The 52,727-nt window shown below is 67.1% G+C and carries 64 protein-coding genes (2 of these 64 running past the window's edge); 35 read left to right on the top strand and 29 right to left on the bottom strand.

The window, feature by feature from the left end; genetic code table 11:
* From NGK62_RS26325 to NGK62_RS26350, 6 genes are all read right to left on the bottom strand, one after another.
* Window positions 1–216: the 5' portion of a phosphate acetyltransferase gene (locus NGK62_RS26325; RefSeq protein WP_059379490.1), read on the bottom strand. The gene continues 729 nt to the left of window position 1, outside the view; only the first 216 of its 945 coding nucleotides appear in the window; it begins with the start codon at window positions 214–216; its stop codon lies off the left edge, out of view.
* Window positions 213–2,600, bottom strand: a complete 2,388-nt coding sequence (locus NGK62_RS26330; protein WP_251881104.1) for a DUF3141 domain-containing protein — start codon at window positions 2,598–2,600, stop codon at window positions 213–215. The genes NGK62_RS26325 and NGK62_RS26330 overlap by 4 nt, the downstream gene beginning before the upstream one ends.
* A gap of 182 nt (window positions 2,601–2,782) precedes the next feature.
* A complete protein-coding gene (locus tag NGK62_RS26335) occupies window positions 2,783–3,178 on the bottom strand; it encodes a VOC family protein (protein WP_059379488.1) in 396 nt (131 codons plus the stop codon).
* A 17-nt stretch (window positions 3,179–3,195) separates the two neighbouring features.
* Window positions 3,196–3,831 carry a glutathione transferase gene (gene yfcF / locus NGK62_RS26340; protein WP_059379487.1) on the bottom strand — a complete coding sequence of 212 codons (636 nt, stop codon included), beginning with the start codon at window positions 3,829–3,831 and terminating at the stop codon, window positions 3,196–3,198.
* A 101-nt stretch (window positions 3,832–3,932) separates the two neighbouring features.
* Window positions 3,933–4,262, bottom strand: a complete 330-nt coding sequence (locus NGK62_RS26345) for a DHCW motif cupin fold protein (protein ID WP_054451523.1) — start codon at window positions 4,260–4,262, stop codon at window positions 3,933–3,935.
* 53 nt (window positions 4,263–4,315) lie between these two features.
* Window positions 4,316–4,807 (bottom strand): GNAT family N-acetyltransferase, encoded by a 492-nt coding sequence (locus NGK62_RS26350; protein ID WP_059379486.1) that lies wholly within the window; start codon window positions 4,805–4,807, stop codon window positions 4,316–4,318.
* A gap of 192 nt (window positions 4,808–4,999) precedes the next feature.
* Between NGK62_RS26350 and NGK62_RS26355 the strand changes: the two genes are divergently transcribed.
* From NGK62_RS26355 to NGK62_RS26375, 5 genes are read left to right on the top strand one after another with little or no spacing between them, the layout of a single operon-like run.
* Window positions 5,000–5,944 carry a DnaJ C-terminal domain-containing protein gene (locus tag NGK62_RS26355; RefSeq protein WP_251881107.1) on the top strand — a complete coding sequence of 315 codons (945 nt, stop codon included), beginning with the start codon at window positions 5,000–5,002 and terminating at the stop codon, window positions 5,942–5,944.
* A 2-nt stretch (window positions 5,945–5,946) separates the two neighbouring features.
* Window positions 5,947–6,264: a chaperone modulator CbpM gene (locus tag NGK62_RS26360; protein WP_059379504.1), complete on the top strand. Its 318-nt coding sequence runs from the start codon at window positions 5,947–5,949 to the stop codon at window positions 6,262–6,264.
* A gap of 55 nt (window positions 6,265–6,319) precedes the next feature.
* Complete coding sequence (locus tag NGK62_RS26365) at window positions 6,320–7,033, top strand: AzlC family ABC transporter permease (protein WP_059379484.1); 714 nt, start codon at window positions 6,320–6,322, stop codon at window positions 7,031–7,033.
* Window positions 7,030–7,377: an AzlD domain-containing protein gene (locus NGK62_RS26370; RefSeq protein WP_059379483.1), complete on the top strand. Its 348-nt coding sequence runs from the start codon at window positions 7,030–7,032 to the stop codon at window positions 7,375–7,377. The genes NGK62_RS26365 and NGK62_RS26370 overlap by 4 nt, the downstream gene beginning before the upstream one ends.
* Before the next feature lie 42 nt (window positions 7,378–7,419).
* Complete coding sequence (locus NGK62_RS26375) at window positions 7,420–8,034, top strand: glutathione S-transferase family protein (RefSeq protein ID WP_251881108.1); 615 nt, start codon at window positions 7,420–7,422, stop codon at window positions 8,032–8,034.
* 16 nt (window positions 8,035–8,050) lie between these two features.
* Here the strand turns inward: NGK62_RS26375 and NGK62_RS26380 are convergent, their stop codons facing one another.
* The 4 genes from NGK62_RS26380 to NGK62_RS26390 all read right to left on the bottom strand — a co-directional run bounded on the left by NGK62_RS26380 (window position 8,051) and on the right by NGK62_RS26390 (window position 11,648).
* Complete coding sequence (locus NGK62_RS26380; RefSeq protein WP_251881110.1) at window positions 8,051–8,704, bottom strand: DsbA family protein; 654 nt, start codon at window positions 8,702–8,704, stop codon at window positions 8,051–8,053.
* A 97-nt stretch (window positions 8,705–8,801) separates the two neighbouring features.
* Window positions 8,802–10,277, bottom strand: a complete 1,476-nt coding sequence (locus NGK62_RS26385; protein WP_059379480.1) for an inorganic phosphate transporter — start codon at window positions 10,275–10,277, stop codon at window positions 8,802–8,804.
* Window positions 10,278–10,381: 104 nt separating this feature from the next.
* The gene (locus NGK62_RS32365) at window positions 10,382–10,507 is read right to left on the bottom strand and encodes a hypothetical protein (protein WP_262422096.1); all 126 of its coding nucleotides are present in this window, start codon (window positions 10,505–10,507) and stop codon (window positions 10,382–10,384) included.
* 13 nt (window positions 10,508–10,520) lie between these two features.
* A complete protein-coding gene (locus NGK62_RS26390; protein ID WP_251881112.1) occupies window positions 10,521–11,648 on the bottom strand; it encodes a D-alanyl-lipoteichoic acid biosynthesis protein DltD in 1,128 nt (375 codons plus the stop codon).
* Window positions 11,649–11,928: 280 nt separating this feature from the next.
* Here NGK62_RS26390 and mog point away from each other — a divergent pair, with 280 nt between their 5' ends.
* Genes mog through NGK62_RS26405 form a run of 3 tightly spaced genes read left to right on the top strand, consistent with a single transcriptional unit; the run spans window position 11,929 to window position 13,835 of the window.
* Window positions 11,929–12,561: a molybdopterin adenylyltransferase gene (gene mog, locus NGK62_RS26395; RefSeq protein WP_118932809.1), complete on the top strand. Its 633-nt coding sequence runs from the start codon at window positions 11,929–11,931 to the stop codon at window positions 12,559–12,561.
* 60 nt (window positions 12,562–12,621) lie between these two features.
* The gene (locus NGK62_RS26400; RefSeq protein WP_059379478.1) at window positions 12,622–12,960 is read left to right on the top strand and encodes a hypothetical protein; all 339 of its coding nucleotides are present in this window, start codon (window positions 12,622–12,624) and stop codon (window positions 12,958–12,960) included.
* Between the two features lie 5 nt (window positions 12,961–12,965).
* On the top strand, window positions 12,966–13,835 hold the full coding sequence (locus NGK62_RS26405) for a peptidoglycan DD-metalloendopeptidase family protein (RefSeq protein ID WP_118932808.1): 870 nt from the start codon (window positions 12,966–12,968) through the stop codon (window positions 13,833–13,835).
* A gap of 36 nt (window positions 13,836–13,871) precedes the next feature.
* Here the strand turns inward: NGK62_RS26405 and NGK62_RS26410 are convergent, their stop codons facing one another.
* From NGK62_RS26410 to NGK62_RS26430, 5 genes are all read right to left on the bottom strand, one after another.
* Window positions 13,872–14,159, bottom strand: a complete 288-nt coding sequence (locus tag NGK62_RS26410) for a hypothetical protein (RefSeq protein WP_059379477.1) — start codon at window positions 14,157–14,159, stop codon at window positions 13,872–13,874.
* Between the two features lie 152 nt (window positions 14,160–14,311).
* Window positions 14,312–14,575 (bottom strand): translation initiation factor IF-1, encoded by a 264-nt coding sequence (infA, locus tag NGK62_RS26415; protein WP_013395703.1) that lies wholly within the window; start codon window positions 14,573–14,575, stop codon window positions 14,312–14,314.
* A 499-nt stretch (window positions 14,576–15,074) separates the two neighbouring features.
* On the bottom strand, window positions 15,075–15,614 hold the full coding sequence (locus NGK62_RS26420; RefSeq protein WP_251881114.1) for an SRPBCC family protein: 540 nt from the start codon (window positions 15,612–15,614) through the stop codon (window positions 15,075–15,077).
* Window positions 15,607–15,972, bottom strand: a complete 366-nt coding sequence (locus NGK62_RS26425) for an ArsR/SmtB family transcription factor (RefSeq protein ID WP_059379475.1) — start codon at window positions 15,970–15,972, stop codon at window positions 15,607–15,609. Before NGK62_RS26425 ends, NGK62_RS26420 begins: the two co-directional genes overlap by 8 nt.
* 53 nt (window positions 15,973–16,025) lie before the next feature.
* Entirely contained in the window at window positions 16,026–16,457 is a 432-nt protein-coding gene (locus NGK62_RS26430; protein ID WP_059379501.1) for a GFA family protein, read from the bottom strand.
* On the opposite strand from NGK62_RS26430, the gene NGK62_RS26435 reads away from it, so the two are divergent.
* The 4 genes from NGK62_RS26435 to phnE all read left to right on the top strand — a co-directional run bounded on the left by NGK62_RS26435 (window position 16,456) and on the right by phnE (window position 19,377).
* Window positions 16,456–16,656, top strand: coding sequence for a hypothetical protein (locus NGK62_RS26435; protein WP_251881116.1), 201 nt, complete (start codon window positions 16,456–16,458; stop codon window positions 16,654–16,656). The two genes, NGK62_RS26430 and NGK62_RS26435, sit on opposite strands and share 2 nt — an antisense overlap.
* The gene (phnC, locus tag NGK62_RS26440) at window positions 16,653–17,489 is read left to right on the top strand and encodes a phosphonate ABC transporter ATP-binding protein (RefSeq protein ID WP_059379474.1); all 837 of its coding nucleotides are present in this window, start codon (window positions 16,653–16,655) and stop codon (window positions 17,487–17,489) included. Before NGK62_RS26435 ends, phnC begins: the two co-directional genes overlap by 4 nt.
* Window positions 17,490–17,520: 31 nt before the next feature.
* Window positions 17,521–18,501, top strand: coding sequence for a phosphonate ABC transporter substrate-binding protein (phnD, locus tag NGK62_RS26445; RefSeq protein WP_059379473.1), 981 nt, complete (start codon window positions 17,521–17,523; stop codon window positions 18,499–18,501).
* An 81-nt stretch (window positions 18,502–18,582) separates the two neighbouring features.
* Window positions 18,583–19,377: a phosphonate ABC transporter, permease protein PhnE gene (phnE, locus tag NGK62_RS26450; protein WP_088142243.1), complete on the top strand. Its 795-nt coding sequence runs from the start codon at window positions 18,583–18,585 to the stop codon at window positions 19,375–19,377.
* Between the two features lie 33 nt (window positions 19,378–19,410).
* On the opposite strand, the gene NGK62_RS26455 is transcribed toward phnE, so the two are convergent.
* The 3 genes from NGK62_RS26455 to NGK62_RS26465 are packed head-to-tail and all read right to left on the bottom strand — an operon-like array spanning window position 19,411 to window position 22,785.
* Window positions 19,411–19,923 (bottom strand): GAF domain-containing protein, encoded by a 513-nt coding sequence (locus tag NGK62_RS26455; protein ID WP_059379471.1) that lies wholly within the window; start codon window positions 19,921–19,923, stop codon window positions 19,411–19,413.
* Window positions 19,920–20,894 carry a Bug family tripartite tricarboxylate transporter substrate binding protein gene (locus NGK62_RS26460; protein WP_118932794.1) on the bottom strand — a complete coding sequence of 325 codons (975 nt, stop codon included), beginning with the start codon at window positions 20,892–20,894 and terminating at the stop codon, window positions 19,920–19,922. Before NGK62_RS26460 ends, NGK62_RS26455 begins: the two co-directional genes overlap by 4 nt.
* A gap of 55 nt (window positions 20,895–20,949) precedes the next feature.
* The gene (locus NGK62_RS26465) at window positions 20,950–22,785 is read right to left on the bottom strand and encodes a gamma-glutamyltransferase family protein (protein WP_251881118.1); all 1,836 of its coding nucleotides are present in this window, start codon (window positions 22,783–22,785) and stop codon (window positions 20,950–20,952) included.
* Between the two features lie 105 nt (window positions 22,786–22,890).
* Between NGK62_RS26465 and NGK62_RS26470 the strand changes: the two genes are divergently transcribed.
* Window positions 22,891–23,856, top strand: coding sequence for a LysR family transcriptional regulator (locus tag NGK62_RS26470; protein WP_118932792.1), 966 nt, complete (start codon window positions 22,891–22,893; stop codon window positions 23,854–23,856).
* Window positions 23,857–23,865: 9 nt separating this feature from the next.
* Here the strand turns inward: NGK62_RS26470 and phnN are convergent, their stop codons facing one another.
* The 4 genes from phnN to phnF form a co-directional block, all read right to left on the bottom strand.
* On the bottom strand, window positions 23,866–24,444 hold the full coding sequence (phnN, locus tag NGK62_RS26475) for a phosphonate metabolism protein/1,5-bisphosphokinase (PRPP-forming) PhnN (protein WP_251881119.1): 579 nt from the start codon (window positions 24,442–24,444) through the stop codon (window positions 23,866–23,868).
* Window positions 24,441–25,184, bottom strand: a complete 744-nt coding sequence (locus NGK62_RS26480; RefSeq protein WP_118932791.1) for a DUF1045 domain-containing protein — start codon at window positions 25,182–25,184, stop codon at window positions 24,441–24,443. The genes phnN and NGK62_RS26480 overlap by 4 nt, the downstream gene beginning before the upstream one ends.
* Before the next feature lie 2 nt (window positions 25,185–25,186).
* A complete protein-coding gene (locus tag NGK62_RS26485) occupies window positions 25,187–26,386 on the bottom strand; it encodes an alpha-D-ribose 1-methylphosphonate 5-triphosphate diphosphatase (protein WP_251881121.1) in 1,200 nt (399 codons plus the stop codon).
* A 103-nt stretch (window positions 26,387–26,489) separates the two neighbouring features.
* Window positions 26,490–27,212, bottom strand: coding sequence for a phosphonate metabolism transcriptional regulator PhnF (phnF, locus tag NGK62_RS26490; protein WP_059379464.1), 723 nt, complete (start codon window positions 27,210–27,212; stop codon window positions 26,490–26,492).
* Between the two features lie 185 nt (window positions 27,213–27,397).
* Here phnF and phnG point away from each other — a divergent pair, with 185 nt between their 5' ends.
* From phnG to NGK62_RS26535, 9 genes are all read left to right on the top strand, one after another.
* Window positions 27,398–27,868: a phosphonate C-P lyase system protein PhnG gene (phnG, locus tag NGK62_RS26495; protein WP_088142251.1), complete on the top strand. Its 471-nt coding sequence runs from the start codon at window positions 27,398–27,400 to the stop codon at window positions 27,866–27,868.
* Between the two features lies 1 nt (window position 27,869).
* Window positions 27,870–28,487, top strand: coding sequence for a phosphonate C-P lyase system protein PhnH (gene phnH, locus NGK62_RS26500; RefSeq protein ID WP_059379462.1), 618 nt, complete (start codon window positions 27,870–27,872; stop codon window positions 28,485–28,487).
* A 1-nt stretch (window position 28,488) separates the two neighbouring features.
* A complete protein-coding gene (locus tag NGK62_RS26505; protein ID WP_059379461.1) occupies window positions 28,489–29,604 on the top strand; it encodes a carbon-phosphorus lyase complex subunit in 1,116 nt (371 codons plus the stop codon).
* Entirely contained in the window at window positions 29,601–30,494 is an 894-nt protein-coding gene (locus NGK62_RS26510; RefSeq protein WP_059379460.1) for an alpha-D-ribose 1-methylphosphonate 5-phosphate C-P-lyase PhnJ, read from the top strand. Before NGK62_RS26505 ends, NGK62_RS26510 begins: the two co-directional genes overlap by 4 nt.
* Window positions 30,491–31,267 carry a phosphonate C-P lyase system protein PhnK gene (gene phnK, locus NGK62_RS26515; RefSeq protein ID WP_059379459.1) on the top strand — a complete coding sequence of 259 codons (777 nt, stop codon included), beginning with the start codon at window positions 30,491–30,493 and terminating at the stop codon, window positions 31,265–31,267. Before NGK62_RS26510 ends, phnK begins: the two co-directional genes overlap by 4 nt.
* Window positions 31,268–31,269: 2 nt before the next feature.
* Window positions 31,270–31,992, top strand: a complete 723-nt coding sequence (gene phnL, locus NGK62_RS26520) for a phosphonate C-P lyase system protein PhnL (RefSeq protein WP_251881123.1) — start codon at window positions 31,270–31,272, stop codon at window positions 31,990–31,992.
* Window positions 31,992–33,191, top strand: coding sequence for an alpha-D-ribose 1-methylphosphonate 5-triphosphate diphosphatase (locus NGK62_RS26525; RefSeq protein WP_059379457.1), 1,200 nt, complete (start codon window positions 31,992–31,994; stop codon window positions 33,189–33,191). Before phnL ends, NGK62_RS26525 begins: the two co-directional genes overlap by 1 nt.
* A gap of 23 nt (window positions 33,192–33,214) precedes the next feature.
* The gene (locus NGK62_RS26530) at window positions 33,215–33,757 is read left to right on the top strand and encodes an MOSC domain-containing protein (protein ID WP_059379500.1); all 543 of its coding nucleotides are present in this window, start codon (window positions 33,215–33,217) and stop codon (window positions 33,755–33,757) included.
* 137 nt (window positions 33,758–33,894) lie between these two features.
* Entirely contained in the window at window positions 33,895–34,329 is a 435-nt protein-coding gene (locus tag NGK62_RS26535) for a hypothetical protein (RefSeq protein WP_054451475.1), read from the top strand.
* Between the two features lie 24 nt (window positions 34,330–34,353).
* On the opposite strand, the gene NGK62_RS26540 is transcribed toward NGK62_RS26535, so the two are convergent.
* Window positions 34,354–34,731, bottom strand: a complete 378-nt coding sequence (locus tag NGK62_RS26540) for a hypothetical protein (protein WP_059379499.1) — start codon at window positions 34,729–34,731, stop codon at window positions 34,354–34,356.
* Between the two features lie 150 nt (window positions 34,732–34,881).
* A complete protein-coding gene (locus tag NGK62_RS26545) occupies window positions 34,882–36,180 on the bottom strand; it encodes a dicarboxylate/amino acid:cation symporter (RefSeq protein WP_059379498.1) in 1,299 nt (432 codons plus the stop codon).
* Between the two features lie 354 nt (window positions 36,181–36,534).
* Between NGK62_RS26545 and NGK62_RS26550 the strand changes: the two genes are divergently transcribed.
* Window positions 36,535–37,434, top strand: a complete 900-nt coding sequence (locus NGK62_RS26550) for an SMP-30/gluconolactonase/LRE family protein (RefSeq protein WP_059379456.1) — start codon at window positions 36,535–36,537, stop codon at window positions 37,432–37,434.
* A 202-nt stretch (window positions 37,435–37,636) separates the two neighbouring features.
* On the top strand, window positions 37,637–38,701 hold the full coding sequence (fba, locus tag NGK62_RS26555) for a class II fructose-bisphosphate aldolase (RefSeq protein WP_059379455.1): 1,065 nt from the start codon (window positions 37,637–37,639) through the stop codon (window positions 38,699–38,701).
* A 97-nt stretch (window positions 38,702–38,798) separates the two neighbouring features.
* Here the strand turns inward: fba and NGK62_RS26560 are convergent, their stop codons facing one another.
* Complete coding sequence (locus NGK62_RS26560) at window positions 38,799–39,254, bottom strand: GFA family protein (RefSeq protein WP_059379454.1); 456 nt, start codon at window positions 39,252–39,254, stop codon at window positions 38,799–38,801.
* A 263-nt stretch (window positions 39,255–39,517) separates the two neighbouring features.
* Here NGK62_RS26560 and NGK62_RS26565 point away from each other — a divergent pair, with 263 nt between their 5' ends.
* The 6 genes from NGK62_RS26565 (at window position 39,518) to NGK62_RS26590 (ending at window position 44,548) form a co-directional block, all read left to right on the top strand.
* Window positions 39,518–40,399 carry a phosphoribosylaminoimidazolesuccinocarboxamide synthase gene (locus NGK62_RS26565; RefSeq protein ID WP_059379453.1) on the top strand — a complete coding sequence of 294 codons (882 nt, stop codon included), beginning with the start codon at window positions 39,518–39,520 and terminating at the stop codon, window positions 40,397–40,399.
* Window positions 40,400–40,920: 521 nt separating this feature from the next.
* Entirely contained in the window at window positions 40,921–41,079 is a 159-nt protein-coding gene (locus NGK62_RS26570) for a DUF5993 family protein (protein ID WP_013395673.1), read from the top strand.
* A gap of 10 nt (window positions 41,080–41,089) precedes the next feature.
* On the top strand, window positions 41,090–41,662 hold the full coding sequence (locus NGK62_RS26575) for a disulfide bond formation protein B (RefSeq protein ID WP_059380208.1): 573 nt from the start codon (window positions 41,090–41,092) through the stop codon (window positions 41,660–41,662).
* Window positions 41,663–41,765: 103 nt separating this feature from the next.
* Complete coding sequence (gene purE / locus NGK62_RS26580; protein WP_054451468.1) at window positions 41,766–42,287, top strand: 5-(carboxyamino)imidazole ribonucleotide mutase; 522 nt, start codon at window positions 41,766–41,768, stop codon at window positions 42,285–42,287.
* A gap of 5 nt (window positions 42,288–42,292) precedes the next feature.
* Window positions 42,293–43,483: a 5-(carboxyamino)imidazole ribonucleotide synthase gene (locus NGK62_RS26585; protein ID WP_118932781.1), complete on the top strand. Its 1,191-nt coding sequence runs from the start codon at window positions 42,293–42,295 to the stop codon at window positions 43,481–43,483.
* Between the two features lie 12 nt (window positions 43,484–43,495).
* Window positions 43,496–44,548, top strand: a complete 1,053-nt coding sequence (locus NGK62_RS26590) for an L-threonylcarbamoyladenylate synthase (protein ID WP_251881125.1) — start codon at window positions 43,496–43,498, stop codon at window positions 44,546–44,548.
* A gap of 52 nt (window positions 44,549–44,600) precedes the next feature.
* Here NGK62_RS26590 and NGK62_RS26595 read toward each other — a convergent pair whose 3' ends face one another.
* From NGK62_RS26595 to NGK62_RS26610, 4 genes are read right to left on the bottom strand one after another with little or no spacing between them, the layout of a single operon-like run.
* Window positions 44,601–45,428: an IclR family transcriptional regulator domain-containing protein gene (locus tag NGK62_RS26595; RefSeq protein WP_118932780.1), complete on the bottom strand. Its 828-nt coding sequence runs from the start codon at window positions 45,426–45,428 to the stop codon at window positions 44,601–44,603.
* Window positions 45,428–46,069 carry a 3-oxoacid CoA-transferase subunit B gene (locus NGK62_RS26600; RefSeq protein WP_118932779.1) on the bottom strand — a complete coding sequence of 214 codons (642 nt, stop codon included), beginning with the start codon at window positions 46,067–46,069 and terminating at the stop codon, window positions 45,428–45,430. Before NGK62_RS26600 ends, NGK62_RS26595 begins: the two co-directional genes overlap by 1 nt.
* 26 nt (window positions 46,070–46,095) lie before the next feature.
* Window positions 46,096–46,776 (bottom strand): 3-oxoacid CoA-transferase subunit A, encoded by a 681-nt coding sequence (locus NGK62_RS26605; RefSeq protein WP_059380203.1) that lies wholly within the window; start codon window positions 46,774–46,776, stop codon window positions 46,096–46,098.
* An 18-nt stretch (window positions 46,777–46,794) separates the two neighbouring features.
* Complete coding sequence (locus NGK62_RS26610) at window positions 46,795–47,796, bottom strand: Bug family tripartite tricarboxylate transporter substrate binding protein (RefSeq protein ID WP_059380202.1); 1,002 nt, start codon at window positions 47,794–47,796, stop codon at window positions 46,795–46,797.
* A gap of 335 nt (window positions 47,797–48,131) precedes the next feature.
* Between NGK62_RS26610 and NGK62_RS26615 the strand changes: the two genes are divergently transcribed.
* The 5 genes from NGK62_RS26615 to NGK62_RS26635 form a co-directional block, all read left to right on the top strand.
* Window positions 48,132–49,154, top strand: a complete 1,023-nt coding sequence (locus NGK62_RS26615) for an amino acid ABC transporter substrate-binding protein (protein WP_118932778.1) — start codon at window positions 48,132–48,134, stop codon at window positions 49,152–49,154.
* A 120-nt stretch (window positions 49,155–49,274) separates the two neighbouring features.
* The gene (locus NGK62_RS26620) at window positions 49,275–50,141 is read left to right on the top strand and encodes an IclR family transcriptional regulator (RefSeq protein ID WP_059380200.1); all 867 of its coding nucleotides are present in this window, start codon (window positions 49,275–49,277) and stop codon (window positions 50,139–50,141) included.
* A gap of 270 nt (window positions 50,142–50,411) precedes the next feature.
* Window positions 50,412–51,320, top strand: coding sequence for an arginase family protein (locus tag NGK62_RS26625; RefSeq protein WP_059380213.1), 909 nt, complete (start codon window positions 50,412–50,414; stop codon window positions 51,318–51,320).
* Window positions 51,321–51,362: 42 nt separating this feature from the next.
* Complete coding sequence (locus NGK62_RS26630; RefSeq protein ID WP_059380199.1) at window positions 51,363–52,151, top strand: ABC transporter substrate-binding protein; 789 nt, start codon at window positions 51,363–51,365, stop codon at window positions 52,149–52,151.
* 30 nt (window positions 52,152–52,181) lie between these two features.
* A protein-coding gene (locus NGK62_RS26635) for an amino acid ABC transporter permease (protein WP_059380198.1) crosses the window boundary here: on the top strand, window positions 52,182–52,727 show its 5' portion. 147 nt of this gene lie beyond the right edge of the window; only the first 546 of its 693 coding nucleotides appear in the window; it begins with the start codon at window positions 52,182–52,184; its stop codon lies beyond the right edge, outside the window.

The following is a 52,727-nucleotide window of genomic DNA, read 5'->3' on the forward strand; positions in this document are numbered from 1 at the left end:
CGCATCGCCCAGGTCGAGCTTGTGCTCGGCGGCGACGGCGCGGATCTTCTGCTCCGGGCCCACCAGGATGGGCTTGAGCAGGCCCAGGTCGCGCGCCTCGAGCGCGGCCGACAGCGAGGGTTCGTCGCAGGGATGTGCAATGGCGCAATGCGCGGGCGTCAGCGTCTGCGCGCGCGCGATGAGCCTGTCGTAATGGGTGGTGGGGGGCAGCGTCATGCGGATTTCGCCTTGGCGGATTTGCGCGCGGGACGCGCGGCGGGTTTGGCGGAGGCGCTACGCTTCTTGGCGCGCACCGGGACGGCCGGCTCGGCCGCGGCCGCGGCCGAGGGTGCTTCGTGCCTGGCCGCCGCCGCACGCACCGATTTGCGCGCAACGGGCGGCGTTTTCCTGGGCGCGGGCTGCTGAGCCTCGTCACGCTTCTGCGCACGGCGCTCGGCGTACTCGAAGATGCGTTCCATTTCGTCCAGGCTGATGCGGGCGGCCTCGCTCAGGGGCTCGGCAGCCTCCAGCACGTACTTCATGGTGTCCAGCGTTTCGCGGATCGCGGAGGCTGGCGCGCCTTCCAGCAGATGCGGTATGGCCTGGATGGCGCCGGCCGCGTCCAGCGTCATCATCAAGGCCTGATCGCGGATGATGTCCTTGAACTCCTGCAACGACAGCGCGGTGTCGGATTCGGCGCGCATCTTGCGGATCAGCGCATAGCTGCGTTCGTCCAGGCCGCCTTCGGCGCCCGACACATACAGCAGCATGCGGATCGCGGCCACGCGCAGGCCGCCTTCCAGCATCAGCGAACGCAGCTCGGCGGCGCGCTCTTCCATGAAGCGGCGGTGCTCGGGCGATACGCCCGGATGCTTGCGCGGCGGGCCGGAACGCGCGCCCAGGCCGGCCAGGTCCTGCACCAGCGGCGAACCGTAAACGCCCATGAAGGTGCGTTCGTCGGCGGAATCGCGCAGCTCCTGCCAGATGTTCAGGCTGGTCTCGATCAGGTTCGAGAACATTTCCTGGGCCATCAGGAAGGGGTTGTCGGCCGATACCGGCTGGCGGTGTTCGCGCACCTGTTCGGCGACTTGCGCAATCGGCGCGATGGCAGGATTGCGGTCGGAGATCAGCTCATAGGGCAGGCGCAGCGGATGCAGGCGCTGCGACCATTCCGCCGACTGCGGCGTTACCAGGGCGCGCAGCCAGGGCTGCACGAAGCTGCGGTACATGCCCAGGTTGATGTCGGAAATGCGGGCGACGGCGGCGAAGCGGCGGTCGTCCTCTTCGTTGCGATCGACGATGGCGCGCACGTCGTCCAGGCTGCGCTGCTCGAACGACAGCACGTAGTTGCCATAGGCCAGATCGGCGTTGGGCGTGTCGGGCGTCTTGTCGGCGATCTCCGCCTGGTAGATGCCCGGCGGCAGCACGTCGATCATGTCGATGTTGGAGGTGAACTCCTGGTGCTCCTTGCGCGCCACGCTGCCGGACACGAAGATGCCCAGGTGGCCGATGCTTTCATGCACGGCATAGACGATGGTCTGGCCATGCGCCAGCACTTCGGATTCGTTCTGGTACAGGTCGGGGATCCAGCCCAGCGCCTGCGGCGGGGGCGTGATGTTGTCGCCCTTGGAGCAGAACACCACGATGGGCGAACGGATGTTGCGCAGGTCGATGCGGATGCCGTCCGAGGTCACCAGGCCGGCGGTGGCCAGGCGGTTGCCGACGAACAGGTTGTCGACGATGTACTGGATTTCCGGGCCATTCAGGAAGACGTGGCCGCCCCACCATTTTTCGAAGCTGAGGTAGCGCTTGGCCTCGGTGTCGACGTTGGAGTACAGGTTGTACTGCTTGGACCACAGAGTGTTGGCCGGATTCAGGTTCTCGAAGTTCTGAACCAGCCAGGCGCCGTCGAATTTGCCGTCGCCCAGGTCGCTGGTCAGGGCGGTGAGCCAGCTGCCGCCCAGTAGGCCGCCGGCGTAGCGCATGGGGTTCATGCCGCGCCAGCCCGCCCAGTAGGACAGCGGCGCGCCCGCCACGATGATGGGGCCGAACAGTTCGGGGCGGACCGCGGCGGTCATCATGATCTGCCAGCCGGCCTGGCAATTGGCTACCACCACCGGCTTGCCTTCGGCGTTGGGGTGCAGCGCGATGATCTCTTCCAGGAAGCGCGCCTCGGCCATCATCACGTCCTCGACGGTCTGGGTCGGCATGGGCTGCGGCAGGAAGGTGGCGAAGTAGCAGGGGTGGCCGGCGCGTAGCGCCACGCCGATCTCGCTTTCGGGCTTGAAGCCGCCGATGCCGGGGCCGTGTCCGGCGCGCGGATCGACCACCAGGAAGGGGCGCTTGATCGGGTCGGTTTCCACGCCTTCCGGCGGCTTGATGCGCAGCAGGCCGTAGTTGACGGGGCGCGGCAGACAGCGGCCGTCCATCACCAGTTCGGACTCCATGCTCAGCACGTTGGGCGCGCGCTTGGCCATGTGTTCGTGGTACTGGTTGCCGCGCTGGCGCATCACATCGGCGTAAAGCACGCCGCGCTGCCAGGCGTCCACCGCATATTCGTAGGCGGCCGTCCAGGGGTTGAAGGGTGGGGCGGGTACGCGATCGTTGCCGGATCCGGCCATGGCGATCTCCTGTAGGTTGCTTGCGGCGGCGGACCGCCGCGCCGATTCAGAGTGGAACCGGCCGAGTTGACCTCCCCATTACACCGCAACGGTTGTTGCGGTGCAACATCAAGCGTCTTGATGCAGGTCAACCCATGGCCGATTTATCTGTCCCCTTTAGGACCGGTCAGCCGGGCAGCGGTTCAATCAGGGTGGTGGCAGACTGCTTCGATGCGGTTGCCGCAAGGGTCCAGCAGGAAGGCGGCGTAGTACTGCGGATGGTAGTGCTCGCGCAAGCCCGGGGCGCCGTCGTCGCGTCCGCCGTGCGCCAAGCCGGCGGCATGGAAGGCGTCGACGGCGGCGCGGCTGGGCGCCTTGAAGCACCAGTGCCGGCGCGCCGCAGGGGCGGCTGCGTCGTCGGCGAATACGGAGAGATAGCTGTGCTGGCTGCTGCCGGCACGGCAGCGTTCGCCATAGCCGAGCGCGTCGGGGCGGTCATAGACCTTGGCCGCGCCCAGGGCCAGCATGACGGCGTCATAGAAGGGCCGGGCGGCGTCCAGGCGGGAAACGGCGATGGAGACGTGATCCAGCAGTTGCATCGCGCCTCCCGGGCGGTTCAGGAGCGCGCGGCGGTGTTGTGCTCCAGCCATTTCTGGACGGAGGGACGCTGCCACTGGGCCTCGGCGTAGGCGCGCAGGGCGTCGGGCAGGTCGTCCTGGAACAGGCGCTTGATCATGACCGCGAGGTCGGTGTCGGCGATACACCATTCATCGAACAGCGAGGTCTGGCCCGCGCCCAGCAGATGGGTGCCCACGTGGATCAGCTTGGCCGCGGCGGCATGGGCGGCATCCGACAGCGGCAGGCCGGCGGCGCCGTAGAACACGGTTTCGGTGGGACGTTCCTGGCGCAGCGCGCCCAGGTCGCTGCGCAGCCAGGCCTGCAACTGGCGGGCGCGGGCGCGCTGGCGCAGGTCGCGCGGATACAGCGCGGCGTGCGCCGGGGCGGGAAAGGCGTCTTCCAGGTATTCGGTGATGGCGGTCGATTCGGTCAGGCTGAAATCCGCATGCGTCAATGCCGGCACCCGGGAAGTCAGCGCGCGGCTCTGGTAGGGCTGCATGCGTTGCTCGCCGGCTTCCAGGTCGATGGGGCGCACCTCGAAGGGCAGCTGTTTTTCAGTCAACGCCACATAGGCCGACATGGCGTAGGGGCTGAGGAACAGGGAATCGACGAATAGCGTAAGCGGGGCGCCCAAAATCTAGTCTCCGGTCTGACAGTAACAACATGCGCCGCGGCAGCAGGCCGCGGATACGTCAAAGCGTAACGCATCTGCGGCTGGCCTGTCGCGGCGGGGCCTCAGTCGACGATGAAGAGCTTGGCGCCGGTGGCGGTGGAGGAGCGGTGCGGCTCGGCCTGGTCGGCGACCTGGTAGCTCATGCCGGGCGTCAGCACGAATTGCCGGCCATCTTCCAGTTCGGTGTGCAGTTCGCCTTCCAGGCAGAACAGGATGTGGCCCTTGCTGCACCAGTGGTCGGCCAGGTAGCCGGCCGTGTACTCGACCATGCGCACGCGCAGGTCGCCGAACTGCCGGGTGCGCCAATAGGCCATGCCGGTCTCGCCGGCGTGCTCGGTGCGCTCGACCTCGGACCAGTCGGTGGTGCCGAAGGGAATGTTGCTCATCTTCATGGTGATTCCTGCGTGGTGGTGCGGACGCGATGGCGTCCGGTAAGGAACAGAGACTACGCCAAGGCTGGCAGCTTCTTCTGCCAGAACATGGCGCGGCCGGTGGTTTCGTCCAGGGCATAGCCTTCGAACCCCAGCTTGCGGTACAGCCCCTGGGCGACCGCGTTGCCTTCCAGCACTTCCAGGGTGATCTTGCAGCAGCCCAGATCACGCGCCCGCTCTTCCAGCGCCGACAGCAGGGCCTTGCCCACGCCCCGGCCCTGGAATTTTTCCGCCACGCCCAGGTCGTGCAGATTGAGCAGCGGGCGGCAGGCGAAAGTGGAGAAGCCCTCGAGGTAGATTGCCACGCCCGCGGCTTCGCCGTCGATGCGGGCGAGCAGCGCCCTTGCTGTGGGGCGGCGAGCCAGCTCGGCGATCAGGTTCTGCTGCGCGTAGGCGGGCAGGGGGGCGTTGCCGCCCATGGGGCCGCTGGCGTATTCGTTCAGCATGGCCAGCACCTGGCGGCCGTGTTCGGGGTCGTTGAAGTCTGCGTCGATGATTTCCAGCACGATCTCTTGTTCCTGTGGGCTAGCCGTGATCGGGGCGGGCGCCTGCAAGCGCCGGCAACCGGACATTATGCGCGATGCCGGACACCTGACAAGGCGCATTGAAAAATCGCGCCATAACCCCTATCTTCTTGATATCCCAGGCCGGACCCGGCGCAACCGGAGGCGGCCGCAACGCTTTGCCAAGGGCTGCACATGGAGTTCAAGGACTACTACAGCATGCTGGGCGTGGAGCGGGACGCCTCAGAAGACGACATCCGGCGCGCCTACCGCAAGCTCGCTCGCAAGTACCATCCCGACGTCAGCAAGGAAAGCGACGCCGAAACGCGCATGCGCGACGTCAACGAAGCCTATGACGTGCTGCGCGACAAGGAAAAGCGCCAGGCCTACGACAATCTGGCCGCTGGCGTCTCGCCCGAAGGCAGCTTCCAGCCGCCCCCCGGCTGGGACGAAGGCTTCGAGTTCCACCGCGGCGCCGCGCCCGGCGACGAGGCGCAGTTCAGCGAGTTCTTCTCTTCGCTGTTCGGCGGCCGCAACCGGCACGGCGGGGCGCAGCGGCAACAGGAATTCCGCGCGCGCGGCGAGGACCACCACGCCGCGATCGAGGTGGACCTCGAAGACGCGCTCAAGGGCGCCACGCGCGACATCAGCCTGCGTTCCATGCAGATGGACGAGCAGGGCCATCCCCACATGCAGACCCGCACGCTCAGCGTGCGCATTCCTGCCGGCGTGCGCGAAGGCCAGTACATCCGGCTGGCCGGGCAGGGCATGCCTGGCTATGGCGGCGGCGAGAACGGCGACCTGTATCTGGAAGTCCGCTTCAAGCCGCATCCGCGCTACCGCGTCGACGGCCGCGACCTCTACATGACGCTGCCGGTGGCGCCATGGGAAGCCGCGCTGGGCGCCAGCGCGCATGCGCCCACGCCCGGCGGCACGGTCGAAGTGTCGATCCCCGCGGGGTCCGCCAACGGCCGCAAGCTGCGCCTGCGCGGCCGCGGTATTCCGGGCGATCCCCCCGGAGATCTCTACCTGGTGCTGGACCTGGTGTTGCCGCCCGCCGATAGCGAAGCGGCCAAGGAGGCCTACCGCAAGCTGCGGCAGGACCTGCCCTTCAATCCGCGGCGCCACCTGGGGGTATGACCATGAAAAAAATAGTCGTCACCACCGCCACGGTCGTGGGCAAGTCCCGGCCGCTTTCCGCCGACGACCTGGCCCGCGCCTGCGGCGAGGAAGTCGAATGGGTCGTGCGGCTGGTCGAAGTGGGCATCGTCAGCGCCAGCGGCCAGGGCCCCGCCGAATGGCGCTTCTACAGCACCGACCTGCAACGGGCGCTGGATGCGCGCCGCCTGGTGCGGGATTACGGCGCCGGGCTGGACGCCGCCGCGCTGATCCTGGACCTGAGCCAGGAAGTCCGCCGCCTGAAGGCGCAACTGCGCGCGTTGGGCCTGGAGGACAAGTAGGGCTGCGCGCGGGTAGGTAAACTAGCTGGTTGTTGAAGAAGCCCAGCGGAACATCTTGCAGACCCCTCCAGCCCCCGCGCCCGCGCTTGCGGGCAGCGCCCGCATCGACGGCCTGAAATCCTGCCTGCCCGTCATGATCGGCTACTTCCCGGTGGCCGTGACTTTCGGCATCGCGGGCGTGGCTGCGGGCCTGTCGCCCCTGCAAGTGGTACTGATTTCCGTGCTGGTCTATGCCGGCGCCAGCCAGTTCCTGCTGCTCGCTTCCATCAAGGCCGGCACCCCGTGGCTGTGGGTGGTGGCGCTGTGTTCGCTGCTCAATGCCCGCCATCTGCTGTACGGCCCGCTGTTGTCGCGTTTCCTGCCGGCGGGGCTGAATGAGCGCCTGAAGGTCGCCTTCCTGCTCACCGATGAAGTCTTCGCCACGGCTTTCAACCGTTTGCAGACCGTGGAGCCCGCGGGCCGCCAGCGCTGGATGATCGCGCTGGGGCTGGGCGCGTGGCTGACCTGGATCGCCGGCACGGCCGTTGGCGTCTACGCGGGAGACGGCCTGGAGCGCCACTACCCCATGCTGTCCCAGGTGATGCGCTTTGCGCTGCCCGCGCTGTTCATGGCCCTGGTATGCCAAAGCGCGAAGCGCGGCATGGGCCTGCCCATCGTCGCGGCAGTAGCCGGAGCCGGAGCCGTGGCCGCGCTGGGCCATACTAGCCTGGCGATCCTGGCCGGCGCGGTCATCGGCTGCGCGGCGTATCGGCTGAGGAGGTCCGCATGAACACTGACGGACTGGGTTTCTGGGGCGCGGTGATCGCCATGGCTGCCATCACTTATTTGACGCGCGCCTTGCCCTTCATGCTGTCCGAGCGCAGCCGCCTGCTGCGCCACCTGTCGCGCGAAGGCTCGGCGCTGGCGGCCCTGGGGCCATCGCTGCTGGCGGGAATCGCGGCGGCGGTGATCGTGCCTGATCTCCTGGCCGCCGGCGACCAGGCGGCGAACCTCGGTCCCTATGTGGGCGGTCTGGTCGTGACCGCCGTGGCGGCCCGCCTGGTCAGCAATGCTGGCGTCGCGGTGTTGCTGGGCATGGCGGGATACGGGGTGTTGCTGGCCTTGGCGGCGTAAGGCCAGCGGGGCAAAATGGTCGGACTTCCACGGAGGCCGACCATGCTTACGCTTTATCATGCGCCGCGCTCGCGCTCGTTCCGGATACTCTGGCTGCTCGAAGAACTGGGCGTGCCTTACGACACCGAAATGGTGTCCATCCGCGGCACCGACAGCGCGGGCCACATGCCCTCGGACTACATCGACATCCACCCGCACCGCAAGGTGCCAGCCCTGGTGCATGACGGCGTGCCCGTGTTCGAGACGCCCGCCATCGCCCTCTATCTGACCGATCTGTTCCCGCAAGCGGGGCTGGGTCCGGTGGTGGGAGATCCGCTGCGCGGTCCCTACCTGACCTGGCTGGCGTATTCCACCGGCGTATTCGAGCCCGCCATGGCCGAGCGCGCCTTCAAGACGCCGCATCCGGGCGGCGCGCTGGGTTGGGGTTCGGCCGAGGAGGTCAAACAGGTGCTGACCCGGGTCTTGCAGGCGCGGCCGTTCTTCCTGGGCGACCGGTTCTCGGCGGCGGACATCGTGCTGGGCGGCACCCTGCAATACATGATGCAGGTGAAGGTCATGCCCGAGACGCCCGTGTTCACCGCCTATGCGGAACGGCTGGGCGACCGGCCAGCCATGCATCGCGCCTTGCAGCGCGACGGGGACATCGAGGAAGCCTGAAGCGGCGCTTCAGGCTTCAACCGCGCCCGATGCGGGCGCTGAGGTCTGCCTGCCATTCCTTGGGACGGCCCAGGTAGCGGCTGGGCTCCAGCATTTCGCAGATGCCATCGCGTTCCAGCGCCAGGGTGGGAAAACCGCTGCCGCCGACCTGCGCCAGCAGCCTGCGGCTGGCGGCGATGTGCGCGGCGGTTTCGGCGCCCTGCGCCGCGGCGTAGGCAGCGCGGAAGGCTTCCGGGTCCAGGCCGATATCGGCGGCCAGGGAGGCCAGCACCGCGGGATCGGCGATGCGCAGTCCCTGCACGTAGTGCGCGCGCTGGATGCGCTTGAGCAGGTCCAGCCCGCGGCCGGCCAGCGTCTGCGCGGCCAGGATGGCGGCGGTGGGCGGCTCGGAATCGAACACCGCGCCCTCATCGCGCAACAGGCCGTTGTAGTAGCCGTCGCCGAAGGGCTGGCCGGTCAGGCCGGCGATGCGTTCGTCATGCGGCATGACGTAGCGGCGCAGCCTGTCGGTGACCGGCTGGCGGTTGCCGCCCGTCATCATGCCGCCGCCATGCAGCGCGATGTCCAGGCCGGGGACGGCGCGAGCCGCCTCCACCAGCGGCGCGGCGCCATAGCACCAGCCGCAGAGCGGGTCGAAAATGTAATGCAGGGTGGGATTTGAGGTAGCCATGGCGTCATGGTAGACGCGGGCCTGCCCCGGAGAAAGCCTGGCGGGGTAGCCAGAGTGTTGCATCGGCCGTGCAGATTGCCTGCACGGCCGCCCAGTATCAACCGGCGATCTGCACGCCGACCCAGAACAGGCCGGCGGCCAGCAGCATCGAGGCGGGCAGGGTCAGCACCCAGGCCATCAGGATGTTGCGCACGGTGCTGCCCTGCAGGCCGCTCTTGTTGGCGATCATGGTCCCGGCCACGCCCGAGGACAGCACGTGGGTGGTGGACACCGGCAGGCTGAAGACGTTGGCGATGCCGATGGCGCCCATCGCGGTGACTTGCGCGGACATGCCCTGCGCATAGGTCATGCCCTGCTTGCCGATCTTCTCGCCCACCGTCAGCACCACGCGGCGCCAGCCGACCATGGTGCCCGCGCCCAGCGCCAGGGCGACTGCCACGATCACCCAGAAGGGAGCGTATTCGGTGGTGGCCGTCAGGTCGGCGCGCAGGCGTTGCAGGTCGGCGCGTTCGCGGGCCGGCAGCCCTTCGATGCGCGCGACCTTCTTGGCCGTGTCGTCCAGGCAGAGCAGGTAGCGGCGCACGGAGATGCGCTTCTCGGCCGGCAGGTCGGCGTAGTTGGACACGCCGTGCAGATCGGCCTGCAGCGCGGCGATGGTCGGCATGGTCAGTTCGGGATCGCAGCGGAAGTTGCGCGGCAGCTCGGTGGTCGCGTCCACGCGCTTGAGCGCCAGGTATTCGCCCAGCATGGCTTCATTGCGCTGGTAGAACACGTTCAGGTGGTTGGCGGCGTCGCGGGTGCGCTCGATCTGGTAGGTGGTGCTGTTGGTGTCCAGCACGAAGTTGGCGGGCACGATGCCGATCAGCACCAGCATGATCAGGCCGATCCCTTTCTGGCCGTCATTGGAGCCGTGCACGAAGCTCACGCCCATGGCGGACAGCACCAGCACCAGACGGTTCCAGAAGGGCGGATGCTTCTTGTTGTCGATGGCGCGGCGCTGTTCCGGCGTCTTGTGCATCTTCGACAGCGGCAGCCAGCGCTTGAGCGCCAGCAGCAGGCCGCCCGCCACCAGGAAGCCGGCCACCGGCGACACCACCAGCGACAGGCCGATGTCGATGGCCTTGCCCCAGTTGACGCCGTCCGCCAGCGGCAGGTCGGTGATCAGGGCGTTGGCCAGGCCCACGCCCAGGATCGAGCCGATCAGCGTGTGCGAGCTGGACGCCGGAATGCCGAAGTACCAGGTGCCCAGGTTCCAGGCGATGGCCGCGGCCAGCATGGCGAACACCATGGCCAGCCCGCGGCCGGTATCCACGTTGATCAGCAGTTCCACCGGCAGCAGATGCACGATGGCATAGGCTACGCCCACGCCGCCCAGCAGCACGCCCAGGAAGTTGAATATGCCGGAAAGCACCACCGCCAGATGCGGCGGCATGGCCTTGGTGTAGATGACCGTGGCCACGGCGTTCGCCGTGTCATGGAATCCGTTGATGAATTCGAAGGCCAGGACGAATGTCAGGGCCAGCGCAAGGCTGAGGCCAACCCAGAGGTCTAGGCCGTGGAAGAGGTCGAACATGGAGGCGGGGGAGGTTCCGGCGAGAGGAGCCGATTATTGCAGATTTGTGACCTGTCACTGGTTGCTTGCGGCTACCAAGTGCGGCCAGCCAACCCCGCCCGGGGTCAGAATTTCGAATACTGGAACTCGATTTCCATCGGTTTGCCCAGGTTCGCCGAGGTATCCGCCTGGATCATCATCACCGCCAGGACGCCCAGATAGAGCAGGCACAGCCACAGGGTTCGTTTCATTGCCGGCCCTCCTTCATGGGTAGAAAACTTCCGCGATCTTCTGGTTCACGCGCAGCCAGCCCAGTTCGCCCAGGTGCTGCACGTCCCGCAGCGTCCCCACTTCGAAGGGCGCGCTGTACATGTCCATGCAGCGCATGGCGTAGCGCTGGCACAGCGCCGCCACTTCCCGCTGCACGGGGCCGAACCGGTCCAGGTCCTTGAACACCAGGGGATGCAGCGGTTGCATGACGAACAGGGCATTGACCCCGCGTTGCCGCAGCAGCGCCATCAGCGCGTCCAGCTCGCGCAGCTCGTCGCGGCCGGTCAGCGGCTGGGGCAGATAGGCGGTCTTGCCGCCTTCGGGGATGCTGCGCAGGTACTTATTGAAGAACTCGTCGCGCACGGCATAGCGGTTGCCGCCCATCAGGGCCTGTTCGGCGCCCTGGGCCTCGGCGGCCAGCGCTTCCCAATCCACCACGCGGGCGGCCGCGGGCGGCCCCTCGCGTTCACGTTCGGGGGCAGGCGCTGCATGGGCAGCGGGCGCCCACAGGTCGACCAGGCGCTGGCGGAAGACGTAGGCCTGTTCCGCCGCCATGGACCAGGCGACGCCCGCGTCGCCCTTGGCCTGCAGCCAGCGGACCACCTCCGCCCGGCCTTCGGGCTGCCGCAGCAGGCGCGGCAGCAGCGGATTGGCGTGCTCCTTGAACTCGTCGGGTCCCAGTCCGCCTTCACCGTCGAACCAGCCCGGCGACAGCATCACCACCAAGCGCGAGGCCGGCGACAGGTCCTCGGCCATCGCCGCCAGCACCAGCTGCATGCCCAGCGACTGGAAGCCCGAATGGCCATAGGCCAGGACCGGCATCTGCAATTCGTCGGCCAGGTAGCGGTAAGGCACGAAGCGCAGGTCGTTGCTGGTCAGCTCCGACGAACCCAGGATCACCAGCCGGTCGCCCGTGCGCAGGGCCTGGCTCATGCGGGAGAGGTTGCGCGTCTGTTCCTGCAGCGTGTTGCCCAGGTTTGGGATGTAGATGCCTGGTGCGGCCGCCGGCACGGGTTCTGTTTTCAGCGCCAGGGAGTGCAGCGCGCCCCATCCGGCGGCGGCCGCCGCGGCCAGGGCCAGCGCCGCCGCCAGCGCATGCTGCCGTAGTGTGCGTTTGAACATGGGGAACCAATGCCGCGCGGGGCCCTCTCTATTGGACAGGTTTGTTAGCGGATGTTATCGAGCGGGCATGACCGGAACAAGCGTGGGAAAGCGGGGCCAGAGCGCAATTCGCCTTTTTGCCACAGGGTCCGCGGCTCGCGCGCCGCCCGCCGCCGCCAATCCCGCAGGGAAGGAATGCGATAGCATCGCTCTGGCGGGCCTCTTCTGGATTTCCATGATTGACCCCGCCCGCGGCCGCATCCGCGCCGCCCGAATGTTCCTCACCAAGATTGCGCAGCCCATGACCGCCACTACCCGTATCGCCCGCAAGCACCCCGACGAATTGATCGTGGGCCTGGTGTCCGTTTCCGATCGCGCCTCCAGCGGCACCTATCAGGACCAGGGGCTGCCCGCGCTGCGCGAATGGCTGGGCGGCGCCCTGGCCTCGCCCTGGCAGGCAGTGGACCGCTTGATCCCCGACGAACCCGCGCGCATTTCCGAGACGCTGATCGAACTGGTGGACGGCTGCGGCTGCGACCTGGTCCTGACCACCGGCGGCACCGGTCCGGCGCGCCGCGACGTCACGCCCGAGGCCACGCTCGCCGTCGGCACCAAGGAAATGCCCGGCTTCGGCGAACAGATGCGCCAGATCAGCCTGCGCTTCGTGCCCACCGCGATCCTGTCGCGCCAGGTGGCCGTCATCCGGGAAACGCCCGCCCACGCCGCCCTGATCGTGAACCTGCCCGGCCAGCCCAAATCCATCCGCGAAACGCTGGAAGGGCTGAAGGGCGAGGACGGATCCGTGCTGGTGCCGGGCATCTTCGCCGCCATTCCCTATTGCATCGATCTTATCGGCGGCCCGTACGCCGAAACCCGGCCGGAAATCATCGCGGCCTTCCGCCCCAAATCGGCCCGCCGCGCGCCGCAGGCCTGATCCGGCGCTGCGTTATATTGGCCGCCCATCCACCTCCAACCGCTTGAGAGTTCCATCGCCATGAAGGTTCGCACCGCTTTGTCCCTTACTGTCCTGGCAGCCTTGTCGGCCTGCGCCAACGTCAAAGACGTGCGCGACCGCGATCCGGTCTTCTACGGCTCCACCCAGCGCACACCCGAGGACTACACGGCCTGCGTGGCGGAATCCTGGAAGAACCTGGGCGTCAATTTCCAGCAGAAGGCTGTGCGCAACGGCTTTGAACTGATCCAGGAAGACAGCCTGGGCGTTGAAGCCGTGCTGACGACCACGCACTGGAAGGGCAAGACCGAAGCGCGCCTGTCCACGCGCATCGCGCGCCGCGATCAGAGCATCATCGAGCCCGCCAACCTGTGCCTGTGAACGCCATGCAGCATCGTCGCGACGTCCTGCGGCTGGGCCTGGCCGCGGCCGCCCTCTGCCTGGGCCTGCCGGCCCGCGCGCAGCAGCAGAGCGGCTTCATCAGCCGCAAGCTCAACGTTCCCGTGCCAGGCGGCGTCGCCGTCCTGGGCCTGGGCAATGCCGAGCGCGCGCCCGAGGTCAGCTTCCTGGGCCGGCGCGTGCTGGTCGTGCGAGAAGAGGGCAAGCAATGGATCGCCGTGGTCGGCATCCCGCTCAGCGTGAAGCCGGGCGAGCAGCAGGTGGAAATCAAGGATGCGCAAGGCAAGCGCTCACAGACCTTCAAGGTCGGCGCCAAGGAATACAAGGCCCAGCACATCACGCTGAAGAATCCGCGCCAGGTCAATCCGGATCCGGACGACATGAAGCGCATCGAACGCGAGCAGGCCGAGCAGGCCGCCGCCAACCGCGCCTACCGCGCGGGCGTCACGCCCAGCAACCTGCTGCTGGACCGCCCGGTGAACGGCGGCCGCCTGTCCAGCCCCTTCGGCCTGCGCCGTTTCTTCAATGGCGAGGAGCGCAATCCGCATTCGGGACTGGATTTCGCCGTGCCGTCGGGCACGCCGATCAAGGCGCCGGCCGCTGGCGTGGTCGTACTGGTGGGGGATTACTTCTTCAATGGCAAGACGGTGTTCCTGGACCATGGCCAGGGCTTCGTCAGCATGTTCTGCCACATGTCGGCCATCGACGTGAAGGTCGGCGACGAAGTGCCGCGCGGCGGACTGGTGGGCAAGGTCGGCGCGACCGGCCGCGCGACCGGCCCGCACCTGCACTGGAACGTCAGCCTGAACGACGCGCGCGTCGATCCGGCCATCTTCATCGGGGCGTTCAAGCCCTGATCCTGTCCCGGGATTTGGGGGCGCGGAACCGCGCCCTCAGGCCGTGGCGGCCTGCTGCGCGATCAGTTGCAGCACATGCTGGTGCACGCGTTCGGCATAGTCCATATGCTGCCGCACGTTGAACTGTTCGGCTTCCTGCTCGTCCAGGCAGTTGTCGTACTTGGTCTTGGCCTCGGCGTAGGTCAGGCCGGTATTGCGCAGGCTGTTGATGAAGGACTCGCGCGACTGATGCAGCAGGCGCAGGCCTTCCTCGCCCTTGACGAATTTTCTTCGCGCCAGGGCAAGCTGGTCAGCGGCGGCTTGCAGATCTTGTGTCAGGTCCATCGTGCTTCATGCTCGTCCTGCCGGGCGTCGCGCCGGGCAGAGGGCGCCATTCTTTCATGAACGGGCGCTCCACGCATTACGGCATCGCGCGGCCCAGGTTTAAGGCTGGCGCGAAAAGGGAGCCGGCGCGGGGCCGGCCCTGTCGCCCTGGCTTAGCGGCGGAATTGCTGGGGACGCTGCGGCGCGGGACCGCGCTCGTCCTTGTGGCGGAAGTTGATGCGGCCCTTGGTCAGGTCATACGGCGACATTTCCAGGGTGACGCGGTCGCCAGCCAGGATGCGGATGCGGTGCTTGCGGATGCGGCCGGAGGCGTAGGCGCCGACTTCGATGCCGTTGTCCAGCTTCACACGGTAGCGGCTATCGGGCAGCACTTCGTCAACGATGCCGTCCAGTTCGATGAGTTCTTCTTTAGCCATTCTTTTCTCCTATCAAAACGCGCAGCCATACCGACGGCATGGCGCGCCGCGCGTAGCGGCAAGCGCGTCGGACCCGAACGGGCGGGTCCAGCGGTTTGAACGTAAAACGTCCGGGCAAGCGCGGGTAAGGGCCACGGCATCCGAAGCGGATGTCTGAAATGACGGATACTCGCGCCGCGTGGGCAGTGTGCGCGCGGTGCGCGGCTTGGTCGCGGCGGCGCCTTTTGCGCAAATCGCCGGAAGAAGCGGGGTGGAGCTTGTGCTGCCAGGCCGCGCAACGATGGAGGTGGAGGCGCGCCCGGTGGCGGAGGGGTTTTTCCGGAAAAACCAAGCACGTCCTGGGTTGCCCCGAGCATTGCCCGCAGGCGGTACAGGTTGGCACGCAGAGTGACCGAAGCCCGGTTTTTGCGGAAAAATCACGGACTTATGGTACTGCAAAGCGCAATATTTAGCCAGTATTTATCTGTGGCCGCGCTGCGATAGTTGCTGTTCAACGACTCTAGCGTGTCGGTATCCGCTCACGGTATTCAGCTTCCACCCGGCCGAGCACGGACCAGAACGGACCCGGGGCGCGGCCGGCCAGGCGGGCTTCGAGCACGCCCAGGTGCACATGCCAGCCGCCGGCCACGTCCACCATGCCGTCGCGCGAGGACAGTTTGCGGTGGGTCAGCACCAGGCGCGTTTCCTTGCCTTCCGGCGACAGCTCGAAGGTGACCTCGGAAGGATGGCCGGGGGAGCCGCCCCAGGTGAAAGCCAGCAAATGCGGCGGTTCGCAGCGCGTGATGACGCCTTGCGTGGTGACGCCGCCTTCGTACGGCTTGTAGGCATCAGGCACCGGTTCGGCCACCGAGGACAGGTCCGCGTGCATGAAGCGCAGCGTCACGCCGCCGCCTTCGCGCAGCTCCATGTCGCCGGATGCCAGCCAGCGGCCGCGTTTTTCGGATTCGGTGAGAAAAGCCCAGACCTCGTCGACGCTGGCGGGCAGTATCCGCGTAAAGCGGATGGAGGTGGGGTCCAGAACGACGCCGTGATCACTCATGTGGTTCTCCAGAAGACGCGGCCGGGGACCGGCTGGCGGCGAGCGCGGCTTCCAGCGCGCCCAGCTTGCCCGACCAGAATTGTTCATAGAAGCGCAGCCATTGCATGGCCTCGGCCATGGGTTCGGGATTGAGGCTGCATACATGCGTGCGGCCGCGGATGGAGCGCCGCACCAGACCGGCGCGTTCCAGGGCCTGCACGTGTTTGGAGGCGCCCGCGAAACTCATGCTGTGGGGCGCCGCCAGTTCGCCGATGGTCTGTTCGCCCCGGGCCAGGCTGCGCAGCATGTCGCGGCGCGTGGGGTCGGCCAGCGCGCGAAAGACGGCATCGAGGGCGGGGGAGGGGATTGATTCAACCATGAGGTTGAATATAGCCCTGCCTCGCGAATTAATTCAACCGGTTGGTTGAATTTTTATGTAACCGCCTGCGGATGATCTTCTTCCATCGCCCCGTATGCATCGGGGTACTGCGGCAGGCCGTCGGTGATGTCGAACCAGGGCGCCTTGCTGGCCACGTGGCAGTGGGCCGCCGGCTTGATGCCGGGGTCGTCGTCCAGCGGACCCAGAGGCAAGCCGTAGACGTCCGGCGTCTGGTCGAAGCGGGTCAGGAGGGGCGTGCCGCAGGCTTCGCAGAAGCCGCGGTAGCTGCCCGGAGACGAGCAGTACCAGGTGACGTGGTTTTCTCCGCGGGTCCAGGCGAAGTCCTTGGCCTGGACCGTCGCCCGGCTGCGGAATGCCGCGCCATGCGCCTTGCGGCAGATCGTGCAATGGCAGTTGAGGGCGTCGGTGAGCGGACCCGTGATCTCGTAGGCGACGCGGCTGCACAGGCAGGAACCTTTGATCATGATGAACGCCAAGCTGGTGGGGAATATCCCCAATATACCTGTGGCGCGCCGGGCTGGAAGCGGCCTTTGTGACGAACGTCTTTCAGATCGTTCCAGTGTCCCTATTTTCAGCCAAATGAATCGATTCCCGGGTCATCGTGCTGTCATGCCGCGAAAACAGAATGCCGCCATGAACACATCCAAGGGGATTCAACGATGACCTACGCCATCGAAGTACAAGGGCTCAGCAAGAGCTTCCACGCCGGCGCCAAGGCGCTGGACGGCGTGAACCTGCAAGTGGCCGACGGCGAGATGGTTGCCTTGCTCGGCGCCTCGGGTTCGGGCAAGTCGACGCTGCTGCGTCATCTGTCGGGTTTCGTGGCCGGCGACGCGGGCAGCGTGGCCGTCAACGGCCGCATGATCCAGCGCGACGGCCGCCTGAGCCGCGACGTGCGCTCCGCGCGCGCCGGCATCGGCTTCGTGTTCCAGCAATTCAATCTGGTGGGCCGCCTGCCGGTCATCACCAACGTGCTGACCGGCCTGCTGCCGCGCGTGCCGCTGTGGCGCAGCCTGACGCGCTGGTTCCTGCGCGGCGAAGTGCAGCAGGGCCTTGAAGCGCTTGCCCAGGTTGGTATAGACGACTACGCATTTCAGCGCGCTTCGACGCTGTCCGGCGGCCAGCAGCAGCGCGCGGCCATCGCCCGCACGCTGGTGCAGAACGCCCGCGTCATCCTGGCCGACGAACCCATTGCCTCGTTGGATCCGGAATCCTCGCGCCGCGTGATGGACACGCTGGCCCAGATCAACCGCAGCCGCAAGGTAGCCGTGGTGGTGTCGCTGCACCAGGTGGACGTGGCTTTGCGCTATTGCCCGCGGGTGGTGGCGCTGCGCCACGGCAAGGTGGTCTACGACGGCCCCTCCGCCGCGCTCACGCCTGCCATGCTGAGCGACCTGTACGGCTCCGAACTGAGCGAGCTGCTTCCCGAATATGCGCCGCAAGCGCCGGCCATGCCCGGCATGGCGCCGCTGTCCCGCCTGGCGCAAGCCGCCTGATACCCCGACCCATTTCTCCCCGGAGCCTTCCATGCTACGCAGAACCTTTGTCACCCTGATCGCCGCCGCGGCCCTGTCCACGCAGGCCTACGCGCAAGACGCCAAAACCCTGAATTTCGGCATCATCTCGACGGAATCGTCGACCAACCTGAAGTCCGTGTGGCAGCCCGTCATCGACGACCTGAGCCGCGCGATCGGCGTGCCGGTCAAGCCCTTCTTCGCGTCCGACTACGCCGGCATCATCGAAGGCATGCGCTTCAACAAGGTGCAGATGGGCTGGTTCGGCAACAAGTCCGCAATCGAGGCGGTGGACCGCGCCAAGGGCGAAGTGTTCGCTTCCGTCATCGACAAGGACGGCAACCCCGGCTACTGGTCGCTGCTGATCGTCAACAAGGACAGCAACCTGAAGACCCTGGACGACGTGCTCAAGCGCGGCGGCACGCTGAGCTACGGCGCGGGCGATCCCAACTCGACCTCGGGCACGGCCGTGCCCGGCTATTACCTGTGGGCCGCCAACAAGATCGAACCCAAGACCTTCTTCAAGACGGTGCGCGCCAGCAATCACGAAACCAATCTGTTGTCGGTCATCAACAAGCAGGTCGACGTGGCCGTCAACAACACCGAGGCGCTGGAGCGCTATCGCCTGAACACGGGCAAGGACGCCAACGACAGCGTGCGCGTGCTGTGGAAGTCGCCGCTGATCCCGGCTGACCCGCTGGTCATGCGCAGCGACCTGCCGGCCGACCTGAAGGCCCGCATCCGCGACTTCTTCGTCAACTACGGCAAGGGCAAGGACGCCGAGCGTGAAATGGCCAATCTGAAGGCGCTGACCTATCAGGGCTTCCGCGTCTCCGACAACCAGCAGCTGGTGCCGATCCGTCAGATCGAACTGGCGCGCGAGAAGGCCAAGGTCGAAGCCGACGCCACGCTGGGCCAGGCCGAAAAGCAGAAACAGCTGGCCGAACTGGACAGCAAGCTGGCCAGCCTGGGCCAGCCTGCCGCCAAGCAATAAGCCTGCAAGCGGCAAGCCGATGCGCCGCGGGCGCGCCGGCTTGCCCGCAACTGAAACCCAACCAGCGGATCGCCTTTTCCTATGAACGTAGCCATGCAGACCTCCCGCCTTTCCGCCGCGCCGCGCTCGTCGCTGCCAGTCCTGCTCGTATGGGCCGTCGTGCTGGCGCTGCTGGTCATGTCGTGGCAGGGCGCCGACATGCGGCCCCTGGACCTGCTGCGCGATTCGGGCAACATGGCCCAGTTTGCCGCCGACTTCTTTCCGCCGAATTTCCGCGACTGGCGCATGTACCTGGACGAGATGATCGTCACCGTGCAGATCGCGGTCTGGGGCACCTTCCTGGCCATCGTGGTGGCGGTGCCGCTGGGGCTGCTGTGTTCGTCGAACATGGTGCCGGCCTGGGTGTACCAGCCCATGCGGCGCCTGATGGACGCGTGCCGCGCCATCAATGAAATGGTGTTCGCCATGCTGTTCATCGTGGCGGTCGGGCTGGGCCCGTTCGCCGGCGTGCTGGCGCTGTGGGTGCACACCACCGGCGTGCTGGCCAAGCTGTTCTCGGAAGCGGTCGAGGCCATCGATCCGCGTCCGGTGGAAGGCGTGCGCGCCACTGGCGCGAATGCGCTGGAGGAAATCGTCTACGGCGTGATTCCGCAGGTGCTGCCGCTGTGGATCTCGTATTCGTTGTACCGCTTCGAATCCAACGTGCGCTCGGCCTCGGTGGTCGGCATCGTTGGCGCGGGCGGCATCGGCACCGTGCTGTGGGAAATCATCCGCAGTTTCCGCTACGCCGAAACCTGCGCCGTGATGATCATCATCGTGGCTTTCGTGGTCATCATCGACATGGCGTCGGCGCGTATCCGGCGCGCGCTCATCTGAGCCTGCGCGGGGCCCGGGCGGGCCCCGCCGGCCTCAGGCCTGCGGAAGCAGCGCCTGGAACGCAGGCAGCGCCAGCAGGCCCGCCAACTGCGCGGCCTGCACATCGGCTTCCGACACCACCGCGCGCGGCATCAGGAAGTTGACGGTGCCCAGGCAGACCTCGCCGTACACCACCGGCACGTTGATGACGGAGCGCAGGCCCAGGCGCTGGATCGCGTCATGGTCGTTGAAGAACTCGCGGATCGCGTCTTCGCCTTCACCCACGAACACTTTTTTTTCCAGCAGGACGTGGCGGCCCCAGGCCGTGCCGCTCTTGTCCTTGCTGCCGCCGGGCGGATAGGCTTCGGGGTTGGAGCTATACAGCCGCAGCACCCGCATGGCCTGCGCGTCATAGCGGTTGACCGTGCACAGCGTGTGCGCCAGCGCGGCATGCGCATGGGCGTCGATGGCCCGGAAGGCCGCCGTGGAATCGGCGGCGGCGTATGCCTGGACAATGGCGGCCACGCCGGCCTGCGTCGGCGCAGCGGAACGGATGCTTACGGTCATTCGGCGGTGATTCCCAGTTCTTTGATCAGCTTGCCGTACTTGTCGGCATCGCGCGCCAGGATCTGGCCGAATTGCTCCGGCGTGGTCTCGGTCAGCAGCACGCCCATGTCGCCCATTTTCTTGATGACTTCGGGACGCTTGAGGATCAGGTTGATCTCGCGGTTCAGGCGCGCGGTCAGTTCGGGCGGCATGCCTGCCGGGCCGAAGGCGCCGTACCAGACCGACAGCTCGTAGCCCGGCAAGGTCTCGGCCACCGTGGGTACCTCGGGCAGCAGCGGCGAACGCGCTTCCTCGGTGACGGCCAGCAGCTTCAGCTTGTTGTTCTGCACGTGCGGCAGGGTCTGCGTGCCGGCGCTGAACAGCACCTGCGTGCGGCCGGCCACGGTGTCCAGCACCGCGGGCGCGCCGCCGCGGTAGGGGATGTGCATCATCTTCACGCCGGCGGCCTTCTCGAACAGCGCGGCGCTCAGGTGGTTGGTGGAGCCCTGGCCGGCGGAGGCATAGGCCACGGTGCCGGGATTGGCCTTCAGGTAGGCGATGAACTCCTGCACGTTGGACGCAGGGACCGACGGGTTCACCACCAGGGTGTTGGTGACCAGCGCGAGTTCGGCGATGGGCGTGAAGTCCTTCACGCCGTCGAACGGCATGCTGGAGTAGAGCGCCTGGTTCATCGTGTGCGTGCTCATCGAGCCGACCAGCAAGGTGTAGCCGTCGGGCTTGGCGCGCGCCACGAAGGTGGTGCCGATGTTGCCGGACGCGCCCGAGCGGTTTTCCACGATCACGGGCTGGCCCAGCGATTGGGTCAATCCTTCGGACAGCACGCGCGCCAGGATGTCGGTGGAGCCGCCCGCGGCCCACGGCACGATCAGCGTGATGGGTTTTTCGGGCCACGCGGCGTGGGTGAGCGCGGGCGCGGCCAGCGCCAGTCCCAGCGCGCACGTGCGCAGCAGTCGTTTGAATTGCAGTTTCATGGTGTTTACCCCTTTGCTTGATGTCCGGTCTGTGTGCCGGTTGAATGAAACAGGTTCAGCGGCCGGCGGCATAGCCCTGCATGCCGCGCGGGTTGGCGCCGGCGCGCAGCAGCAGGCCGCCGCCCGCGGCAGGCTCGCGGGTGCAGGCGCTGATGCGGCCTTCGGACCAGTCCGGCCCCACCTTGACCTCGTGGCCCGCCGCGCGCAGCGCCTCCAGCGTGGCGGCCGGCATGCGCGATTCCACGGTCAGCCGGTTCAAGGTCAGGCTGCGCGGCCAGAACGAGCCCGGGAAGTGATCGATATGCCAGGAGGGCGCTTCGATCGCCTCCTGCAGGTTCATGCCCATGACATGGCGCAGGAAGAACGCCACCGTCCATTGGTCCTGCTGGTCGCCGCCTGGCGTGCCGAATGCCATGTAAGGCTGGCCGTCGCGCAGCGCGAGACCCGGCGACAGCGTGGTGCAGGGACGCTTGCCCGGCTGCAGCTGGCCCGGCACGCCTTCGTCCAGCCAGGTCATCTGCAGGCGGGTGGTCAGCGGGAAGCCCAGGCCGGGCACGACGGGGCTGGATGACAGCCAGCCGCCCGACGGCGTGGCGGCCACCATATTGCCGTCGCGGTCGATGACGTCGATCTGGCAGGTGTCGCCCACGAATATCTCGCGCGCCGCCCATTCGGCTACCGGCGGCAGCGCGGCGAAGGTCGGTTCGCCCACGCCGAAGCGGGTGTCGGAGGCAGCCAGGGTGCGCACGGCTGCGTCCAGGTCGGGCAGGCGCGGCGCCTGGCCGCCCGGGCAGCCAGGCAGGAACTCGGACGACGCGCGCGCGCCGATGCCTGCCGCGCGGGAGCGGGCGTATTCATCGCTGAGCAAAGCGGCCAGCGGTACTTGCGTGTGGTCAGGGTCTCCGTACCAGGCCGTGCGGTCGGCGAAGGCCAGCTTGGCGGCTTCGGCCACGTAGTGCACGAATTGAGGCGAGGTCGGTTCCAGTCCGGTCAGGCCCAGGTGCCGCAGTATCGCCAGTTGCTGCAGGTGGACCGGGCCTTGCGACCAGACCCCGCACTTGGCCACCGTGTAGCGGCCGTACTGCACGGTGAGGGGCTCGTCGTAGGTGGCGCGCCAATCGGCCAGGTCGGACTTGCGCAGCAGGCCGCGGTTGCGCTGGCCCGTGGTGTCGCGCACCTCGGCCCGGGTGTAGTAGTCGTCGATCGCGTCGGCCACGAAGCCGCGGTACCAGAGCTCCAGCGCGGCGTCGATGCGGCCGCGCCGGTCGGTGCTGCTGGCATGCGCTTCGTCCAGGATACGGGTGTAGGTGGCGGCGATGGCGGGCGTGCGGAACAGTTCGTCAGGCGCAGGCACGCGGCCGCTGGGCAGCCAGACGTCGCGCGAACTGGTCCATTCGTCGCGGAACAGCGCCTGTACCGCCAGAATGGCCTGCGAGATGCGCGGCACCAGCGGAAAGCCGTTGCGCGCATAGTCGATCGCCGGGCGCAGCACGTCGGCCAGTTCCCAGGTGCCGTAGTCGCGCAGCAGGGTCAGCCAGGCGCCGAAAGCGCCGGGTACCGTGGCGGGCAGCAGACCGATGCCGGGCACCAGTTCCACGCCCAGGCTGTGGAAATAGGCGGGCGTGGCCAGCGCGGGCGCGGGGCCCTGGCCGCAGAGCGCGCGCATGCGCTGTTCCCGCTCGCTCCAGAACAGGATGGGCACTTCGCCGCCGGGGCCGTTCAGGTGCGGTTCCACGATCTGCAGCGTGAAGCCGCCCGCGACCGCCGCGTCATAGGCATTGCCGCCGCGCTCCAGCACGCTCATGGCCACTTGCGAGGCCAGCCAATGGGTGGAGGAAACCACGCCAAAAGTGCCGCGTATTTCGGGGCGGGTAGTGAAGGATGCGCTCATGAGGCCGGTCCGGGCAGCAGGGGATGGTTGCAGTATAGGGTCATGAAATAACTGTTTTTTCCTTTGTTGGCATAATTTAATAACCAATTGGTTATAGGAAAGATCGTGACCTGGGATGCAGCCCGTCTCGCCAACCGCCTCAAGCATCGCCACCTGGCGCTGCTGATCGAAATCGCCAGGCACGGCTCGCTCACGCGCGTGGCCGCCGCGGCCGGCATCAGCCAGCCCGCCGTCACCAAGGCGCTCACGGAGATCGAGGACATCTTCGGCGCGCCGTTGTTCACGCGCACCGGGCGCGGCCTGCAACCCACGCCGCTGGGCAACCTGGCCCTGGTGCGCGCGCGCCACATGCTCAGCGACCTGGACCTGTGGGCGCGCGAGGTCGAGGCCCTGCACGCCGGCCGTTCCGCGCATCTGCAGGTGGGCGTGGTGCCCTACGTGTCCAGCGCCTTGCTGACGGCGGCCATCAGCCGCCTGCACCAGCGCCACGGCGTGACGCTCAGCCTGCACCGCGCCACCACCGACCATCTGGTGCCCATGCTGCGCCGGCATGAACTGGATTGCATCATCAGCCGCGCCACTTCGACCGTGGCGCCGGAGGATCTGATCCACCGCGTGCTGTACCGCCAACGGCCGCGCCTGATTGCGCATGGCCGGCTTGCGCAGCGGCTGGCGCGGCGCAAGCCGGACTGGGCCGCCGTCGCGGCAATGGACTGGGTGCTGCCGGCGGCCAACACGCCGACGCGGCAACTGATCGTGGAGCACTTCATCCGCGCCGAATTGCAGCCGCCATCGCCAGTGTTGGAGGCGTACTCCACCGACGTGATCGAAGGCATGCTGACGGTGAACGAGACCCTCATCTCCGTGGTGCCGGAGGACATCGCGCGCGAACTCTGCCAGCGCGGCAAGCTGGGCATGGTGCCTTGGGACTTCGGCTGGGAATTGCCGCCCATCAACCTGATACGGCGCAAGCGCGAACAGCCGCTGGCGGCGGAGGAATGCTTTTCGGAGATCCTGCTGGATCTGTGCGGCGACGCCGCCGCGCCCTGGGGCCAGGGCGATCCGCGTTGAACGGCGGCGCTAGGCGTTGAGCTTGTCGCGGGCGATGTTCAACAGTGCGGCGGCTGCGGTTTCCGGGGCGGCATCGTTGCTGACGCGCAGCAGCCGGCATTGTTGCGGCACGGGGAATGCCTGCATCGCGCGCGCCAGGCGCTGCGCGATCTGTTCCGCGCTTTCCCGGCCGCGTCCCGCCAGGCGGCGGACGAGCTGGCCGGGATCGACCGTGACCTCCACGGCGGTCAAGGCCGGGTAGCGCGAGTGCGCCTGTTCCAGGTGCGCGCGCGAGCCGTTGATGATGACCGCGGCGCCGCAGGAGAGCCAGGCGTCTATTTCGATGCCGATGCCGTAGTGCAAGCCATGGCTGGCCCAGCGCAGGGCGAAGCAGCCCAGCGCGGCGCGGCGTCCGAACTCGTCTTCGGTCAGGCATAGCGCGTCTTCGGTGGCGTCGCTGTCGCGCGTGATGTAGCGATGCGCGACCAGCACGGGCTCGTCGCCGCGCAGTTCCGCGCGCAGCAGGCGCAGCAAGGTGTCCTTGCCGCTGCCCGATGCGCCCATCAGGTAGATCAGCCTGGTGCCGTCGGCGGGAACCGAGGTGTTCATGCTGCCGCCGGCCCCTGCAGATAGCCGGCCCCGGCCGCATCGGCGCTGGTGCCGTCAAAGCCGTAGTGCCGTGCCGCGACAAAGTCCGCGCCTGGCGCGGGCTGCACGTAGACGCTGACTCCGGGAACGGCCATGGGCTGTCCGCGCAAGGGATCGGCGAACGCGGCGATTTCAGCCTGCGCTTGCGACAGCGCCTCGCCGTGCAGCTTGCCGGTCAACGTGATGTGGAAGACGTAGGTATCGAATACGTACGGATAGCCCCAGCGCGCCAGCATGGATTGCTGCGGCGGACTGAGCGATTGCGGTTGGCGGCGCGCGGTTTCCTCGGGCGTGGGCGGTGCGCGCAAGGAGTCCAGGTCGCGCACGGCGGCTTCGGCCAGGGCCTGGATGCGCGCGCGTCCCTGCGTGTCGGATGCAGCGATGCGCCAGGCCAGGAAGCCGCGCAGCGGTTCGCACTCCAGTTCCAGCGAGAATGGCGTGCCGCCTGCGGCCAACTGGCGGGCGGCCGCGTCGACTTGTTCGGGGCTGGCGCCCGGATTCAGCCGGAAGGGCGGCTTCAGCGTCGCATGCAAGCCATAGTGGCGCGGCGCTTCGGTCCAGCCGCGCGACGCCGCGTTCTGGCCCGGCAGCGGCGGCAGCGCCAGGCCGGTGTCGGCGCAACGGCCCAGCCAGCGGCTGCCGTGTTCGCGCCAGGGGCCGGTGGGCGCCAGGTACAGGGCGTAGCGATGGGCGAGCGGCATGGTCAGGCCGCCATGCGCTGGCTATGGCTGTCGCCGAAGGCGCGCGTGGCATAGCGCAGTTCGCCGCCCACGATCGCGGCGCAGACGCGGGGCAAGCCCGGCACCTGGTCGTCCACCACGATGGCGTCGGCGATCAGCCCCGGCGCCAGGGCGCCGCGGTCCTTCAGGCCGGCGGCTCGGGCAGGATTCAGCGACACCAGATCCCAGGCCTGCGCCAGCGGTAGCACGCCGTCGTTGGCCAGCTTCATCACGGCGGCCAGCGGGGCAGGGTAGTAATAGTCGGACGTCAGAATGTCGCACAGGCCCGCACGGATCATTTCGGTGGCGCCGGGCGCGCCAGTGTGGCTGCCGCCGCGCACGACGTTGGGCGCGCCGAAGACCACAGAATCACCCAGGTCGCGGGCCACGCCGGCGGCCTCGCGGGTCAGCGGAAACTCCGCCACGCCGCAGCCCAGCTGGTGGTAGTAGCGGCGGGTGGCGGCATCCGGATCGTCGTGCGAGGCCACCTTCAGGCCTGCTTCCTGCGCGCAGCCGGTCAGCTCGCGCATGGCATCGGCCACCGCGTCGGCGGCAGCCATGGCGGCGCGGATGCGGTCCTGGAAGACGTCGAGGTCGCACTCGGCGCGGTTGGCGTACTGCATCAGCTTGCGCTCGTCGCCCAGACGGCGCGCCATGCTGGGCAGGTGGTCGTTCAGGGCCAGGAAACGCACGCGGCCGTCGCGTATCCATTGCTGGGCAATCTCCAGGCCGCCCACGTGATGGGTTTCGAAGCGCAGGTGCACATAGTGCCGCGCGCCCATGAGATGGCGCATTCTTTCCAGCGCGTCGAACATGCGTTCGGCGTAAGCCTCGCCGCGCAGCCCGCCTTCCCAGGACAGGGTCACGCCATGGAACTCGGTGGTGATGCCGTTGGCCAGCAGTTGGCGGTCCACGTCGAACAGGGCGCTGTCGTAGGGAAACGTCACGCTGGGCCGCGGCATGACGGCGCGCTCGAAGGCGTCGCCGTGCAGGTCCACGATGCCGGGCAGCACCAGCAGACTGCCGGCGTCGAACCAGGGCGCGCCCCGCGGCGCCGCGGCGGCGGAGCCTTCGATCAGTCCGCCATGGAACCGCAGGCTGGCCTGTTCGACGCCGCGCGGCGTCAGGATGCGTTGGCCTGTGACACCGGCCAGGGGCGAGGGGGCGTGCGTGTGTGTGTTCATGGCGTGACGTTAGTGGGATTGCATTACAACCAGATGTCTAGATGAGTTAATCCATTAGTCGGAGCCTTCCGCGCCGCCTGCGCGCGCAGGCGGCGGCCTGGCGTCAGCTGTCGTCCGTCACCATCAGCTGGACCATGTCGCCCACGAAGCGCGCCACGCTATATTGCAGCGGCGAGCCTTCCTGGTCCACATTCAAGGCCTCCACCTGAAGAATGGGGCGGGTCTTGGGCTGGCCCAGCAGGCGGGCGATTTCGGGCGTGGGCAGGGCGGCGGTGATGCGCGACCACTTGCGCGTGTAATCGCCGATGCCATAGTGGGCATAGACCTTGGAGATCGAGCGCAGGGACGCCAGGCGGTCGGCGAAGTCGGGGAAGCGCTTTTCGTCGAAGAAATGTTCCGAGACGCTGATGGGGCGGTTCTCGGCTTTGCCCACGATCTGCACGCGCAGCAGCGGCGCGGCGCGGCTCAGGCCCAGGTGCTTGGCGATGTCGCCGGCGCGCAGGCTCTGGCTGCCCAGGACTTCCTGGTGGCCCAGCATGCCCTGGCTGCGCAGGTTCTCGGAAAAGCGCGTGCGCTTGCCGATGGCGTAGTCGATCGCGTGTTCCTGGACGAAGGTACCGCGGCCTTGTTCGATGCGGACCAGGCCGCCTTGTTCGAGTTCGCCCATCGCGCGGCGGATGGTGTGGCGGTTGACGGAAAACTTGGCGGCCAGCTCGGGCTCGGACGGCAGCTGTTCGCCTGCCGCATAGAGCTTGTTGCGGATATCGTCCGCCAGCGCTTCGCCGATTTGCCGCCAGACGGCGATGCCGGAACCTCTTTCGACCATAGGGTGTGCTCGTGCTGTCACATCAGCTTAATGAAGAATGGCAGTGATTGTGCACCATGCGACGGCAGCCGCAAAGGCGCTGCGGGCACGCTGCAACTGTCATCAAAAATTCACGCCAGGCTGTTGAACTTCGTTTTCAGAGCGATCATACTCCATCCGGTCGTCTAGACGTTTAGAGGAAAAAGATGGATCACCCCAAGACAGGGCAGGATGCGGCGGGCGCCCAACGCGCCGCCTGGATGCGCGTGCTGGCGCTGGCCGATCCGGCCGCGCTGGATGGCGCCTTTTGCGCGCTGGCGGGCAAGCCGGAACACCAGACATTGCGCCCCGCGCAGACCGGCATGGCCATGGTGCGCGCCCGCAGTGGCGGCACCGGGGCCCGCTTCAATCTGGGCGAAATGAGCGTGACACGTTGCGCGGTGACGATGGGCGAGGGCGTAGTCGGCGTGGCCTACGTGCAGGGCCGCTCGCAGCGCCATGCCGAGCAGGCCGCCGTGGCCGACGCCCTGCTGCAACTGCCGGAATGGCATGACACGGTGCAGGCCCAGCTGATCCAGCCGCTGGCCCGGCTGCATGCCGAACGGGTCGAGCGCCAGGCCCGCGTGGCGGCGCAGACCAAGGTGGAATTCTTCACGATGGTGCGAGGCGAGGACTGACATGCAGCAACAGATACAAGCCGCCGCGGCCTCGGGCCGGGCGCTGCTCCCCGGATTCGCGGATCCCGTCGGCGACGCGCAGACCACGTTCCGCGCCGCGCTCGACGCCATGGCCCACCCCGGGCGCATCCATGAAATCCTGATCGAAACCGGCGTGCCGACGGGCCTGTCGCCCGCCATGACCGCGTTGCTGCTGACGCTGGTGGACGTGGACACGCCGCTGTGGCTGCCCGAAACCGTCAGCGCGGACGCGATCGCCTTCCTGCGATTTCATTGCGCCTGCCCCATCGTGCCGTCGCCCTCGCTGGCGCGTTTCGCCGCGGTGCCGGCTGGCAGCAAGGCGCCGGCGCTTTCGGCTTGCCACCAGGGTGATCCGGCCTATCCCGATCTGTCGACTACCTTGCTGATCGAGGTCGAATCCCTGTCGGGCGGGGAACCCGCCATCCTCAGCGGCCCGGGGATCAAGAGCCAGCAGCTCCTGCATGCGGCAGGGCTGCCCGAGGGCTTCTGGCGCGAATGGCGCCTCAATCATCAACGGTTTCCGCTTGGCGTCGACGTGTTGTTGACGCAGGAGCGGCGGATCTGCGCGCTGCCGCGCAGCACGCGCAAGGAGAGCTGACATGTACGTAGCCGTGAAAGGGGGCGAACGCGCCATCCTCAATTCCTACCGCATGCTGGACGACTACCGGCGCGGCGACCGCGAAGTGCCCGAGCTGAGCCTGGACCAGATCCGCGAACAGATGCCGCTGGCGGTGTCGCGGGTCATGGCCGAGGGCTCGCTTTACGATCCGCAGCTGGCGGCGCTGGCCATCAAGCAGGCGGCGGGCGACCTGATCGAAGCGGTGTTCCTGCTGCGCGCCTACCGCACCACCTTGTCGCGCTTTGGCTATACCCAGCCCATCGACACCGGCCGCATGCGCCTGCAGCGTCGCATCTCGTCCACCTTCAAGGACGTGCCTGGCGGGCAGATCCTGGGGCCTACCTACGACTACACCCAACGCCTGCTGGACTTTTCGCTACAAGCGCAGCGCGAGGCCGACGCCTTGCCGCCGGGCGGCGAGGCGCTGGACAGCGCCATGCCGCGCGTTACCGACCTGCTGGCGCATGACGACCTGATCGACGCGGAAGCCGTGCCCGAAGGCGATCCCGAACCTTTCGACCTGACCCGGCAGCCGCTGGATTTCCCGGCCTCGCGCGCGGCCCGCCTGCAGAACCTGGCGCGCGCGGACGAAGGTTTTCTGTTGTCCATGGGCTATTCGACCCAGCGCGGCTATGGCAACACCCACCCCTTCGCCGCCGAGATCCGCTACGGCGCGCTGGAGGTGGAAATGCATATCGAGGAACTGGGATTCGCCGTCACCGTGGGTGAAATCGAGATCACCGAATGCCAGATGGTCAGCCAGTTCGCCGGCAGCGCCGAGGAAGGCCCGAAGTTCACCCGGGGCTACGGCCTGACCTTCGGCTATGGCGAACGCAAGTCCATGTCGATGGCGCTGGTGGACCGCGCGCTGAAGGCGCGCGACCTGGGCGAACGCGCCGATTCCCCGGCCAACGACCACGAGTTCGTGCTCTATCACAGCGACAACGTCGAAGCCTCCGGTTTCGTGCAGCATTTGAAGCTGCCGCACTACGTGGACTTCCAGGCCAACCTGGAACTGTTGCGGCGCATGCGCGCCGAACGCGCCGCGCCAGAGGCCGCGCGCAACGATCTGATGGACGAGGCGGTTTCCCCATGACGACGCAATACGCAACGGTCGAACGCGACGACCACTACAACTTCGCCTATCTGGACGAATCCACCAAGCGCATGCTGCGCCGCGCCTTGCTCAAGGCCGTCGCCATCCCCGGTTACCAGGTGCCTTTCGGCAGCCGCGAAATGCCGCTGCCCTATGGCTGGGGCACCGGCGGCATCCAGGTGACGGCGTCCATCATCGGCGCGAACGACGTGCTCAAGGTGATCGACCAGGGTTCGGACGACACCACCAACGCGATCAACATCCGCCGCTTCTTTGGCCGGGTCACGGGCGTGGCGACGACGGAATCCACTTCTGCCGCCACCATCGTGCAGACCCGCCACCGCATCCCCGAGACGCCGCTGGCGGAGGGGCAGATCATGGTGTTCCAGGTGCCCATCCCTGAACCGCTGCGCTGGCTGGAGCCTTCCGAAACCGAGACGCGCACCATGCACGCGCTGGCCGAATACGGCGGCATGCACGTCAAGCTGTACGAAGACATCGCGCAGCACGGCCATATCGCCACCACCTATGACTACCCGGTCATCGTGAACGGGCGCTACATGATGCGGCCGTCGCCCATCCCCAAGTTCGACAACCCCAAGCTGGACCGCAGTCCCGCGCTGATGCTGTTCGGCGCGGGCCGAGAAAAGCGGGTCTACGCGGTGCCGCCCTACACCCAGGTGAAGAGCCTGGACTTCGAGGACCATCCGTTCCGGGTGGAGACCTGGAGCGAGTGCTGCGACCTGTGCGGATCGCGCGATAGCTATCTGGATGAAATCATCCTGGACGACGCCGGCACGCGCCGCTTCGTCTGCTCCGACACCGAGTACTGCAACGACCGCCAGGCGCAGCAGGGCGCGCAACAAGCCAACCAGGAGACCGCGGCATGAACGTCCAACCCTTGCTTTCGGTGCGCAACATGACGCGCACCTGGGACGGCGTGCATGGCTGCCGCAACGTCAACTTCGATCTGTATCCCGGCGAAGTCCTGTGCGTGGTCGGCGAGTCCGGCTCCGGCAAGAGCACGCTGCTGTCGGCCGTGTCGTACCAGACCCGGCCGGACGCGGGCAGCGTCTGGTACGACACCCGCGACCAGGGCTTTACCGATTTGGCCGCGCTGCCCGGGGCGCGCCTGCGCCTGCTGTCGCGCACCGATTGGGGCTTCGTGCGGCAGAACGCCAGGGATGGCTTGCGCATGCAGGTCAGCGCGGGCGCCAACATCGCCGAGCGGCTGATGGCGGTGGGTGACAGGCACTATGGCGACCTGCGCCAGGCCGCCGGCAATTGGCTGCAAAAGATGGAAATCGACGCGGGCCGGCTGGACGACAGGCCCACCTCGTTCTCGGGCGGCATGCAGCAGCGCCTGCAGATCGCCCGCAACCTGGTGACCCATCCGCGCCTGGTGTTCATGGACGAACCCACGGCTTCGCTCGACGTGTCGGTGCAGGCGCGCCTGCTGGACCTGCTGCGCCAGCTGGTGGCCGACCTGGGCCTGGCCGCCATCGTCGTGACCCACGACCTGGCCGTGGCGCGCCTGCTGGCGCACCGGACCCTGGTCATGCGCGGCGGCGAAGTCGTCGAAAGCGGCCTGACCGACCAGATCCTCGACGATCCGCAGCATCCCTACACCCAGTTGCTGGTGTCTTCCATTTTGCAGAGCTGACCATGCCTGAAAAGACTCCCATGATCGAGGTGCGGGGCCTCGGAAAGATGTTCACCCTGCATAACCAGGGCGGCATGCGCCTGCCCGCGCTGGAGTCGGTCGACTTCGACGCGGCCGCCGGTGACTGCCTGGTGCTGGCGGGACCGTCCGGCACCGGTAAGAGCACCTTGCTGCGCTGCCTTTACGGCAACTATCTGGCGACCGAGGGCAGCATCCGGGTGCGCTGGAACGACGAATGGGTGGAGCTGGCCGGCGCTCCCGAGCAGCGCATCCTGGCGTTGCGGCGCGAGGTGATCGGCTACGTCAGCCAGTTCCTGCGCGTGATTCCGCGCGTGTCGGCGCTGGACGTGGTGGCCGAGCCACTGCGCGCGGCGGGCGTGGAGGCCGATGAGGCCCGTTCCCGCGCAGCGGCCCTGCTGCAGCGCCTGAACGTGCCGCCGCGCCTGTGGGGGCTGGCGCCCGCCACGTTCTCGGGCGGCGAACAGCAGCGCGTGAACATCGCGCGCGGTTTCATCGCGCGCCATCCTGTCCTGTTGCTGGACGAACCCACCGCCTCGCTGGATGCCGACAACCGACAGGTCGTGATCGCGCTGATCCGCGAGGCAATGGCCGAAGGCCGCTGCCTGCTGGGCATCTTCCACGATGCCGAAGTGCGCGATGCCGTCGCCACGCAGACCCTGGCCTTGCGTCCCGCCCAACCCGCCCTGGCCGACCTGGAGCAATGATGCAGAGCACCTATCTCACCCATGCCCGCGTGGTGCTGCAGGACCGCGTCCTGGAGGACAGCGCCGTGCTGATCGACGATGGCCGCATCGTCGCCATCGAACCTGCCGGGGCACGCGCGGACTACGAGATCGACCTGCGCGGCCAGACCTTGCTGCCGGGATTGATCGACCTGCACTGCGACGCCATCGAAAAGGAAGCCGAGCCGCGTTCGCGGGTGCTGTTTCCGCTGGATTTCGCGGTGGCCCAGGTGGACCGCCGCAATGCCGCGGCCGGTATCACCACGCCGTATCACGCGCTGTCCTTCGCCAACAGCGAGTGGGGCGTGCGCAACAACCAGACGGCGGCGGAAGTGGTGCGCACGGTGCGCGCCTTCGGCCAGCACAGCCTGGTGGACAACCGCGTCCATTGCCGCTACGAAGTGACCGACGCGACCTCGGTCGATGTGCTGCGCGCGCTGATGGACGAGGGCGCGGTGGACCTGCTGTCGGTCATGGACCATTCGCCGGGCCAGGGCCAGTTCAAGACGCTGGAGTCCTATCTGCAATACATGATGGGCAACCACGCGATGAGCCGCGAACAGGCCGAGGAGGCCGCGCAGGCCAAGACGCGCGCCAAGGACGGCGCGGTAGCGCGGGTGGAGGCGTTGCTGTCGCATGCGCAGGGGCTGGGCATACCGACAGCCAGCCATGACGACGATTCGATCCATCGCATCGCCACCATGCGCAACCTGGGCGTGGCCATGAGCGAATTCCCGATCACCCTGGATACCGCGCGCGCCGCGGTGTCCTGCGGGCTGCCTACCATCCTGGGCGCGCCCAACGTGTTGCGCGGCCAGAGCCAGAGCGGCTCCATGCGCGCCATCGACGCCATCCGCGCGGGCGTGGCCAGCTGCCTGTGCTCCGACTACCAGCCGTCGGCGTTGATCGCGGCGGCCTACACGGTGGCCGCGCAGACGGACCTGACGCTGCCGCAGGCGGTCGCGCTGGTGACGCTGAATCCGGCGCAGGCTTGCGGCCTGTCCGACCGCGGGCGCATCGCGCCGGGGCTGCGCGCGGACCTGGTGGCGGTGGCGCAAGTGGGCACGCAGCCGCTGATCAGCCATACCTGGTCGGCGGGGCGGCTGGTATTCTCGGCGCACTATCCGTCTGTGCGCGCGAGCGAGCAACGGGCGTCCGAAACGCAGGCCGTGGCGGCCTGAACCGGTTCCTGGAGAGAGATGTGTTGCATCCCATCGTGACAGCCGTGGCCTGCAGCCCGACGCACGGGTTCAGCAAGCCGGTGGTGCCGGCCATCATGTTGTTGAAGGGGCTGGGCGTGGAAGGCGACGCCCACATGGGCGTCACGGTCAAGCACCGCTCCCGCGTCAAGGCGGACCCGACGCAACCCAATCTGCGGCAGATCCACCTGATCCACGGCGAGCTGCACGACGAGCTGCAGCTTGCCGGCTTCAACGTGGCCGAAGGCACCATGGGCGAAAACATCACCACCCGCGGCATCGACCTGCTGGGCCTGCCGCGCGGGGCGCGCCTGCATATCGGCGCGCAGGCGGTGGTCGAGATCACCGGCCTGCGCAATCCGTGTTCCCAGCTCGACAACTACCAGCAGGGCCTGACCGCCGCGGTGCTGGGCCGCCATCCGGACGGCAGCCTGATGCGCCGCGCCGGCATCATGGGCATCGTGATCGAGGGCGGGGCGGTGAGCGCCGGCGATCCGATCCGCGTGGCGCTGCCCGAATTGCCGCACCTGCCGCTGGAGCGTGTCTGAACACCTTCTGCGCAGGGCCGGCCTGTCGCAAAAACATCGCCGGCATGCGCAGCCGGGAGGCCGCGCATCTGGTTAAATGACGGGAAAGGCGCAGCCGCGATTTCCGCGGCGCGCCGGCCCTTTTTCCGGAGTTTGCGATGGCACGATTCAATTTCACCCAGGATCCCGAGGAACCCGATCTGTGGGCCGCGGAGAACGTCGCCGCCGGCAAGGGCCGCCCGCCCATCCACGTGATGATCCAGACTGACGGCGAAGAGCCCGACAGCAGCGCGTCCAAGGTGGTCAAGGCCATCATCGACGATCTCGACGACCAGATCCTTGCCGCGGCCGAGTTCCTGCTGGAAAACTACTCCTACGAGCACTACAAGAAGCTCGGCCTGGACGACAACCAGCTGCTGCAGGAAGAAACCCCCGAAGCCATGGCCCAGCATGCCGTGCTGCGCGCGCTGTGGCTGTTCGACGAAGACGGCGACGGCTATGAACTGTGGTTCACGCTGCCCTGGGATCCGGTGCATACCTACGACGTGGAATTCGAGGACGGCGCGCCCGTCTCGTGCTCGGTCAACGACTGAGGCGCGCAGGCCCCAGGGGCGTGCTTATCGATCCAGCTCGAACTTCGTCGCCTGGCTCTGGCCCAGCGAATCGTCGTAGCGGTACAGCATCTTCAGGGACTTGCCCTTGCGCACCGTGTCGGCCGCGGTGTTCTCAAGCACCACGTCGATCTCGCGGCCGACGAATTCGGTGCAGTCGGTATCGGCGCGGGCGCCATCGGGGATGTCCGCGTTCCTGACCTTCAAGCGAAACATCAGTTGCGTCAGTTCCGTGCCGTCGGTGCGGTACTGGCGCATCACCACGGGCAGGTTGGCCACGGTGCCGCCCAGCTCGCAGGAAATGCGGGTCCAGGCGTAGGAGGCGGGCGCGGCGGACATCAGGGCCGCGGCTGCCAGGGCGCAGCGCAGGCTAAGGCGTTTCATGGCATGAGAACTGAGCGCGGCGCCCATGCGTGCCGCGCCGGGATGGGGAGCGAAGGGTTTTATATGTTGCTCCCGGCCATGGCGCCGGTCAAGCTGGCGCAAGCCATGAAAAAAACGGGCCATGCGGCCCGTTTTTCATTGCCTGCTGTTTCAGGCGTTCTGGTTTGCGGCCTGTCCCGGGGAGGCTTCCCCGGCTGCGGCGGACTCGGTATCGGCCGTGTCCTCGCGATTGCCTTCCAGCTTGGAGATCACGGCGGTGGCCAGGCTGTTGCCGACCACGTTGGTGGCGGTGCGGCCCATGTCGAAGAACTGGTCGATGCCCATGATCAGCAACAGGCCTGCTTCCGGCAGGTGGAACATCGGCAGGGTCGCGGCCACCACCACGAGCGAGGCGCGCGCCACGCCGGCCATGCCTTTGCTGGTGACCATCAGCACCAGCAGCAGCGTCAGCTGCTGCGTAAAGCTCATCTGGATGTTGTAGGCCTGGGCGATGAACAGTACCGCGAAGGACTGGTACATCATCGAGCCGTCCAGGTTGAAGGAGTAGCCCAGCGGCAGCACGAAGCCCGAGATGCGCTTGGGCACCCCGAAACGGGTCAGCGCCTCGATGGTCTTGGGGTAGGCGGATTCGCTGCTGGCCGTGGAGAACGCCAGCAGCGTGGGCTCTTTGATCAAACCGCCCAGGCGGAAGGTCGACTTGCCTAGGAACAGGTAGCCCACGGCGAACAGAATGGCCCACAGCAGCGCCAGGCCCAGGTAGAACTCGCCTATCAGCTTGCCGTAGCTGACCAGCACGCCCAGGCCCTCGGTGGTGATGGCGGCGGCCATGGCGGCGAACACGCCCAGGGGCGCGAAGCGCATCACGTAGTCCGTCACCCGGAACATGATCTTGGCCAGTTCGTCGATCAGGTTGTAGATGGCGTTGTGGCCCTTGCCGCGGATGAAGGACAGGGCGGCGCCGAAGAACAGCGAGAACACCAGGATCTGCAGGATCTCGTTGTTGGCCATGGCCTCTGCGATGCTGCGCGGGAACACGTGCGTGATGAAGGCCTTGAGCGTGAAGTCGCCCGTCTTCAGGCCCGAGGTCAGGCCCGCGTCCGGCAGCGCCAGGTTCATGTGCGCGCCCGGCTGGAAGATGTTGACCAGCGCCAGGCCCAGCAGCAGCGACAGGGCCGATGCGGCGATGAACCAGACCATGGCGCGCATGCCGATGCGGCCCACGGCGCTGGCGTCGCTCATGCTGGCCAGGCCGGTCACCAGGGTGGCGAAGACCAGCGGGGCGATGATCATCTTGATCATGCGCAGGAAGATGTCGGTGACGAGACTGAAGTACGAGGCGATCTGCAACGCCTCTTTCTCATTCTGCGCGTAGTTGTGGCAGAAATAGCCCACCACGATGCCCAGCACCATGGCGATGCCGATGTAACGCGTCAGCTTCTTAGTGTTCATGATCAAAACGGAAAACAGGGATCGTTTGCCTGGCCCGGCAGGGCGGGCGCGCCGGCATGAGGGCGGGCAAGAGGATCCGGAGAGGGGATGCCAGGGTAGGCCGCGAGGCCCGGGTTTACCCTTGGGGCGCGATCTTAACGCCGCACACCTGACACGCAGTTGTCAGGTTGGGGACGGATGGCGCCGCTTCCTGGGGCGACGGCAAGTAGCGGGCGATAGCGAAGATGTATCAATTTGGAACGGCTGCGCTATCGCTCGCCGCCATGCCAGAATGGTTCAGCCCCAGCGCCCGCGAGCCTGGGGCAACACACGAACAACAGGCCCCTGCGCGGGGCCGCATGAGGAGACTAGGCAATGCCGAAACGCGAACTGTCCGTGCTGGCGTCCGGATACACCTATCTGGAGGGGCTGCGCTGGCACGAAAACCGCCTGTGGGCGTCGGACTTCTATACCGAGCAGGTCATCGCCGTGGACCTGGAGGGCAAGGTCGAGCAGATCTGCAAGGTGCCGCAGCAGCCTTCCGGGCTGGGCTGGCTGCCGGACGGCCGCCTGCTGATTGCGTCCATGAAGGACCGCAAGCTGCTGCGGCGCGAGACGGACGGCACGTTGGCCGTGCACGCCGACCTGTCGGCGTACACCGGTGGCCCGGTCAACGACATGGTGGTGGATGCGCAAGGCCGGGCCTATGTGGGCAATTTCGGTTTCGACCTGATGGCGGGCGAGCCGGTCCGCAATACCGGCATCGTGCGCGTCGATCCCGACGGCTCGGCGCGCCAGGTGGCCGAAGGGCTCTGCTTTCCCAACGGCTCGTTCATCACGCCGGACGGCAAGACCATGATCGTCAACGAAACCTTCGGCAACCGCATTTCCGAGTTCGACATCCTGGCCGATGGCGGGCTGGGGCCGCGCCGCGACTGGGCCGATTTCGGCCCCTTGCCGGCCAGCGACGACCTGGGCGTGCTGATCGCCGCTTCCGCCATCGGGCCCGACGGCGGCGCGCTGGACGCGGAAGGCGCCTTGTGGGTGGCAGACGCCATCGGCAAGCGCATCGTGCGCGTGGCGCGCGGCGGCAAGATCCTGGAGCAGATCGACACCGGCGAATTCGGCATCTTCGCCGCCGCCCTGGGCGGGCCGGATGGGCGGACCCTGTTCATGGCGGCCGCGCCCGACTTCATCGAGGCCAACCGGCGCGCCAAGCACCAAGGCTGCATCCTGATGACCCGGGTGGACGTGCCGCACGCCGGCCGGCCGTAGACGCCGCAGTTTCTGGCGCGGCGCGCCCCGCCGCGCCATCGGTCCTTCGGGCGAGCCGAAGGCTGGCCTGAGCCTTTCGTGCTCATCTGAATGGACCGGATACGGGCGGTTGCAAGACCTTTCGTCGAATCCCCCGTAAAATCACCCCATTCAGCAAGTCTTCAATCATCTTTCAATAGACAGTACCTAAGGAGGACCACTCATGGCCCTAGTCTCCATGCGCCAGTTGCTCGACCACGCCGCCGAGCACGGCTACGGCATTCCCGCTTTCAACGTCAACAACCTGGAACAGGTCCAGGCCATCATGGAAGCCGCTGCGGAGACCGACAGCCCGGTGATCATGCAGGCCTCGGCCGGCGCGCGCAAATACGCGGGCGAAGGCTTCCTGAAGCACCTGATCCAGGCCGCCGTGGAATCCTATCCCCACATCCCCGTGGTCATGCACCAGGATCACGGCCAGTCGCCCAAGATCTGCCAAGGCGCCATCGACCTGGGCTTCTCCAGCGTCATGATGGACGGTTCGCTCAAGGAAGACGGCAAGACCATCGCCGACTACGACTACAACGTCGAAGTCACCAAGAAGGTCGTGGACACCGCCCACAAGCTGGGCGTGACGGTCGAAGGCGAACTGGGCTGCCTGGGTTCCCTGGAAACCATGGAAGGCGACAAGGAAGACGGCCACGGCGCCGACGGCAAGCTGACCATGGATCAGCTGCTGACCGATCCGGAACAAGCGGCCGACTTCGTGCGCCGCACGCAACTGGACGCCCTGGCCATCGCCATCGGCACCAGCCACGGCGCCTACAAGTTCACGCGCAAGCCCACTGGCGACATTCTGTCGATCTCCCGCATCAAGGAAATCCACGCCCGCCTGCCCAACACCCACCTGGTGATGCACGGCAGCTCCAGCGTGCCGCAGGAACTGCTGGCCGAGATTCGTGAATTCGGCGGCAACATGAAGGAAACCTACGGCGTGCCCGTCGAGGAAATCCAGGAAGCCATCAAGTACGGCGTGCGCAAGATCAATATCGACACCGATATCCGTCTGGCCATGACCGGCGCGATCCGCCGCTTCTTCGCTGAAAACCCGGAAAAGTTCGACCCGCGCGAATACCTGAAGCCGGCCCGCGCCGCCGCCAAGGCGATCTGTGTGGCTCGCTACACCGAATTCGGCACCGCCGGCAACGCCAGCAAGATCAAGGCCCTGCCGCTGACCGAAATTGCCGCGCAATACGCGTCGGGCAAGCTGGCTCAAGTGGTGCAGTAAGCAAAGCTGCGGGGCTGGACGCTTGAGGCGTCCGGCGCCCGGGCGCAATGAAAAGCGGTCCGCGCATGCGGACCGCTTTTTTTTGCCTGCGCCGCCGCTAGGGCGCAGGCGAGTTGCGGGGAAAGTGCGGCACGGTCCGGTCGACGTGGTGCCAGGACGGGGCCGAGTCGGTCCAGAGGGTGGCACGGGCGCGGAAGGCTTCCGGATCGTCCAGCGAACCGGCCCGCACGATGTCATAGCCCATGCCCGCCGAGTTGCCGAACAGCGGAGTGCCGCAGTCCGCGCAGAAGCTGCGCATCACGGTATGGCCGGATTCGCCGCGGTAGCGGTGCTCTTTGGGGTTGCCGCGCAGGAGCGTGATGGAGCCGGTGGGGAAGATCAGGGCATGGGCCGGGGCGCCGCCGCTGGAATATTGGCAGTCCCGGCAATGACAGGTCGCCGCCATGATCGGTTCATCGGTGATGGCGTAGCGGATGGCGCCGCATTGGCAACCGCCAGTCAGGTGCACCTGCGCGTCGGCGTGGGCGCTGCGTTTGGGGGAAGCATCCTGCATACGGCTCTGTCTCCAGCTTGGGGTCAGCGCCGTGACGCCAGAGGCGGCCGGCGCGCATCATAGGGGAGGCAAGAGCCTAACCCGGCCGCCGGGCGGCGTCGAGGGGAGGCCCGGCAAAACCTGTCCATTTGCAGTAACCTATGCGCTTCGCAAGACCCACGCGCGTCGCGCCGGCCTTGCACGCGGTTCCCGGATTCCGTTCTACTTCCCGCCCTGGCGCCTGCCCGAGGCGGGAATCTTCATTATTGCCATAGGCCATTCCCGTGACTTCTGCTTTGCATCAATCCAGCATCAAGTCCTTGCCGCTGCTGGGCCGCGGTAAGGTGCGCGACATGTACGCGGTGGGCGACGACAAGTTGCTGATCGTCGCATCGGATCGCATCTCTGCATTTGACGTGATTCTTGACGACCCCATCCCCGGCAAGGGACAGGTGCTGACCGAGCTGACCGAGTTCTGGCTGCAGAAGCTGGCCCACATTCTGCCGAACCACTCCACCGGCATCAAGCCCGAAGACGTGGTCGCGCCGGACGAAATCGACCAGGTGCGCGGCCGCGCCGTGGTGGTCAAGCGCTTGAAACCCATCCTGGTGGAAGCGGTGGCCCGCGGCTACCTGATCGGCTCGGGCTGGAAGGACTACCAGGCCACCGGCGCCGTCTGCGGCATCAAGCTGCCCGCCGGCCTGCAACAGGCCAGCCAGCTGCCCGAACCCATTTTCACGCCCGCCGCCAAGGCCGAATTCGGCATGCACGACGAGAACGTGGACTTTGCCCACGTAGTCAAGGAAGTCGGCCAGGAAATGGCCGAGCGCATCCGCGACGTGACCCTCAAGCTGTACGCCGAAGCGGCCAAGTTCGCGGCCACCAAGGGCATCATCATCGCCGACACCAAGTTCGAATTCGGGCTGGACGACGATGGCACGCTGTACCTGATGGACGAGGTGCTGACGCCGGATTCCTCGCGCTTCTGGCCGGCCGACGGCTACCGCGTGGGCATCAGCCCCCCGTCGTTCGACAAGCAGTTCGTTCGCGACTGGCTGGAAACCCAGACCTGGGACAAGACCCCGCCCGCGCCGCGCCTGCCGCAGGACGTGCTGGAAAAGACCGCCGCCAAGTACCGCGAAGCCCTGGACCGCTTGGTCGCCTGAACGCTTACGGCCAAGGAAAACCCGCTCCTAGGGCGTCCGGATGACGAAAATCCGGATCGCACTTCGGTTTTGTGAAGCAGGGTTCTTGAGCCGCCGGCGTCCGGACTGCGGGATTCCGATGCTCGCCCCGGTGGGGCTGCGCTTCGGATCCCTCCGCCCGGCCACCGGCTCACGACATCTGCCCGTGAGCGGGGTCCGAAACCTACGCATTAGGCGACTGCCAGCCGAGGACCCGGAGCCATCCGAAGCGCAGCCCCATTGGGGCGAGCATCGGAATGGCGCAGGGCAGCCTCGGCGGCTAAAGAACCCTGACATCCGCAAGCTAGAAGCCCTGCCGCTCCCCCCGGAAGTTGCCCTTACGTGCAATTTCCGCGGGACGGTTCAGATGGAGCGGCTTTTTCGCCCTGAAAGCGCCCGCCCTACAAGGGTTATCAGGGCTTTCGATAGGATTTATTGCGAATTGTGACGTTATAATTCCCGGCTGCTTGCATGGGGACGTTCCCCAGAAAGGAGCTCCCAGCATGGTAATGATGTTGCCTTTCCTGACTGGCCTGATCGCGGTGTGGTTTGGCATGCTAGGCAGGCGCCGCCCCTGCGTGACCTTCTGGCTGCTGACGCTGGCGCTGTTCGCCGCCTGGTGCCAGTACCACATGACCAGCCCGCTGGCCTTGTCGTTCTGAGGGCGGGGCGATGATCTTCTCCCGCAATCCCGCGCGCGGCTCGCGCGTCCTCAATGGCCTGGCGCTGCTGGGCGTCACCGGCGCCCTGGGCATGGCCTTCTTCTGGCAGATCGCCTACGACGAACTGCCTTGTCCGCTGTGCCTGTTGCAGCGCGTGGCGCTGTTGCTAGCGGGCGTGGGCTTTTTGCTGAACATGCGGCTGGGGCCTTCGCCCATGCACTATGCGATGAGCATCGCGGCTGCATTGGGCGGCATGCTGGCCGCCGGCCGGCAAGTGCTGCTGCACATCGCGCCGGGCGATCCGGGCTACGGTTCGCCCCTGCTGGGCCTGCACTTCTACACCTGGGCGTTCATCGCCTTTGCCGCCATCATCGTGTTCTGCGCCGTGATGCTGGCGGTCGACCGCAAATGGGGCGACAACATGTTGCGCAAGCCGGTGTCGGTGCTGGGCGTGCTGGTCATGGCCCTGTTTTTCCTGGTGGCGCTGGCCAATGTGGGCAGCACCACGCTGGAGTGCGGTTTCGGGCCTTGTCCGGACAACCCCGCCAGCTACCAATGGCTGGATTCCGCCTCCGCGACATAGCCCTTGCCGGCGCCGGGTAAAATACCGGGTTTCGCGGCATCCGTCCGCGGTCCTTTGACTTTCCGCGGCCCTGAGCCGCGGTCTCAACTCTACGACACCGGTTATGACAGCCAAGACTTCCGCAGCGGCAGAGGCCACCCCCGTGGTGGGCGTGATTATGGGTTCTTCCAGCGATTGGGAGGTCATGAAGCACGCGGTCACGATGCTGGAGGATTTTGGCGTTCCCCATGAGGCGCGCGTGATCTCCGCGCATCGCATGCCGCAGGACATGGCCGAGTACGGCGCGGCGGCGCATGCCCGCGGCCTGCGCGGCATCATCGCCGGCGCCGGCGGCGCGGCGCACCTGCCGGGCATGATGGCCGCGCTGACCGAAGTGCCGGTATTCGGCGTGCCGGTGCCGTCCAAGTACCTGCGCGGCGAGGATTCGCTGCTGTCCATCGTGCAAATGCCCAAGGGCGTGCCGGTGGCCACCTTCGCGATCGGCGAAGCCGGCGCGGCCAATGCCGCGCTGCACCTGATCGCCACCCTGGCTGGCACGGACGCGGGCTTGCACAAGAAGCTGGTGGCGTTCCGCGCCCGCCAGACGCAAGCCGCGCGCGACATGAAGGTTCCGCCCGAGGCCTGATCAGAATGACTCAATCGACTGCTTTCATGATTGCTCCCGGCGGCTGGCTGGGATTGCTGGGCGGGGGCCAACTGGGCCGCATGTTCTGCCACGCGGCCCAGAGCCTGGGCTACAAGGTCGCGGTGCTGGATCCGGCCGCCGAATGCCCGGCGGGCATGGTGGCCGACCTGCATATCCAGGCGGCCTATGACGACGAAGCCGGCCTCGAGCGCCTGGCCCAGACCTGTCAGGCCGTCACTACCGAATTCGAGAACGTGCCCGCGGACAGCCTGCGCACCCTGGCCACGCGCTGCCGCGTCAGCCCGGCCGGAGATGCCGTCGCCATCGTGCAGGACCGCATCGCCGAAAAGACCTTCATTGCCTCGCAGGGCATTGCTGTCGCGCCGCACGCCGCGATCCGCAGCGAAGCCGACCTGCGCGCTGCGCCCCAAGGGTTGTTTCCGGGCATCCTGAAAGTCGCCCGCCTGGGTTACGACGGCAAGGGCCAGGCCCGCATCAGCACGCGCGAGGAGGCGCTGGCCGCCTTCGCCGAATTCGGCGGCGTGGCCTGCGTGCTGGAAGCGCTGATGCCGCTGGACTACGAAATTTCCGTGGTGCTGGCGCGCGGTTTCGACGGCGCGAGCGTGGTGTTCCCGGTGGCGCGCAACGTGCACCGCGACGGCATCCTGGCGGTGTCGACCGCCGCGCCGGTGCAGCAGGACGCAGCCCACGCAGAACGCCAGGCCCGCGCCACGCAGGCCGCGCAAGCCATCGCGCAAGGCCTGGGCTACCACGGCGTGCTGTGCGTGGAATTCTTCGTGCTCAAGGACGGCAGCCTGATCGTCAATGAGATCGCGCCGCGCCCGCATAACAGCGGCCACTACACCATGGACGCCTGCCTGACCAGCCAGTTCGAGCAGCAGGCGCGCGCCATGGCCGGCCTGCCGCTGGGCGGCTCCGATCTGCTGGCGCCTGCCGTCATGCTGAACATCCTGGGCGACATCTGGTATCCGTCGGCCACCGCCACGGCGCAGCGCGAACCCGATTGGGCCGCCGCGCTGGCCGTGCCAACTGCCAAGCTGCATCTGTACGGCAAGCGCGAAGCGCGCCGCGGCCGCAAGATGGGCCACATCACGATCGTGGCGCCGACCTTGCAGCAGGCTCGTGACGACGCCGCCCGAGTGGCGGCGGCGCTGGGCATGCAGGCTCCCGAGTAAAGCGCGGATTCCATGACTTCCTTGCCCCCGTCAGCGTCCGCCAGCGCCGCGGAGATCGCCCACGCCGCGCAGCGCATGCTGGACGGCGAGCTGGCCGCGTTTCCGACCGAGACCGTCTACGGCCTGGGCGCCGACGCGGAAAACCCGCAAGCGGTCGCCAAGATCTACGCCGCCAAGGGCCGGCCTTCCAACCATCCCGTCATTGTGCACATCGCGCCGCAAGGCGATTTGTCGTACTGGGTGGCGGAAGTGCCGCAAGAGGCGCGCCTGCTGATCGACGCCTTCTGGCCCGGTCCGCTCACGCTGATCCTCAAGCGCGCGCCGCACATCGCCGATACGGTCAGCGGCGGCCAGGACAGCATCGGCATCCGCTGTCCCTCGCATCCGGTGGCGCAGGCGCTGCTGGCGGCTTTTGCCGCAGGCAAGCCCAACGGGCAGGGCGGCGTCGCGGCGCCGTCCGCCAACAAGTTCGGCCAGGTGTCGCCGACGCGCGCCGAGCACGTGCGCAGCGAGTTCCCCGAGGAAGTCGCGGCCGGCATGCCGGTGCTGGAGGGCGGCGCGTCGGAGGTGGGCATCGAGTCCACCATCCTCGACCTGTCGCGCCTGGACCGCGGCGCCGGTCCCGTGCTGCTGCGTCCCGGCCACATCAGCGCCGCGCAGATCGAAGCGGTGCTGGGCGTGCAGGTCTTCGCGCCCGACGCCGCCGCGCCCAGGGCATCGGGCACGCTGAAGGCGCACTACGCGCCGCGCACGGCGCTGGAACTGGCCTCGGACGCGCGGCTGCGCGACGTGGTGCAGGGGCAGGGCCTGCCCGAAGGCAAGGTCGTGGTGGTCGCCTACGGCGATCGCCCCGCCGCGCTCGACGCCCGGGTGCAGTGGCAGGCCGTGCCCGCCGATCCGGCGCGTTACGCCCAGGCGCTCTATGGCCTGCTGCGCGATCTGGACAAGCAGGGTTATGCGCGCATCATCGTGCAGGCGCCGCCGGCTACCGATGACTGGCACGCCGTCAACGACCGCATCGGCCGCGCCGCAGCGGCTTTCGTCTTGGACACGACGGACTTGTAGGATGAGTGAAGCGCGATAGTTCTTGAGCAAGGACTCGCGTGCTTCACCCATCCTACGCCGCCAGAAATTCGCCGATCCTTTCCACCGCCTGCCGCAACGGCGGCAGGAACTCCTCCGTCAGCCGGTTCAACGGCACCCGCGCCGCCTTGACGCTGACGTTGACCGCGCCGCAGGCCTTGCCGCTGGCCGAGCGCACCGCCACCGAGATGGCGCGCACGTTCAATTCCAGCTCCTGGTCGACGACGGCGTAATCCTGTTCGCGGATGCGCGCGAGTTCGGCGCGCAGTTTTTCCTCGGTGACCAGCGTGAATTCCGTGTATGGCTGCAGCTCGGTCGCGGCGAAGTAGCGGGCCAGCGCGGGCTCCGGCAATTGCGCCAGCAGCACCCGCCCGATGGAGGTGCAGTACGCCGGCAGCCTGCTGCCCAGCCCCATCGAGGTGGCCAGCAGGCGAGTGACCTCGGAACGCGCCAGGTACAGCATCTCGTGGCCTTCCATGATGGCCAGGGCGCAGGTCTCGTTGATCGTGGCGCTGAGTTCTTCCAGTACCGGCTGCGCCAGCGAGACGAAGGGCGTGGACGAGAAATAGGCGTAGCCCAGGCCCAGGATGCGCGGCGTCAGCACATAGAGCCTGCCGTGTTGCTCGGCGATGCCCAACAGGATCAACGTGTGCAGGCAGCGCTGCACCACGGCGCGCGGCAGGCCGGCGCGGCGGCTCAGTTCGGCCGCGGTCTGCGGATGGCGGCGGGTGCCGAAGGCGCGGATCACATGCAGGCCGCGCGCCAGCGTCAGCATGTAGTCCGGATCGCCGCGCAACTGGTCCGGATGATCTTCCGCCGCGAGCGGCGCGGCATAACCGGGCGGGGGAAGATTGGGCCGCATCAGGCTGCGCGCAGTGGCGCGCCAGTGCGCGCCTGGAGGGCTGAGAGGGTCATGCCGTCGATCATATCCCGAACCAGCAGCCCGTCCGGCGTGATCTCGATGACGGCGAGGTCGGTATAGATGCGGTCCACCACGCCGGCGCCCGTCAGCGGATACGTGCAGCGTTCGACGATCTTGGGTTCGCCGCTCTTGCTGTTGTGTTCCATCATGATGTAGACGCTGCGCGCGCCCACCGCCAGGTCCATCGCGCCGCCCACGGCCGGCGCCTCCCCGGGTTTGGCCAGCGACCAGTTGGCCAGGTCGCCGTTGGCGGCAACCTGCATGCCGCCCATGACGCAGATATCCAGATGGCCGCCGCGCATCATCGCGAACGAATCCGCATGATGGAAATAAGCGCCGCCTTCGAGCAGGGTCACGGGCTGCTTGCCGGCGTTGATCAGGTCCAGGTTGATGTCGGCCTCGGCGGGCGGCGGGCCCATGCCCAGGATGCCGTTCTCGCTGTGCAGCACGATCTCGCGGCCGGCGGGCAGGTGGGCGGCCACCAGCACCGGCATGCCGATGCCCAGGTTGACATAGCTGCCGTCGGGGATGTCCCGGGCCAGGCGGCGCGCCATGGCCTCGCGGGTCAGGGGTTGGAACATGCGGACTCCTTTGGATTCGGCCAGCCCTAGCTGGAAAAGGCGGCGTTGGCCACCTGGGTGACGCGCTTGACGAAGATGCCCGGCGTCACCACGGCCTCGGGCGAGAGCTCGCCCAGCGCGACCTTGGCGCGCACCTGCACGATGGCGGTCTTGGCCGCCATGCACATGACGGGACCGAAGTTGCGCGCGCTTTTGTTGTAGGTGAGATTGCCCCAGCGGTCGGCCAGGTCGGCCTTCACCAGTGCAAAGTCGCCATGCAAGGGATGTTCGAAGACATGGCCGCGGCCGTCGATCATGCGCGTTTCCTTGCCGCGCGCCAGTTCGGTGCCATAGGCCGTGGGCGTGTAGAACCCGCCCAGGCCGGCGCCGGCCGCCCGCAGGCGTTCGGCGATGGTGCCTTGCGGCACGCATTCCAGTTCGATGCGGCCCTGGCGGTAGAACTCGTCGAAGACCCAGGAGTGCGAGGCCTTGGGAAACGAGCAGATCACCTTGCGCACGCGCCCGGCCTTGATCAGCGCGGCCAGGCCGGTTTCGTGGTTGCCGGCGTTGTTGCTGACCACGGTGAGTTCGCGCGCGCCCTGCGCGATCAACGCGTGGATCAGTTCGGTGGGCATGCCGGCGCCGCCGAAGCCGCTGATCAGCACGGTCGCGCCATCGTGGACGTCCGCAACGGCGGTTTCGGGAGTGTCGTAGAACTTGTCGATCATGGCGGGGCTCCTGCGCCTTCAGTCCAAGGTGATGCGGGCCTGCTTGATGATTCCGGCGTAGCGCGTCGAGTCCGTCTTCATCAGCTCCGCGAATTGCGCGGTGGTGCCGCTGGCCGGCAGGAAGCCCGCGTCCAGGAATTTCTGCCTGACGTCGGGCTCCTTGACGATCTCGCTGATCTCGCGCGCCATGCGCTCGATGACCGGCGCAGGCGTGCCGGCCGGCGCCATCAGGCCCGCCCACGAACCGGTGACGAAGCCGGGCAGGCCGGCTTCTTCCATGGTCGGGATCGAGGGCTCGGTCGGCCAGCGCTGCTTGCCGGTGAACGCCAGCGCCTTCAGCCGGTTCTGCTTGACGTACTGCATGGGCACGAGGATCGGGTCGAAGACCATCGATACGCGGCCGCCCAGCAGGTCGGCCAGGATGGGGGCGCTGCCTTTGTAGGCCACGTGCGTCATGGTGATCTTGCTTTGCAGCGCGAAGTCGGCGCCGGTCAAGTGCGCGCTGGAACCGTTGCCGCTGGAGGCATAGGTGAGCTTGTCCGGATTCTTGCGGCCGTAGTCGACCAGTTCGGCCACCGTCTTCACGGGTATGTCTTCGGCCACGAACAGGAACAGGGGCAGGTCCGCCATCTGCACCACGGGCGTCAGGTCGGCGGGCTTGTAGCCCAGCTTGTACAGATGGAAATTGATGATGTAGGCCGGAAGGATGGAAAGAAAGGTGTAGCCGTCCGGTTCCGCCTTCGCGGCGATGGCGGCGCCCACGCTGCTGTTGGCGCCGGGGCGGTTCTCGATGATGATGGTCTGCTTCAGACGCGGGCCGAGCTTGTCCATCACGATGCGCGTGACGATGTCGGTCGAGCCGCCCGGCGTGTACGGCACGATGATCTTGATCGGCTTGCTGGGCCAGTCATCCGCTGCGTGGACGCCGGCGCCGGCGGCCAGGCCGGCGGCCGTCAGGGCCGTGCCCAGCAGGGATTTGAGGATGCTGCGGCGGGACTGCAAGAGGCTTGCACGGGTCATGGGTTGGGTCTCCTCCATGAGTCGGCCGCTGGCGTAGTCGCGGCCGTTATTTTTGAGAGATCGCGACGCCGGCAGCGGCGGGCCCGGGACGCGAAAAAAGTATGGCACCAAGGCAAGCGGCCATCGCGGGCTGGCAGGCGGATAAAGTTCGTTCACCGGACAGGTCTGCAACCTTCTGGAATCGCGGTCGGTACCCCGGGTTTCCACTAGGCTTCTTCGCGTTGTTCACGCCGTGGACATGCCTTAATCTGGCGGCCGGCCCAGTAAGGCAGGGCTCGGTTTCAACCGCAGCCGGCTTACAAGCCAGCGCGGCATCCATCTCAGGAGAAGCGATCATGAAGCGGTCCATCTTGTTTGCAGCCGGCGCCATTGCCCTGGCTTGCGCATCCCAGGCGGCGGTGGCGGGGCCCACCCTCGATGCCGTGAAGAAAAAAGGATTCGTGCAGTGCGGTCTGACCGACGGCGTATCCGGCTTTTCGGCCACCAACAGCAAGGGCGAATGGGAAGGCATGGACGTGGACATCTGTCGCGCGGTCGCGGCGGCGGTGTTCGGTGATCCGACCAAATTCAAGGGCACGCCGCTGTCCACCCAGCAGCGCTTCACGGCGTTGCAATCGGGCGAGGTGGATGTGCTGCTGCGCACCGTCACGCTGACGCAGACCCGCGACACCTCGCTGGGCCTGGCAGCCGTGGCGGCCAGCTTCTACGACGGTCAGGGCATCCTGGTGAACAAGAAGCTGGGCGTCAAAAGCGCCAAGGAACTCAACGGCGCCACGGTCTGCGTGCAGCCCGGCACCACCACGGAGCTCAACCTGGCCGACTGGTTCCGCACCAACAACATCGAGTTCAAGCCGGTGGTGATCGACAAGGTGACCGAGGTCGTGCGCGCCTTCGAGTCGGGCCGTTGCGACGCCTTCACCGACGACGCCTCGCAACTGGCCGCAGTGCGCGCCACGCAGGTCGCCAAGCCGGACGACTACGAAATCCTGCCGGAACGTTTCTCCAAGGAGCCGCTGGGTCCCATGGTGCGCCAGGGCGACGAGAACTGGCTGGGCATCGTGCGCTGGACGCTGTTCGCGCTGATGGAAGCCGAGGAGTACGGCATCACGCAGAAGAACGTCGATGAAATGCTCAAGAGCAACAACCCCAACATCGCCCGCATCCTGGGCGTGACGCCGGGCGCGGGCAAGAACATGGGGCTGGATGAGAAGTGGGCCTACAACGCCATCAAGGCAGTGGGCAATTACAGCGAAGTGTTCGAGCGCAACGTGGGCAAGGACAGCAAGCTTGGCCTGCAACGCGGCACCAATGCGTTGTGGAACAAGGGCGGCGCCATGTATCCCTGGCCGATCCGCTGAGGTTCGCGCCAGCCAGGGCGGCCCGGATTTCCGGGCCGTTTTTTTATGGCATCGCCACGCGATACGTTCGCACCGTATTACGGTACGCTATGCGCTTTCCACTGGACGCCCGAACGCGCCATGACGCAGACCCGAAACGCCGAGGATTCCCCACTGTTCATCGCCGCGCTGGCGCGCGGCGTCTCCGTCCTGCGCGCCTTCAGCGAGGGGCAGCCCGCCATGACCTTGCCAGAGCTGGCCGAAGCGACCGGGCTGAGCAAAAGTTCGGTGCAGCGCTTCACCCACACGCTGTGGACCCTGGGCTACCTGCGCAAGGATCCCTTGAGCAAGAAGTTCTCGCTGGGACCCTGGTCGCTGGAGCTGGGCATGAAGTACGTGCAGACCAGCCCGCTGGTGCTGGGCGGCAATCCCTTCCTGCACACGCTCAACCGCAACAGCCAGGAGACCTGCAGCCTGGCCGAGCCCGACGGCCTGGATATGGTGTACGTGGCGCGCTTTGCCACCCACAAGGAAATGTTCGTGAACATGCCGGTGGGCATGCGCCTGCCGCTGTACTGCACGGCGGCGGGCCGGGCGGTGCTGGCCAGGCTGGATCCCGCAGTCGCGCGCGATCTCCTGGAACGCTGCGACCGCAAGGCCTACACGGCCGCCACCATCACCGGCATGGACGAGCTCCAGGGCGAGCTGGAGTTTGCCCGGCGTCACGGGTATGCGCGCTCCAACGGCGAGTTCTATCCGGGCGACATCACGGTCAGCGCCGCGGTGCTGGATGCCGGCGGCACGCCAGTAGGGGCCGTCAACGTGTCGGTGCCGTCCAGCCGCTGGTCGTTCGAGCAGGCGCAGGCGGTGTTCGGTCCGCAAGTGGTGGAAACGGCGCACGCCATCAGCGCGTCGCGCACCTTGGGGCGGTCGCGCCCCTTTTATGAAATGGAGCCGCCGGGCGGCGCCCTGCGCGACGCGATGCCGCTCGCGGGCGACGAGGCCTGATTCCAGTGCACGCGGGGCGCAGGCGCGCCAGGCTAGCGTGCTTGCTATTCTTACTAATTTAGTCGGATATAGAACCGCCGATTAGGGGAAACTCCCTAATTGGCCGGTTGCTTGTACGCACGCTACTCTTATTTCGACACGATCATATCGCACAGCGATTTGATCGAATCTAAATAGTGATCCCAGCCTAGTCCATGGCAGCGGTCGTCACACAGGAGCCGAGTTGTGCAGCAGCCAGCCGAAGTCTGTTTTCATCCCGTCGCCGGGTTCATGGGCCTGCCCGCCGTCCGCGCCGCCGGTACGGGCGCGGCGCGCGCCTGCGTGGTCGGCATTCCATTCGATTGCGGCACGCATCCGTTCCGCGTCGGTTCGCGCCAGGGGCCGGACGCGATTCGGGAGCAGTCCAGGCTGCTGCGGCCGGTGGACATCTTCCGGCGCCACGGCATCGACAACCCACCGGAATTCCTGCGCGCCATCGACGTGGGCAACGTGGCCTGCCATCCGGGCGATCCGGACGCGTCCTATCCGCTGATCGAGGCCGGCATCGGCGCCATCCTGGACTCGGGCGCGATTCCGATCTCCATGGGCGGCGACGGCGCGGTTACCTTGCCGCAGCTGCGCGCCGTGGCGCGCCGCCATCCGGATTTCGTTGTGCTGCATTTCGATTCGCACACCGACACCTATCCCATCCCCGGCTACAACACCGCCACCACGTTCACGCGCGCCGCCGAAGAAGGGCTGCTGGACGTGGCCTCCAGCTTTCACGTCGGCACGCGCGGCAGCTCCTTCATGCCGGGCGTGCTGGAGTTCGGCCGCGAGGTCGGCTACACGATCCTGCCTTATGACGACTTCGACCAGGACCAGAAGGGCGCGCTGGCCGACATCAAGCAGCGCATCGGCGAGCGTCCGGTGTACCTGTGCTTCGACATGGACATCTTCGATCCCTCCTGCGCGCCGGGCGTGTGCACGCCGGAGTGGGGTGGGCTCACGGCCAAGGAAGGGCTGGCGCTGTTGCGCCAGCTCGCGGGCCTGAACTTCGTGGCATTCGACGTGAACACCGTGTCGCCGCCGCAAGACGTGCAGGGGGCCACGGCCTTCCTGGCAGCCACCGTCATGCAGGAATTCTGCGCGCTGGCGGCGGTCGCGGTGCAGCAGTATCCGCAGGGGCGTCCGGCCTGAGCCGGGTTCACCACGCCGACAACTTCATCCAAGGGGAAAACGATGAAACTCAAATCCATTCTGCTGGGCCTGGCTGTCGCCGGCCTGCTGGCTCAGGGCGGCGCGCAGGCGCGCACGCTGGACGAGATCCGCGCGGATCAGAGCCTGAATGTGGTCACCACGGCGTCCGCGCCGCCGCACGGCTTCAAGAATCCGAAGTCGAACCAGCTGGAGGGCATCATGGTGGACGTGGCCGCGGCCGTGGCCAAGCACTTGAAGGTGTCGGACAAGCTGTCCGATGTGCCGTTCTCCGGCCTGATTCCCACGCTGACCTCGGGCCGCGCCGACGTGATGTCCGCGCCGCTCTTCATCACAGAGGAACGCGCCCGCGCCATCGATTTTTCGGCGCCGGTCTACGAATGGGGCGAGGGCGTCGTGGTCAGCGACAAGGCAGACAAGAAATACGCCAAGTTCGAAGACATGAAGGGCCAGCGTGTTGGCGTGCTGGTGGACTCGGTGCAGTTCAACATGATCAAGGACATGCCCGGCACCAAGGTTTCCACGTACCAGGACTATTCCACGCTGCTGGCCGACGTGCGCGCCGGCCGCATCGACCTGGGTATCGTCGACCCGCCCAGCATCATCTACCAGATCAAGACCAAGAACATCCCGGGCGTGAAGCTGGACACGGGCTACCAGCCGCAACGCAAGTGGCAGGTGGGCATGGCGGTGCAGAAGGGCAACGCCGCGCTGCTGGAGGCGGTCAACGGCGCGCTGGCGCAGATGAAGCAGAACGGCGAGCTTGCCGCCATCGGGCAGAAGTGGGGCGTGGCCGACCTGATGAGCAAATGACGCCGCATCGGCACGGATAAGGAGTACGACTTGGATCTCGCGACCCTGCGCATGTACCTGACCCCCCTGGCCGAGGGCACCGTCTGGACCCTGGCGCTGTTTTTCTGTTCGGCATTCCTGGCGGTGGCCCTGGGCCTGGTCGTCTGTCTGTGCCGCCTGTCGCCGTCGCGGCTGCTCAGCCGCGGCGCGCGTTTCTACATCGATGTGATACGAGGCACGCCGCTGCTGCTGCAGCTGTTCTACATCTACTACGGCCTGCCCGAGATGGGCGTGGTCATCAATGGCTTCGTCGCCGGCGTGCTGGGGCTGACGCTGAACTTCGGCGCCTATCTGGCCGAGCTGTTCCGCAGCGGCATCCAGTCGGTGGACAGCGGCCAGTACGAGGCGGCGCGCGCGCTGGGCCTGGGCAAAGTGCAGCGGCTGCGCCGCATCGTATTGCCGCAGGCGCTGCGCACCGTGTTCCCGGCGCTGGGCAACTACGCGCTGGTGCTGATCAAGGAGACCTCGCTGGTGGCCGTCATCAGTGTCTACGAGTTGATGCGCGCGGGCGAAATGCTGGCGGGCGCCACCTTCCAG

Origin of the sequence: Achromobacter sp. Marseille-Q4954 (assembly GCF_943737025.1) — a bacterium.
In the GTDB taxonomy this organism is placed as follows: Bacteria; Pseudomonadota; Gammaproteobacteria; order Burkholderiales; family Burkholderiaceae_B; genus Achromobacter; species Achromobacter bronchisepticus_A.

Coding starts and splice junctions, on each gene's coding strand:
- NGK62_RS26330 (WP_251881104.1), bottom strand. CDS start 2,600: ATGGCCGGATCCGGCAACGATCGCGTACCCGCCCCACCCTTCAACCCC.
- NGK62_RS26335 (WP_059379488.1), bottom strand. CDS start 3,178: ATGCAACTGCTGGATCACGTCTCCATCGCCGTTTCCCGCCTGGACGCC.
- NGK62_RS26345 (WP_054451523.1), bottom strand. CDS start 4,262: ATGAAGATGAGCAACATTCCCTTCGGCACCACCGACTGGTCCGAGGTC.
- NGK62_RS26355 (WP_251881107.1), top strand. CDS start 5,000: ATGGAGTTCAAGGACTACTACAGCATGCTGGGCGTGGAGCGGGACGCC.
- NGK62_RS26360 (WP_059379504.1), top strand. CDS start 5,947: ATGAAAAAAATAGTCGTCACCACCGCCACGGTCGTGGGCAAGTCCCGG.
- NGK62_RS26370 (WP_059379483.1), top strand. CDS start 7,030: ATGAACACTGACGGACTGGGTTTCTGGGGCGCGGTGATCGCCATGGCT.
- NGK62_RS26375 (WP_251881108.1), top strand. CDS start 7,420: ATGCTTACGCTTTATCATGCGCCGCGCTCGCGCTCGTTCCGGATACTC.
- NGK62_RS26380 (WP_251881110.1), bottom strand. CDS start 8,704: ATGGCTACCTCAAATCCCACCCTGCATTACATTTTCGACCCGCTCTGC.
- NGK62_RS26385 (WP_059379480.1), bottom strand. CDS start 10,277: ATGTTCGACCTCTTCCACGGCCTAGACCTCTGGGTTGGCCTCAGCCTT.
- NGK62_RS32365 (WP_262422096.1), bottom strand. CDS start 10,507: ATGAAACGAACCCTGTGGCTGTGCCTGCTCTATCTGGGCGTCCTGGCG.
- NGK62_RS26390 (WP_251881112.1), bottom strand. CDS start 11,648: ATGTTCAAACGCACACTACGGCAGCATGCGCTGGCGGCGGCGCTGGCC.
- mog (WP_118932809.1), top strand. CDS start 11,929: ATGACCGCCACTACCCGTATCGCCCGCAAGCACCCCGACGAATTGATC.
- NGK62_RS26400 (WP_059379478.1), top strand. CDS start 12,622: ATGAAGGTTCGCACCGCTTTGTCCCTTACTGTCCTGGCAGCCTTGTCG.
- NGK62_RS26405 (WP_118932808.1), top strand. CDS start 12,966: ATGCAGCATCGTCGCGACGTCCTGCGGCTGGGCCTGGCCGCGGCCGCC.
- NGK62_RS26410 (WP_059379477.1), bottom strand. CDS start 14,159: ATGGACCTGACACAAGATCTGCAAGCCGCCGCTGACCAGCTTGCCCTG.
- infA (WP_013395703.1), bottom strand. CDS start 14,575: ATGGCTAAAGAAGAACTCATCGAACTGGACGGCATCGTTGACGAAGTG.
- NGK62_RS26420 (WP_251881114.1), bottom strand. CDS start 15,614: ATGAGTGATCACGGCGTCGTTCTGGACCCCACCTCCATCCGCTTTACG.
- NGK62_RS26425 (WP_059379475.1), bottom strand. CDS start 15,972: ATGGTTGAATCAATCCCCTCCCCCGCCCTCGATGCCGTCTTTCGCGCG.
- NGK62_RS26435 (WP_251881116.1), top strand. CDS start 16,456: ATGATGAACGCCAAGCTGGTGGGGAATATCCCCAATATACCTGTGGCG.
- NGK62_RS26430 (WP_059379501.1), bottom strand. CDS start 16,457: ATGATCAAAGGTTCCTGCCTGTGCAGCCGCGTCGCCTACGAGATCACG.
- phnC (WP_059379474.1), top strand. CDS start 16,653: ATGACCTACGCCATCGAAGTACAAGGGCTCAGCAAGAGCTTCCACGCC.
- phnD (WP_059379473.1), top strand. CDS start 17,521: ATGCTACGCAGAACCTTTGTCACCCTGATCGCCGCCGCGGCCCTGTCC.
- phnE (WP_088142243.1), top strand. CDS start 18,583: ATGAACGTAGCCATGCAGACCTCCCGCCTTTCCGCCGCGCCGCGCTCG.
- NGK62_RS26455 (WP_059379471.1), bottom strand. CDS start 19,923: ATGACCGTAAGCATCCGTTCCGCTGCGCCGACGCAGGCCGGCGTGGCC.
- NGK62_RS26460 (WP_118932794.1), bottom strand. CDS start 20,894: ATGAAACTGCAATTCAAACGACTGCTGCGCACGTGCGCGCTGGGACTG.
- NGK62_RS26465 (WP_251881118.1), bottom strand. CDS start 22,785: ATGAGCGCATCCTTCACTACCCGCCCCGAAATACGCGGCACTTTTGGC.
- phnN (WP_251881119.1), bottom strand. CDS start 24,444: ATGAACACCTCGGTTCCCGCCGACGGCACCAGGCTGATCTACCTGATG.
- NGK62_RS26480 (WP_118932791.1), bottom strand. CDS start 25,184: ATGCCGCTCGCCCATCGCTACGCCCTGTACCTGGCGCCCACCGGCCCC.
- NGK62_RS26485 (WP_251881121.1), bottom strand. CDS start 26,386: ATGAACACACACACGCACGCCCCCTCGCCCCTGGCCGGTGTCACAGGC.
- phnF (WP_059379464.1), bottom strand. CDS start 27,212: ATGGTCGAAAGAGGTTCCGGCATCGCCGTCTGGCGGCAAATCGGCGAA.
- phnG (WP_088142251.1), top strand. CDS start 27,398: ATGGATCACCCCAAGACAGGGCAGGATGCGGCGGGCGCCCAACGCGCC.
- phnH (WP_059379462.1), top strand. CDS start 27,870: ATGCAGCAACAGATACAAGCCGCCGCGGCCTCGGGCCGGGCGCTGCTC.
- NGK62_RS26505 (WP_059379461.1), top strand. CDS start 28,489: ATGTACGTAGCCGTGAAAGGGGGCGAACGCGCCATCCTCAATTCCTAC.
- NGK62_RS26510 (WP_059379460.1), top strand. CDS start 29,601: ATGACGACGCAATACGCAACGGTCGAACGCGACGACCACTACAACTTC.
- phnK (WP_059379459.1), top strand. CDS start 30,491: ATGAACGTCCAACCCTTGCTTTCGGTGCGCAACATGACGCGCACCTGG.
- phnL (WP_251881123.1), top strand. CDS start 31,270: ATGCCTGAAAAGACTCCCATGATCGAGGTGCGGGGCCTCGGAAAGATG.
- NGK62_RS26525 (WP_059379457.1), top strand. CDS start 31,992: ATGCAGAGCACCTATCTCACCCATGCCCGCGTGGTGCTGCAGGACCGC.
- NGK62_RS26535 (WP_054451475.1), top strand. CDS start 33,895: ATGGCACGATTCAATTTCACCCAGGATCCCGAGGAACCCGATCTGTGG.
- NGK62_RS26540 (WP_059379499.1), bottom strand. CDS start 34,731: ATGAAACGCCTTAGCCTGCGCTGCGCCCTGGCAGCCGCGGCCCTGATG.
- NGK62_RS26545 (WP_059379498.1), bottom strand. CDS start 36,180: ATGAACACTAAGAAGCTGACGCGTTACATCGGCATCGCCATGGTGCTG.
- NGK62_RS26550 (WP_059379456.1), top strand. CDS start 36,535: ATGCCGAAACGCGAACTGTCCGTGCTGGCGTCCGGATACACCTATCTG.
- fba (WP_059379455.1), top strand. CDS start 37,637: ATGGCCCTAGTCTCCATGCGCCAGTTGCTCGACCACGCCGCCGAGCAC.
- NGK62_RS26560 (WP_059379454.1), bottom strand. CDS start 39,254: ATGCAGGATGCTTCCCCCAAACGCAGCGCCCACGCCGACGCGCAGGTG.
- NGK62_RS26570 (WP_013395673.1), top strand. CDS start 40,921: ATGGTAATGATGTTGCCTTTCCTGACTGGCCTGATCGCGGTGTGGTTT.
- NGK62_RS26575 (WP_059380208.1), top strand. CDS start 41,090: ATGATCTTCTCCCGCAATCCCGCGCGCGGCTCGCGCGTCCTCAATGGC.
- purE (WP_054451468.1), top strand. CDS start 41,766: ATGACAGCCAAGACTTCCGCAGCGGCAGAGGCCACCCCCGTGGTGGGC.
- NGK62_RS26585 (WP_118932781.1), top strand. CDS start 42,293: ATGACTCAATCGACTGCTTTCATGATTGCTCCCGGCGGCTGGCTGGGA.
- NGK62_RS26590 (WP_251881125.1), top strand. CDS start 43,496: ATGACTTCCTTGCCCCCGTCAGCGTCCGCCAGCGCCGCGGAGATCGCC.
- NGK62_RS26595 (WP_118932780.1), bottom strand. CDS start 45,428: ATGCGGCCCAATCTTCCCCCGCCCGGTTATGCCGCGCCGCTCGCGGCG.
- NGK62_RS26600 (WP_118932779.1), bottom strand. CDS start 46,069: ATGTTCCAACCCCTGACCCGCGAGGCCATGGCGCGCCGCCTGGCCCGG.
- NGK62_RS26605 (WP_059380203.1), bottom strand. CDS start 46,776: ATGATCGACAAGTTCTACGACACTCCCGAAACCGCCGTTGCGGACGTC.
- NGK62_RS26610 (WP_059380202.1), bottom strand. CDS start 47,796: ATGACCCGTGCAAGCCTCTTGCAGTCCCGCCGCAGCATCCTCAAATCC.
- NGK62_RS26615 (WP_118932778.1), top strand. CDS start 48,132: ATGAAGCGGTCCATCTTGTTTGCAGCCGGCGCCATTGCCCTGGCTTGC.
- NGK62_RS26620 (WP_059380200.1), top strand. CDS start 49,275: ATGACGCAGACCCGAAACGCCGAGGATTCCCCACTGTTCATCGCCGCG.
- NGK62_RS26625 (WP_059380213.1), top strand. CDS start 50,412: ATGGGCCTGCCCGCCGTCCGCGCCGCCGGTACGGGCGCGGCGCGCGCC.
- NGK62_RS26630 (WP_059380199.1), top strand. CDS start 51,363: ATGAAACTCAAATCCATTCTGCTGGGCCTGGCTGTCGCCGGCCTGCTG.